The sequence below is a fragment of the Kurthia massiliensis genome, from assembly GCF_000285555.1.
In the GTDB taxonomy this organism is placed as follows: domain Bacteria; phylum Bacillota; class Bacilli; order Bacillales_A; family Planococcaceae; genus Kurthia; species Kurthia massiliensis.
Window position 1 is genome coordinate 31,474 of record NZ_HE611000.1, and the last position, 44,111, is coordinate 75,584.

Annotated in this window: 37 protein-coding genes, 6 pseudogenes and 4 riboswitches; of the genes and pseudogenes, 22 read left to right on the forward strand and 21 right to left on the reverse strand. The window is 38.2% G+C overall.

All coding sequences use genetic code 11. The annotated features are described in order from the left end of the window. Positions 1 to 213: 213 nt before the first annotated feature. The 3 genes and pseudogenes from ribE (at position 214) to KMHG_RS11595 (ending at position 2,623) form a co-directional block, all read left to right on the forward strand. Positions 214 to 858 carry a riboflavin synthase gene (ribE, locus tag KMHG_RS11585; protein WP_010289699.1) on the forward strand — a complete coding sequence of 215 codons (645 nt, stop codon included), beginning with the start codon at positions 214 to 216 and terminating at the stop codon, positions 856 to 858. A 15-nt stretch (positions 859 to 873) separates the two neighbouring features. Beyond that, positions 874 to 1,116, forward strand: a pseudogene (locus tag KMHG_RS11590) (3,4-dihydroxy-2-butanone-4-phosphate synthase); the annotation flags it as partial. A 76-nt stretch (positions 1,117 to 1,192) separates the two neighbouring features. Next, positions 1,193 to 2,623 (forward strand): IS4 family transposase, encoded by a 1,431-nt coding sequence (locus tag KMHG_RS11595; RefSeq protein ID WP_010289701.1) that lies wholly within the window; start codon positions 1,193 to 1,195, stop codon positions 2,621 to 2,623. A gap of 371 nt (positions 2,624 to 2,994) precedes the next feature. On the opposite strand, the gene KMHG_RS11605 is transcribed toward KMHG_RS11595, so the two are convergent. The 3 genes and pseudogenes from KMHG_RS11605 to KMHG_RS19870 all read right to left on the reverse strand — a co-directional run. Continuing rightward, the gene (locus tag KMHG_RS11605) at positions 2,995 to 3,213 is read right to left on the reverse strand and encodes a DUF3923 family protein (protein ID WP_010289703.1); all 219 of its coding nucleotides are present in this window, start codon (positions 3,211 to 3,213) and stop codon (positions 2,995 to 2,997) included. Between the two features lie 193 nt (positions 3,214 to 3,406). Then, the gene (locus tag KMHG_RS11610; RefSeq protein ID WP_010289704.1) at positions 3,407 to 3,595 is read right to left on the reverse strand and encodes a hypothetical protein; all 189 of its coding nucleotides are present in this window, start codon (positions 3,593 to 3,595) and stop codon (positions 3,407 to 3,409) included. Between the two features lie 131 nt (positions 3,596 to 3,726). Continuing rightward, positions 3,727 to 3,945, reverse strand: a pseudogene (locus KMHG_RS19870) (DUF3997 domain-containing protein); the annotation flags it as partial. Positions 3,946 to 4,116: 171 nt separating this feature from the next. Further along, a riboswitch (TPP riboswitch) is annotated at positions 4,117 to 4,214 on the forward strand. A 62-nt stretch (positions 4,215 to 4,276) separates the two neighbouring features. Next, positions 4,277 to 4,376: riboswitch (TPP riboswitch) on the forward strand. A gap of 239 nt (positions 4,377 to 4,615) precedes the next feature. On the opposite strand from KMHG_RS19870, the gene thiM (KMHG_RS11620) reads away from it, so the two are divergent. The 7 genes and pseudogenes from thiM (KMHG_RS11620) (at position 4,616) to KMHG_RS11650 (ending at position 8,829) form a co-directional block, all read left to right on the forward strand. Then, positions 4,616 to 5,452: a hydroxyethylthiazole kinase gene (gene thiM / locus KMHG_RS11620; protein ID WP_010289705.1), complete on the forward strand. Its 837-nt coding sequence runs from the start codon at positions 4,616 to 4,618 to the stop codon at positions 5,450 to 5,452. A 5-nt stretch (positions 5,453 to 5,457) separates the two neighbouring features. Beyond that, complete coding sequence (locus tag KMHG_RS11625; protein ID WP_010289706.1) at positions 5,458 to 5,769, forward strand: MTH1187 family thiamine-binding protein; 312 nt, start codon at positions 5,458 to 5,460, stop codon at positions 5,767 to 5,769. After that, positions 5,759 to 6,484 (forward strand): thiamine phosphate synthase, encoded by a 726-nt coding sequence (locus tag KMHG_RS11630; protein WP_010289709.1) that lies wholly within the window; start codon positions 5,759 to 5,761, stop codon positions 6,482 to 6,484. Before KMHG_RS11625 ends, KMHG_RS11630 begins: the two co-directional genes overlap by 11 nt. Further along, positions 6,462 to 6,605: pseudogene (locus KMHG_RS11635) on the forward strand (hydroxyethylthiazole kinase); the annotation flags it as partial. The gene KMHG_RS11630 and the pseudogene KMHG_RS11635, both read left to right, overlap by 23 nt. A gap of 32 nt (positions 6,606 to 6,637) precedes the next feature. Further along, positions 6,638 to 7,456, forward strand: coding sequence for a bifunctional hydroxymethylpyrimidine kinase/phosphomethylpyrimidine kinase (thiD, locus tag KMHG_RS11640; protein WP_010289711.1), 819 nt, complete (start codon positions 6,638 to 6,640; stop codon positions 7,454 to 7,456). Continuing rightward, positions 7,443 to 8,081: a thiamine phosphate synthase gene (gene thiE / locus KMHG_RS11645; protein ID WP_010289712.1), complete on the forward strand. Its 639-nt coding sequence runs from the start codon at positions 7,443 to 7,445 to the stop codon at positions 8,079 to 8,081. Before thiD (KMHG_RS11640) ends, thiE (KMHG_RS11645) begins: the two co-directional genes overlap by 14 nt. Beyond that, entirely contained in the window at positions 8,068 to 8,829 is a 762-nt protein-coding gene (locus KMHG_RS11650; protein ID WP_010289713.1) for a 3-oxoacyl-ACP reductase, read from the forward strand. Before thiE (KMHG_RS11645) ends, KMHG_RS11650 begins: the two co-directional genes overlap by 14 nt. Before the next feature lie 494 nt (positions 8,830 to 9,323). On the opposite strand, the pseudogene KMHG_RS11655 reads toward KMHG_RS11650, so the two are convergent. Beyond that, positions 9,324 to 9,881: pseudogene (locus KMHG_RS11655) on the reverse strand (recombinase family protein); the annotation flags it as partial. Between the two features lie 233 nt (positions 9,882 to 10,114). Here KMHG_RS11655 and KMHG_RS17900 point away from each other — a divergent pair. Then, positions 10,115 to 10,441, forward strand: a complete 327-nt coding sequence (locus tag KMHG_RS17900; RefSeq protein WP_010289715.1) for an RNA polymerase sigma factor — start codon at positions 10,115 to 10,117, stop codon at positions 10,439 to 10,441. Positions 10,442 to 10,673: 232 nt separating this feature from the next. On the opposite strand, the gene KMHG_RS11665 is transcribed toward KMHG_RS17900, so the two are convergent. The 3 genes and pseudogenes from KMHG_RS11665 to KMHG_RS17905 all read right to left on the reverse strand — a co-directional run. Then, positions 10,674 to 11,585 (reverse strand): sigma factor regulator N-terminal domain-containing protein, encoded by a 912-nt coding sequence (locus KMHG_RS11665; RefSeq protein WP_010289717.1) that lies wholly within the window; start codon positions 11,583 to 11,585, stop codon positions 10,674 to 10,676. Continuing rightward, entirely contained in the window at positions 11,558 to 12,076 is a 519-nt protein-coding gene (locus tag KMHG_RS11670; RefSeq protein WP_010289719.1) for an RNA polymerase sigma factor, read from the reverse strand. Before KMHG_RS11670 ends, KMHG_RS11665 begins: the two co-directional genes overlap by 28 nt. A gap of 701 nt (positions 12,077 to 12,777) precedes the next feature. Beyond that, positions 12,778 to 13,824 (reverse strand): annotated as a pseudogene (locus tag KMHG_RS17905) (catalase); the annotation flags it as partial. Positions 13,825 to 13,986: 162 nt separating this feature from the next. Between KMHG_RS17905 and KMHG_RS11680 the strand changes: the two are divergent. Both KMHG_RS11680 and KMHG_RS11685 read left to right on the forward strand, forming a co-directional pair. After that, on the forward strand, positions 13,987 to 16,329 hold the full coding sequence (locus tag KMHG_RS11680; protein WP_010289722.1) for a hypothetical protein: 2,343 nt from the start codon (positions 13,987 to 13,989) through the stop codon (positions 16,327 to 16,329). Between the two features lie 184 nt (positions 16,330 to 16,513). After that, positions 16,514 to 17,320 carry a methyl-accepting chemotaxis protein gene (locus tag KMHG_RS11685; RefSeq protein WP_010289723.1) on the forward strand — a complete coding sequence of 269 codons (807 nt, stop codon included), beginning with the start codon at positions 16,514 to 16,516 and terminating at the stop codon, positions 17,318 to 17,320. 57 nt (positions 17,321 to 17,377) lie between these two features. On the opposite strand, the gene KMHG_RS11690 is transcribed toward KMHG_RS11685, so the two are convergent. Both KMHG_RS11690 and KMHG_RS11695 read right to left on the reverse strand, forming a co-directional pair. Next, complete coding sequence (locus KMHG_RS11690; RefSeq protein WP_010289724.1) at positions 17,378 to 18,721, reverse strand: FAD-binding oxidoreductase; 1,344 nt, start codon at positions 18,719 to 18,721, stop codon at positions 17,378 to 17,380. Positions 18,722 to 18,803: 82 nt separating this feature from the next. Beyond that, complete coding sequence (locus KMHG_RS11695) at positions 18,804 to 19,874, reverse strand: CdaR family transcriptional regulator (protein WP_010289725.1); 1,071 nt, start codon at positions 19,872 to 19,874, stop codon at positions 18,804 to 18,806. Between the two features lie 126 nt (positions 19,875 to 20,000). On the opposite strand from KMHG_RS11695, the gene KMHG_RS11700 reads away from it, so the two are divergent. Then, on the forward strand, positions 20,001 to 21,110 hold the full coding sequence (locus KMHG_RS11700; protein ID WP_010289726.1) for a glycerate kinase: 1,110 nt from the start codon (positions 20,001 to 20,003) through the stop codon (positions 21,108 to 21,110). A 13-nt stretch (positions 21,111 to 21,123) separates the two neighbouring features. After that, positions 21,124 to 22,467: a GntP family permease gene (locus tag KMHG_RS11705; protein ID WP_010289728.1), complete on the forward strand. Its 1,344-nt coding sequence runs from the start codon at positions 21,124 to 21,126 to the stop codon at positions 22,465 to 22,467. Positions 22,468 to 22,549: 82 nt separating this feature from the next. Here the strand turns inward: KMHG_RS11705 and sstT are convergent, their stop codons facing one another. From sstT to KMHG_RS11750, 9 genes are all read right to left on the reverse strand, one after another. After that, complete coding sequence (gene sstT, locus KMHG_RS11710; protein WP_010289729.1) at positions 22,550 to 23,761, reverse strand: serine/threonine transporter SstT; 1,212 nt, start codon at positions 23,759 to 23,761, stop codon at positions 22,550 to 22,552. 363 nt (positions 23,762 to 24,124) lie between these two features. Then, complete coding sequence (locus KMHG_RS11715) at positions 24,125 to 27,046, reverse strand: adhesive domain-containing protein (protein ID WP_010289730.1); 2,922 nt, start codon at positions 27,044 to 27,046, stop codon at positions 24,125 to 24,127. Positions 27,047 to 27,807: 761 nt separating this feature from the next. Continuing rightward, a complete protein-coding gene (locus tag KMHG_RS11720) occupies positions 27,808 to 28,800 on the reverse strand; it encodes a choloylglycine hydrolase family protein (RefSeq protein WP_010289731.1) in 993 nt (330 codons plus the stop codon). Between the two features lie 62 nt (positions 28,801 to 28,862). Continuing rightward, on the reverse strand, positions 28,863 to 29,378 hold the full coding sequence (locus KMHG_RS11725) for a GrpB family protein (RefSeq protein ID WP_010289733.1): 516 nt from the start codon (positions 29,376 to 29,378) through the stop codon (positions 28,863 to 28,865). A gap of 187 nt (positions 29,379 to 29,565) precedes the next feature. After that, positions 29,566 to 30,186 carry a thiamine phosphate synthase gene (gene thiE / locus KMHG_RS11730; RefSeq protein WP_010289734.1) on the reverse strand — a complete coding sequence of 207 codons (621 nt, stop codon included), beginning with the start codon at positions 30,184 to 30,186 and terminating at the stop codon, positions 29,566 to 29,568. Continuing rightward, the gene (gene thiD / locus KMHG_RS11735; RefSeq protein WP_010289736.1) at positions 30,179 to 30,991 is read right to left on the reverse strand and encodes a bifunctional hydroxymethylpyrimidine kinase/phosphomethylpyrimidine kinase; all 813 of its coding nucleotides are present in this window, start codon (positions 30,989 to 30,991) and stop codon (positions 30,179 to 30,181) included. Before thiD (KMHG_RS11735) ends, thiE (KMHG_RS11730) begins: the two co-directional genes overlap by 8 nt. Next, the gene (gene thiM, locus KMHG_RS11740; RefSeq protein WP_010289738.1) at positions 30,988 to 31,722 is read right to left on the reverse strand and encodes a hydroxyethylthiazole kinase; all 735 of its coding nucleotides are present in this window, start codon (positions 31,720 to 31,722) and stop codon (positions 30,988 to 30,990) included. The genes thiD (KMHG_RS11735) and thiM (KMHG_RS11740) overlap by 4 nt, the downstream gene beginning before the upstream one ends. After that, positions 31,709 to 32,380: a thiaminase II gene (tenA, locus tag KMHG_RS11745; protein WP_010289739.1), complete on the reverse strand. Its 672-nt coding sequence runs from the start codon at positions 32,378 to 32,380 to the stop codon at positions 31,709 to 31,711. Before tenA ends, thiM (KMHG_RS11740) begins: the two co-directional genes overlap by 14 nt. A gap of 76 nt (positions 32,381 to 32,456) precedes the next feature. Beyond that, positions 32,457 to 32,555, reverse strand: a riboswitch (TPP riboswitch). Positions 32,556 to 32,610: 55 nt separating this feature from the next. Further along, positions 32,611 to 32,710, reverse strand: a riboswitch (TPP riboswitch). A 40-nt stretch (positions 32,711 to 32,750) separates the two neighbouring features. Next, on the reverse strand, positions 32,751 to 33,056 hold the full coding sequence (locus KMHG_RS11750) for a hypothetical protein (RefSeq protein ID WP_010289741.1): 306 nt from the start codon (positions 33,054 to 33,056) through the stop codon (positions 32,751 to 32,753). Positions 33,057 to 33,528: 472 nt separating this feature from the next. Here KMHG_RS11750 and KMHG_RS11755 point away from each other — a divergent pair, with 472 nt between their 5' ends. After that, entirely contained in the window at positions 33,529 to 34,506 is a 978-nt protein-coding gene (locus tag KMHG_RS11755) for a tRNA dihydrouridine synthase (RefSeq protein WP_010289752.1), read from the forward strand. A gap of 42 nt (positions 34,507 to 34,548) precedes the next feature. Here the strand turns inward: KMHG_RS11755 and KMHG_RS11760 are convergent, their stop codons facing one another. Beyond that, positions 34,549 to 34,929, reverse strand: coding sequence for a hypothetical protein (locus tag KMHG_RS11760; protein ID WP_010289756.1), 381 nt, complete (start codon positions 34,927 to 34,929; stop codon positions 34,549 to 34,551). Between the two features lie 132 nt (positions 34,930 to 35,061). Here KMHG_RS11760 and KMHG_RS11765 point away from each other — a divergent pair, with 132 nt between their 5' ends. The 4 genes from KMHG_RS11765 to KMHG_RS18480 all read left to right on the forward strand — a co-directional run bounded on the left by KMHG_RS11765 (position 35,062) and on the right by KMHG_RS18480 (position 39,472). Beyond that, positions 35,062 to 36,471, forward strand: coding sequence for a C69 family dipeptidase (locus KMHG_RS11765; protein ID WP_010289757.1), 1,410 nt, complete (start codon positions 35,062 to 35,064; stop codon positions 36,469 to 36,471). Positions 36,472 to 36,615: 144 nt separating this feature from the next. Continuing rightward, positions 36,616 to 37,389, forward strand: coding sequence for an HD-GYP domain-containing protein (locus KMHG_RS17910; RefSeq protein WP_010289759.1), 774 nt, complete (start codon positions 36,616 to 36,618; stop codon positions 37,387 to 37,389). Positions 37,390 to 37,500: 111 nt separating this feature from the next. Further along, entirely contained in the window at positions 37,501 to 38,472 is a 972-nt protein-coding gene (locus tag KMHG_RS11775) for a hypothetical protein (RefSeq protein ID WP_010289761.1), read from the forward strand. A 715-nt stretch (positions 38,473 to 39,187) separates the two neighbouring features. Next, positions 39,188 to 39,472 carry a bile acid:sodium symporter gene (locus KMHG_RS18480; protein ID WP_010289768.1) on the forward strand — a complete coding sequence of 95 codons (285 nt, stop codon included), beginning with the start codon at positions 39,188 to 39,190 and terminating at the stop codon, positions 39,470 to 39,472. 177 nt (positions 39,473 to 39,649) lie between these two features. Here KMHG_RS18480 and KMHG_RS11790 read toward each other — a convergent pair whose 3' ends face one another. Continuing rightward, complete coding sequence (locus tag KMHG_RS11790) at positions 39,650 to 40,669, reverse strand: alpha/beta hydrolase (RefSeq protein ID WP_010289770.1); 1,020 nt, start codon at positions 40,667 to 40,669, stop codon at positions 39,650 to 39,652. A gap of 210 nt (positions 40,670 to 40,879) precedes the next feature. Between KMHG_RS11790 and KMHG_RS11795 the strand changes: the two genes are divergently transcribed. Both KMHG_RS11795 and KMHG_RS11800 read left to right on the forward strand, forming a co-directional pair. Beyond that, complete coding sequence (locus KMHG_RS11795) at positions 40,880 to 41,326, forward strand: arsenate reductase/protein-tyrosine-phosphatase family protein (RefSeq protein WP_010289771.1); 447 nt, start codon at positions 40,880 to 40,882, stop codon at positions 41,324 to 41,326. 242 nt (positions 41,327 to 41,568) lie between these two features. Further along, positions 41,569 to 43,254 carry a methyl-accepting chemotaxis protein gene (locus tag KMHG_RS11800; protein WP_010289772.1) on the forward strand — a complete coding sequence of 562 codons (1,686 nt, stop codon included), beginning with the start codon at positions 41,569 to 41,571 and terminating at the stop codon, positions 43,252 to 43,254. Here the strand turns inward: KMHG_RS11800 and KMHG_RS18835 are convergent. Then, positions 43,232 to 44,035: pseudogene (locus tag KMHG_RS18835) on the reverse strand (BCCT family transporter). The gene KMHG_RS11800 and the pseudogene KMHG_RS18835 sit on opposite strands and share 23 nt — an antisense overlap. Between the last annotated feature and the right edge of the window lie 76 nt (positions 44,036 to 44,111).

Here is a 44,111-nt window from a genome sequence, read left to right on the forward strand (position 1 = left end):
GGCATCTTTTTGAATTTTTCGTAGATTCAAAAGGTTTATTTGCTGTTCAATAAATTTTGTACATACGTAAAGTGTTATGCGCTATGTAGGTATTATCATTTTTATTGGATGTTTTTTAAGCACGCCATTTATAAATATACTCCCAAAACTCCTAAGGCTCTTTGCTGGTAGGAGTTTTTTGTTGATCAAAATAGTCAATTGGGGTGAGTAAATGTGTTTACAGGTATTGTAGAAGATAAAGGAAAAGTAAAAAGCATTCAAAAAGACGAAAAAAGTATGCAGATAACGATTACTTCCAAGAAAATTTTATCCGATGTCCATTTAGGCGACAGTATTGCGGTGAATGGGGTTTGTTTAACGGTCACTCATTTTACAAGCGAAGAAATGACAGTAGATGTTATGCCTGAAACTGTGAAAGCAACAAATATCCATTCATTAAAACTAGGTGACTTTGTTAACTTAGAACGTGCGATGTCTGCAAATGGGCGCTTTGGAGGACATATTGTTTCGGGTCATGTTGATGGGGTCGGTACGATTCGGAGCATTAAACCTGTCTCCAATGCGGTTTATATTGAAATCGACATCCCTAAAGAATTAGCAGAAAACTGTATTCCAAAAGGATCGATTACGATTGATGGGACGAGTTTAACACTATTCAATGTAACAGAAACAAGTGTGACGATATCATTAATTCCTCATACGTACTCTGAAACAATTTTAGGAACGAAAAAAATAGGCGATCAAGTAAACATTGAAACAGACTTACTTGGAAAATATGTTTTGCATCATTTAAATAAAAATAAAAAGAGCAGCGAGTCATCATTAACGCTCGATTTCTTACATCAAAACGGTTTTTAAGGGGTGATGAAAACTATGTTAAATACAATTGAAGAGGCATTAGACGATTTAAAACAAGGAAAAGTAATCATTGTGGTGGACGATGAGGATCTTGAAAACGAAGGAGATTTAGTCGTTATTGCAGAATTTGCGACGCCTGAAAATATAAATTTTATGGCAACATATGGCCGTGGCTTAATTTGTACACCAATTACAGAAACATTGGCAGAAAAACTAGACCTTCATGGGGTCCTGCCGCATACCCATCAAGCTAAGCACATCAATACCCCCAACATGAAAAAAACGCTATTCTTTCTGTAACATCAATAGTTTACAAGAAAGGATGGCGTTTTTGATGAATCGAATCCTATCCAATGAATTGAATCTTTTCGCACAAGAATTACGCGATTGTTTATCTCCGGCAGTGCTACAAGAAATCGCCAAACGTGTGGGCTTTGTCAAACGCAAAAGTAAGTATCAAGCCAATGAACTCATTGCCCTTTGTGTCTGGCTGAGTCAGGAGATTGGTAGCGCATCTCTTATCCAACTATCTAGTCGGTTAGAAGCTTCGACGGGCGTATCGATGAGTGCAGAAGGCTTAAATCAGCGCTTTAACCAGACAGCTGTTGCCTGCCTTCGAGAGGTCTTTCGCACGCTACTTGCACAAAAACTCTGTGCCAACCAATCACTCCCCGACACCTTGCTGTCTCGATTTAAGCGAATCCGTATTTTAGATGCCACCGTTTTTCAATTGCCAGATGAGTTCGCTTGTGAATATCAAGGATCGGGTGGCAGTAGTAACACGGCGGGTGTAAAAATCCAATTAGAATATGATTTACTAAGTGGTCAATTTTTGAACGTACATGTTGGACCGGGAAAAAATAATGATAAAACGTACGGAACGATGTGTCTCAAAACCGTAGAGGCGGGCGATATCTGCCTGCGCGACCTGGGTTACTTTGATTTAGGCGACTTACAGGCCATTCATGAAAAAAAGGCGTACTATATCTCACGGCTAAAGCTGAATACACGAATTTATATCAAGAATCCTGCGCCAGAAACCTTCAAAAATGGGACGTTGAAAAAGCATACCGAATATATTCAACTCGATATGGCACAACTAATGGAGAGGCTTACACCTGGTGAAACGATCGAAATTCATGAAGCGTATATTGGTCACACGCAAAAGCTGCCAACACGTGTCATCATTCATCGCTTAACCGATGATCAAACACAAACACGCTTGAAAAACCAAGCGATTCGTGAAAAAAAGAAGGGCATTGTCATGAAGGAGAAAAGTAAACGGTTAATGGGTATGAACGTTTATATCACGAACACATCACCTGAAGAATTCCCAACAAATGATGTACATGCCTTGTATTCATTGCGCTGGCAGATTGAAATTTTATTTAAAACATGGAAGTCTTTTTTTGAAATCGATGCCTGTAAAAGCATCAAAAAAGAACGCCTCGAGTGCCATTTATACGGACAGCTCATTGGCATTCTTCTCTGTTCTTCGACGATTTTTCAAATGCGACAGCTACTGCTTGAAAAGAAAAGGCAGGAGCTGAGTGAATACAAGGCGATCTATATGATTAAGGATTACTTTCCGTTATTCTTTCAGGCAATGGCAGCTGGCGCAGAAGAACTGGTGAAAATCCTCCATCGCCTGTATCAGCTACTTTCAAAAAACGGCCGTAAATGTCATCGGTCTAAAAAGATGACAGTTTTTGATATTTTAGGCATTGTGTACGAAACGACGGTGAAGCCGAGACAAGCTGCTTAACCAAAAAAAGGATTTTTTCGGGGGCTTATTTGGTTTGTCTGTTTTTCATACATTGGCTAGCTGATCTGTAGATAAGCATTCGAATCTAGCCATCTCCGTTGTTAGCTTGATGGGTATGGGGTGGCGTCAGAAAAATGCGGATTTACAACGTTAAGGATATGCAAGATTCTATGCAAGATCGTGACGAACGCAGCCAGCACAAAAATAAGCGTAAACGTTGCTGGCACGGGCTTTTTAGAGCCGTGCATAAAACAGCGTATAAACAATGTTACATACAAAAAGCCATAAACACTGATATAACAGTGTTTACGGCTTTTATGTTCATTCCCAAACTTTGATTTGGGAACGTTATTTCTACTTTATGTGTATGGTTATGCAGATGCTCTTTTATTAATGATAAATAAAAATATAAAATGACATATAGCAATGAAAATAAATAAACCACCTAATAATGCTAGAGAAAACCACTTTAATTCAGGTGTTTGAACTACACCAGCAGCATCTACTTCTCTAGTATAAATAAATGTAGCTAGACCGCCAAATACGACAATCCAACAAACTGTAAGCGTCCACCATATTTTTTTAATCATTTTTTATTCCTCCCCGTAATTAAAGCTACGAAAAGAAATTAATTTAGTTTCATATTTTTTTCAAAATATAACTGAATAAAAATGTAAGGTATAGTTCCCAAAGCGGTGTTTGGGGACGTTTTTCTTTGCTTACTGTTGTAACTCTTCATAAATCTGACGAGAAATCAATTGGCGAATAGTTCATATTCATCCTCTAAAATAGTATAGATACGGATAAAAGAATCGAAAATGTAAAACCAATACTCCATAGAGAACCCAGTATTTTTTGATTTTTAATATCTCTATCTTGTTTTAATTTTTCCAATAACTGGACTAAATTAATAAACCATAATAAAGAAAATAACAACGGTAAAAAATAATAAAATATAAATAAATCAGCCATTCCATATCCCCCCCTTTAAACTCCTCGATGTTGAAAGACCCGTTTATTTAAAGTATAACCTTCCCAAACCATCGTTTGGTAACATTAAGTGCTTAACGTTGTAAATCAGCATAAATCTGACGATACTCCATCTAAAGATTTTTACTTATTCCACAATCGGGCCAGATCGTATCATTCTCTAACTCTTTTAGCGTAAGAGGACCTTTTACTACGTTCTTATCTATATCGATTATCCAATAAGAATAATCCTCGTTCGTAGGATCTTGTGGAGGTTCTTCATATCCTCGTTCATCTGCCTTCAAATGCATTTGCTTAGCAATAATATATTGTTCATCCCACCAGACAGCAGTTACTTCAGTGGGTCACTTTAGGAAACGATGAAAATATTGAATGGAAAATCTTTTTAGGTTGGTTGAAGTTCTCGAACTAATGTTCGAGAAAACTACATTAATTTCAAAAAAACGTTGTTTGTTAGAAAGCTTGTTATATTGAATTTACTTTGATACACTCAAACTAATTAAATGCATTTGCAGGGGGACACTTCGGTGTTGAGAAGGTAAAACCTGACCCTTTGAACCTGACCGTTAATACGGGCGTAGGGAGCAAAGTACATACGAATGATTAATTTGTACTTACTTAAGCTCTACGTATATTTACGTGGAGCTTTTCTTATTGCAAATACTTTAATTGCGGGGGGACACTTTTGTGTTGAGAAGGTTAAAACCTGATCCTTTGAACCTGTCAGTTAACACTGGTGTAGGGAAGCGATGTATTAAGTTTATTTATCATGAACTTGAATCATGCTTTCCCATTTTTAGGGGGGAGCATTTTTTTGAGAAAATGGTTTTTTGATAGAATACTTTTACGCGTATAAACCCATTCGTTAATGATGATAGGAGAATTCATTTTGAAACTCAAAATTAGTTGCGTTTCAATTCAGAGGAAGTGCCTACTAGTTGTTTTAAACAATTTGTAAGCAGTGAAGACAATCCAGAAATATTAGCGTGAGGTGAGTTAACAATGATGAGCAAAATCGATATTCAAAAACAAATGAAGCAAGCGGTGGAAACAGTCAAACAGACAAATCCTATGGCGGGGTCTATCACAAATTCAGTAACGATTAATTTCGTTGCAAATGCTCAATTAGCTGTTGGTGGCTCTGCTGCGATGGTGTACCTACCTGATGAAGGAGAATTTTTGGCGCAAGTAGGCGGAGCAACTTACATAAATGTAGGTACACTTCTGCCAATCTATGAGGAGACATTACCCCATGTCGCAAAGGTTTTGTATGAAAATAAAAAACCATGGGTGTTGGATCCAGTTGCGGTTGGTATTGGTTCACTAAGAACAAAGCTACTAAAACAATTTAAAGCATATAAACCAACTATCATTAGAGGGAATGCTTCTGAAATCATTGCATTAGCAGGCTTATGGGAACTTGATGGTGGTACGGAAAAATCCAATGTTCGTGGTGTAGATTCAACCGATTCAGTAAATGCAGCACGAGCAGCAGCAGTAGAACTGGCTAAGTGGACAGGTGGGGCTGTGGCTGTCTCAGGAGAAACGGATTTAATCACTGATGGCTCTCAAGTTGTTATTTCATACGGTGGGTCGCATTTCATGGAGAAAATAACAGGAGCGGGCTGTTCACTAGGAGGAGTTGTTGCTGTTTATGCGACAGCAACAACACCATTCATTGCGGCCTTGACTGCAAGTGCGGTATACAATTTAGCTGGGAAACGTGCAGCGGAAAACGTGGTTGGTCCAGGTAGTTTTCAGGTTCAATTCTTAGACGAACTTTATAAAGCAACTGCTGAAGACATTGCGAACAATCCATTTGATATTAAGGAGGTATAAGCTTTATGAATACATTAGTTGCTGTTTCTATTGCACCAATGGGTATAGGCGACGAACTGGCGTCGGAAGTAGCAGAGGTTATTAAAGTTATTCGTGCATCCGGATTACTAAATCGAACGACTTCAATGTTTACTGAAATTGAAGGGGATTGGGATGAAGTAATGAAGGTTGTAAAGTATGCAACGATGGTACTTGCTGAAAAGGGTATTCGAACATCAGTTGTGATAAAAGCAGATGTACGCCCTGGATATACAAATATGATGAATGCAAAAGTCGAGAAAGTAAACCGTATTTTAGGAGGGAAAGATGAGCATTAGGAATAGGTTAGATATTTCAGCATACTTTGTCGTTGGTCCTGAAAATACGAAAGGTAGACCTGTAGCAAATGTTATTAAAGATGCTGTTGAAGCTGGATTTACATGTGTGCAAATTCGTTCAAAGATTGCTTCAGCAAAGGAATTAATTCAATTGACAGGTGAAGCTGCGGATATTATTGCTCAGCTGGGCAAGTCCAATGAAGTTGCTCTCCTTGTAGATGACCGTCTTGATGTTGTACTGGCTGCAAGGAAACAAGGAATTAAGGTTGACGGCATTCACGTCGGTCAATCCGATATACCTGTAGAGGTCTGCCGTCAATATTTAGGAGAGGACTCAATCGTTGGTTTATCTGCTAGAACGCATGAATTATTTGAATATATCCAAACTGTAGATATTAGTCATATAGATTATTTTGGTGTTGGACCATTGCATGAAACGAAAACAAAGCCAGATTGTGGAATGGATACAGAGGGGAACATTATTACAAGAAGTTTTGAAGAAATCGCTAGTATTGCTAAATTGAGCCCTCTACCTATCGTAGTTGGTGGAGGTGTAAAGTTTGACGATTTAGCATCGCTTGCAAAAACGGGTGTCGCTGGTTTTTTTGTTGTAACTGCTGTGGCTGAGGCAGATGATCCAAAGTTAGCTGCAGCACAGTTAGTTCAAGATTGGACACAGGAGGTATATCGAAATGAGTCTACAAAAAATGAATAGGAAAAACCCTCTCGTACATTGTAGTACCAATTATGTAGTCGCAAATTTCACAGCAAACGGCTTACTCGCTATCGGTGCCTCACTAGTGATGGCAGATACACAGAAGGAAATTGCGGAAATAAATTATCTAGAATTAGTGGCGGAGGGACGAAAATGATTGCGTGTACAATAGCAGGCTCAGATAGCGGTGGTGGTGCAGGTATTCAAGCCGATTTAAAAACGTTCCAGGAATTAGAAGTATTTGGTACATCTGTGATTACCGCATTAACGGCTCAAAATACGTTAGGTGTACATGGCATTTTTCAAACGCCTGCATCATTTGTTCAAGCACAGTTAAAAGCTGTGCTAGATGATTTTGACGTCAAAGCCATGAAAACCGGTATGTTATTTGATGCCGCTATCATTGAAGGGGTAGTTGATGTTGTAAAAGAACTAAATATTCCACTCATTGTCGATCCAGTGATGATTGCAAAAGGTGGTGCAAGCTTGTTACAGCAGCAAGCAGTAGAGGCTATGAGAGAGCATTTACTACCGATTGCTACGATATGTACGCCAAATATTCCAGAGGCGGAAGTATTAACAGGACGAACAATTCAGAGTCAGCAACACATAGAGCAAGTTGCCAATGAATTATTAGCACTTGGCGTGAAATATGTTGTGATCAAGGGTGGACATTTGCAAGGAGCATTTGCAGCCGATGCGGTTTATTGGAAAGATGGCTATTTTTCCGTAACGACTCCTCGTGTCGAAACAAAGGATACGCACGGTACAGGCTGTACATTTTCGGCGGCGATTACGGCTCTTATTGCAAAGGGCTATTCGGTAAAAGAGGCAATTATTGAGGCGAAAAAGTTTATTCATTTAGCAATTTCTAATCCCTTACATATCGGGAATGGTCACGGTCCTACGAATCACTTTGCTTATAAACGTGCAGCGGGAAATGTTGAGGTAGACATACATGATTCGAAATAAATTAGATGTCTATTTCATTATGGGCTCACAAAATAGTCCAAATCCGCTTGAAACATTAGAGCAAGCATTAAAAGCGGGAATTACGTGCTTTCAACTTCGTGAAAAAGGAGAAGGCTGTTTAGAGGGAGCCGCATATGGAGCGTTTGCCCTTGCTTGTCAGCAGCTGTGCCAGCGATACGATGTACCCTTTATTGTAAATGATGATGTTGCTTTAGCTTTAAAAATAGAGGCAGATGGCATTCGTTTAGGGCAAGATGATATGGCGATTACAACTTTTCGAGCTTTGGCTTCCAATAAAATCGTCGGTGTTTCTGTCCACACGATGGATGAGTTAAAGCAGGCTATCGAAAGTGGAGCGGAATATGCTGGGATTGGTCCGGTTTTTCCAACGAAATCCAAGCCAGATGCGAAACGATCAGCAGGCTTTCATTTACTTCAAGCAGCTAGACATGCGTATCCAAACTTTCCAATTGTCACAATTGGTGGAATCGACGAGTGTAATGCACAACTTGTTCAAGCAAATGGTGCAGACGGAGTAGCCGTTATTTCAGTCATTTGTGAAAATACAGATATAACAAAAACGATACAGCTTTTACGAGGGGAGAAGGAAAATGGAGTTAAGTAAACAAACAGTCCTTGTAACAGGGGCGAGTAGAGGTGTAGGGGAACAACTAGCTCGAGCTTTTGTGGAAGAAGGAGCGAATGTAATTATAAACTACTGCAACAGTGAACAGAAAGCACAAGCATTAGCGAAGGAGCTTGGTAAAAACGCCATTGCTCTTCAGGCAGATATACGCGATCAACAACAAGTGCAGCAAATGGTTGAAGCCGGAAAGGAATATTTCAAGTCGCCCATTACTACAATTGTCAATAATGCGTTAATTGATTTTCAATTTAATCCTCAAACACAAAAAAATGTGTTTGAGCTTCAATGGACGGATTATAATAAACAATTTGAAGGAACAATTAAAGGTGCTCTGAATAGTATTCAAGCATGTATAGGGGATATGAAAGAATTAAGATTTGGTCGTATTATTAATATTGGTACAAATTTATTTCAAACCCCTGTCGTAGCTTATCATGAATATACAACAGCTAAAGCAGCATTACTTGGCTTTACACGAAATATGGCGAAAGAGTTAGGTGCATATGGTATTACGGTAAATATGATGTCAGGTGGATTGCTAAAGCAAACTGACGCAAGTAAAGTAACAACGCCAGAAGTGTTTCAATTAATAGAGGCTTCAACGCCATTACAAAGCGTGACAACACCAAAGGAATTAGCCGATGTAGCCTTATTTTTTGCTTCTCCTTGGGCAAATGCGATTACAGGACAGAACTTAGTCGTTGATGGAGGGCTTGTAATGGACTAGAACCAACATTTCGACACTTGCCTGTTTTCAGCTGAGAAACGCTGAAAACCGTCGTCCCCCCGAAAAAAGGACGGGATTTACGTTGGGAGGCACTCTTTGGGTGGAGGGGGCAAATTCAGTCGGATAAGGACAATCTTCCACAATCGGGCGCGTTTGTTGAACAAGGAACTGACATAGGTCGGTTCTTTTTTGTTGAAACTTCCTCGATGTTGTAAACCCACATTTTCCTGATGCTATCCCTTAAGGGAATGTTCATTTTAAGTAGACTCTAGCTGAACAAATCAAAATGTTGTAATATCAAGGTTAATGATGTTCATTTTAAGTTGTTCAATAAAGGGAGTGGATACATAATGATTTTTGGTTATGCGAGGGTTAGTGCTAGTGATCAAAATTTAGATCGGCAGCTGAAAGGGGTCCCGTCAGAAAAATGCGGATTTACAACGTTAAGGAAAAACGTACACAAACCAAGAGCATGCACAACGCTAACTGTTGGGCTGCTCTTGGTTTAAATAGCGATAAATTGTAGCACGACTAATCCCTGTCATTTCAACAATTTCACTCACACTATACTGTTCAGATTTATATAAATTGATGGCTTTTTTCAGCTCACGTTCATTCACTTTCGGACGCCCACCTTGACGTCCTCTTGCTCTAGCACTGGTTAGCCCTTCCTTCGTTCGCTGGACAATTAAATCACGTTCAAACTGGCTGAATGCTTGGAACACCGTCATCATTAATTTTCCTTGAGGTGTTGAAGTATCAAAGTTTTCTTTAATGCTCAGTAGCTTGATCTCTCGTTCTTCAAAATACGCAACTAATTCAATTAAATCCTTCGTACTTCTCCCTAATCGAGAAAAGCTTTCTACGATTACCATGTCTCCTGGTCGCAATTTATCCTTCAGCCGATTTAATTCCGGACGATCTGTTTTCGTTCCAGATAATTTCTCCGTTAAAATCTCGTGGCAATTGTACTGCTTCAAAAAATCTAGCTGTCGATTTAATTCCTGCTGTCGTGTACTCACTCGTGCATAGCCATAAGTATAAGAAGCCATCGTTTCCCCCCTTTGATATACAAATCTATATCACAAAGGGGGTTTTTTGAAACATAGATTTTGAGCAAAGTTTTGAAACAGCATTTAGCTATAAATATGGATAAAAAATTATCAAATGAAAATCGTCTCAAAAACAATCGTTTTTAAGCTACTATGTAAAGTATCTATAAATTTCTAAATTTTTTAAATCCTTTTTGTCGTTTTAATTGTTATATAAATATTGGAGGTTACTCATGCAAGAAGATGCACAAATGATACAGCAAATATTACAAGGCAATCAGGCAGCTAGCGATGAATTAATTCACCTATACTATGATGAAATATTTCGTTACATTGTACGAATGGGGTGTTCAAATGAGGAGGCGATGGATTTAACTCAGGAAGTATTCATTACAATGATGAAATCAATCCATACATATAAGGAGCAAGGACATTTTAGAGCGTGGTTATATAAGATTGCGCATAATCAAACAATGAATGTGTTTAAAAAGAAAAAGCAAGAATCTAATTACTTTAAAACTATAGAAGCAAATGTTGGCACCGTCAATAATTTTGTGTAAATGACTCAACCCAAACTTGGTAGATTGTCACATTTAGCGATCGAACATCGCTTCTAATTCGGCACGTGCCTGGTCAAATCAAAGATGACAACGTGCGAAAAAACGTGTGTTGTAGTCATTTAATTGTGAAACGATCAGTGATGTTCAGTTAGAGAAATAAATCACATTAGAAATAGAAAAGGACTGCAATGGGCTATTAAATCCTATTGCAGTCCTTTTAGTTCACCAGAGGTTATTTTGTTGGTTGAATATAAGGAACAATTGGTGTAGTTACCCCTACAGATGCTCCTCGAATAAATTTTTCACCTATCAATTCATTAAAATTTTCCGTACGACCTGTTAGCATAACGCCTAATATAGTAACTTCATTAAATGGCTTGTTTTCATTCTCTTTGATATATTTTTGGATTTCCTCCATTGATCCTCTTTCATCATATTTTTTAAGGTCTTCAATAAACATATCGAAGGATTCCTTAGAAAGCTCAGTATCTGCATAACCATAAACCGGTGCTCCTGAAGGACCTGATATTTCGTCAGTAATGTCAGACGTCATATAAAGCCACGCTATATTTAAATTTTCAGGTATGTTTTCACGTACTTGTTTCATTGTTAAAGGCTTCTTGAATGAGATTGCTACCTCGGCTACTTGATTTTCTAATTGAACAACATCTTCAAGCTGATTTTGAACCCCATCGTAATATTCTTTAATAGCTGGATGATAAAACGTTGCTACTTTTTGCTTCGTTTGTTTATCGTATTCATAATACGTATTACCACTTGAGTGAAAGCCAGGAGTTAGTTCATTATTGTCAATAGAAGCACCAAACCACGAATAAGAACTCGTTAGTGTACTCCAAGGGACTAGATAACCATCTACGTTTTTTGAACGATTAGTAATAATATTGCCACCAAACATTGAAGAATTAGCAGTTACTTGGGAGTCGATGTTCACGTTTGGCTGAGATATACTGTTTTTCAAAAATAGCGTGTCGTGTAATTTCATCGTGTTTTGAGCAGATAAATAATTCCCAAATCTATTGAAAGCAAAAAGTAAAACGACGCAAACTGCTATCGAAATACTAGTAATCGTAACCCAATGTTTTATTTTCGCTTTTTTTAATGCTTTTTGAATCGATGAATCCATGCCATGATCCCTCCAACTTCCGTATGAATTGTTTTTCTCGCCCTGTATAATTTTTTTTTTACATTATCTACTTGCAAATGGAATAATTTAGCAATTTCTTCGTAGGATAACTCGTAATAGTATTTCAATACAAAAATCTCTCGATACTCCGTTTTTACATTTTTTAATAAGTGCATAATTTCATCTTGATTAAAAAGCTGTTCAAAATCCGCATTGTCACTTGTTAATTTTGATTGAATCTCATCGGAAAGAGGCACATTATGCTGAAATTTTTTTCGCTTTAAATCAATAAACTCATTAAGAGAAACTCGGTAAAACCACGGGCGAACATTTTTTTCTTCCAAGTCACTTAACATTGAATAGATCTTATAAAATGTATTTTGAATAATGTCTTCTGCATCTTCTTTCGATGCTCCTTTTGAACGTAAAAAAAGAAATACTTCCTCTCCAACTTGAATTAGATAGGAGGTGAACGCGTCTTTTTGATCCATATTTTCCCTCCTCATTAATACAACGATTGAAGCATTCAAAAAGTAGACAAAATATTTTATACTCTCGTGTTTTTAGTAATAGTATAGTTTTTAATAATTATAAATCACACTATTAGTTCGATGTAATATTGTAGTTGTAACAATGTCCTTATTTAATATCGGGTGTTAAACAATCAGAGACCTTAGCTTAACAAATAAAATTAAAAAGTCTATTCCTTAGCGTACGGGAATTCGACTTTTTTTGGTTTGAAATATCCTTAGCGTACAAAATTTCCGAAATGTTGGCTGTAACCCTTCCTCATTATTACAAACTCGATTTTCATCATATAGTTGATTACTTAATTTTTTATGCTTTTGCTAATACGCGTAATCATCTATTATGAGAACTAGCAAAAACGACAAAAATATACTCCATTAATTTATTTTAATTATTTTAGTTATCTTTATTTAACCTAGTTAACATCATTATTTTATTTTAGGTTTACTAAAGTTATCTAATATACACTAAAAATATGACTAAAATGAGGGACTAAAAAAGCTCAGAATAACTATATTCTGAGCACTTGTTGTATGAGGACGCTTGTGATTAAGTTACGAGTCCCTTATAAAGAAAATAAAGCTGAAAAATCTTTAAGCAACATTTTTTCCCTTCATACAAAAAGACATAAGTTTTAAACTTAGGCCACTTTTAAAAATACAAGTTAGTAAGGTTCTGCTTCATTTCCTTTTTCTACAGCTTCTTTTGTCGCTTCATTCGTTGAGAGTGTACCTTGTCCGTACTTCGAAGCACCAGCCACTCTTCCTGGTAATGTTTCTTCGTGATGCATCTCTTCAAGTTCTTTTTGTTTTTGTTGAATGGCTTCTTTCACGCGATGACCATAGTCTTCATCTGCTTGTGTAAAATGATGAATCATCGCCTCTTGAATACGTTCATCACAGACAGCGAGCGCATTCGCTAAATTTTGAATAAGCTCATCGCGTTCCCAATCTTCAAAATTGCGGTATGTGTCACCTGCTTGTCCATAGTTATTCGTGCGGCCAATTGGTTCACTCGTTGTCGCCGCATTATAAGTTGGTTGATGTGGTGGCTGCGCTTCGTCACCCGCTTCACAGTAGCCTCCAATCATCGACGGTTCATAATTAATATGCGGGTTATCGCCAGATTCTCGTGGATCTCGAATATCCATTTGTCCACGGTGTTGGTTCGTGCGTACAGGCGCTTTCGGTGCATTCACAGGTAATTTTAAATAGTTTGCGCCGACGCGATAGCGTTGCGTATCAGAATATGAGAACGTGCGACCTTGTAGCATTTTATCATCTGAAAAGTCCATACCGTCTACAAGCACCCCAGTCCCGAATGCAGCTTGTTCAATTTCAGCATGATAGTCTTCTGGATTGCGGTTGAGTACCATACGGCCAACTGGTAACCACGGGAACTGGTCTTCTGGCCACAATTTTGTGTCATCAAGCGGGTCAAAATCTAATTCTTCATGATAACCATCTTCCATTATTTGAACGTATAGTTCCCATTCTGGATAGTCGCCGCGTTCGATTGCTTCATATAAATCTTGCGTCGCGTGTCCTACATTTTTCGCTTGAATCGCATCTGCGTCTTCTTGCGTCAAGTTACGAATACCTTGCTTCGGTTCCCAATGGTATTTTACTAACACCGCTTCCCCTTTATCATTCACCCATTTATAAGTGTTAACTCCTGAACCTTGCATATGACGATAAGTAGCTGGAATACCCAATTTTTCCGCTTATATTCAATCCACACGAAATTAATATTCATATGCCTATTAAAAATAAGATTATTTCTTGAAAGGTCACAATGGTGAATAACGACATAAGTCTCATGTGCATCTATGCGTACAATGACATAATAAATGAATAAAGGGAGGTTTTTGAATATGAAAAAAATGATGACAGCGACAACAATTGCAATGTTATGTGCTACTACGGCTACAACTGCTCATGCAGCATCTACCGTGAAACTCCAACATGGCAAACTCGTTACAGTATCGAACGGGAAAATCGTAAAGGGATATAAAGTGTATAAACAAAAGTTATACTATAACGGACAACTTGCGAAAGGCCGCGTAAAATACGGTAAAGGGATATCGATGAAGTTATATCATCATGGCGTATTGCAAAAAGGATTATACGTGACGAAAAATTATAAGCATATTTTTAAAGACGGTTATGTGATAAAAGGAAACTATACATATCGAACAGAAAAAGGCTTAGATGCGGTATTTTATAATGGTCAGCTCACACATTTAATTCAAGTAGACGGCGCTTATTTACGAGATAATGGCAAACTGAAAAAAGGGTTATATACTATAAAAAATGAATATGTAGACGATGAATCAAAAGATATCATTTCGTACATTACACTTTATGAAAATGGGAAAGTTGCGAAGGGCACGCAATTTGCAGACTACGTGAATGAGCGATTATTATTCAAAAACGGCATGATTCCGACATCAATGATTTATCAAGGGAAAGTGTATCAAAATGGAATCCGTGCGACAAAAAATCAATACGTATTCGTCGATCATCGGTTATATGTGAATGACCAACCATTTACTGGCCAATATGACGAAAAATATTATGACGCAGGGATTTTCAAAGGGAGTCAAGCAACAATTGATTACGTATCACGTCGTACAGCACTACAAAAAGCTGAGGCGGATACATTGCCAACACTCGTCAACGAACAGTTAGCGCACGCTGTAAAAAATTATGATGTTATCGTAAAAGATTTAGGATACATAGAACGCGGCTACGAAGATGACTTGCAAGGAAAATTACAACTTGCGAATGACTTAAGAGACATGCAAAAAATCATTTTAGCGAGCGATATCCCCTCACGTGAGGAACTTTATGCACAAGTAGAACGCATCTTAGAGCAAGGCTACGCAAAAGAAGGTTACGTTTATCGTGACGGGAAAATCGTTACAGGCTGGTATGAAGATAATTTTTATGAATTAGGCGTTTTCGTTCGTACAGGTGCTGAACAACGTGTACTAGAAAATCATGATGCTTTCTCAGCTACGATGGATCATTTAGCAGCGATCACCGATACAGCAGAAGCTAAAACAGCTATTCAAGACATAGTCACCCAGTTTATAACATTACTTCAACACGTAGATACAGTATTCGACATGTCAAAAACGAATGCATCTATTGATACAACCGAGGCTCAAAAAATTATTGCAACGAGCTTATTAACACGTAAAGAATTATTGCAGCAGGCAAAGCGCTTGCAAGTAGCGGTAGATACTACAGCATTAGATGCTCAGATTGTTACCTCTTATGAAAAAATCGGTAAAACGGTATCGTTTGAGCCAAGCAATGCACAAGCCACATACATACCGATTACAGTTGGTAGACTGGTGAAAGGTACATTTGATAAAAATGGCTATGCGTATTTAACCGTCGATATTAAAGAAAAAGAGGGTAATTATGCTTTCAATGGCGATGTTGCAAATAATCTTATACAGTTGAGTGATCAACAAAATGGCTCAACAGCAGATGAACAGACAGCGAATACACTCACGTACTTGAAAAACGGGCAATATTATATCATTTTAAAAGGTGAACCGAATAGCGCGTATAAGACGACGTTTACGAAACGCGCTTACAATGTTGACACGATAACGAACTGGCAACCGACTAAAAATATAAGTGGGAATCGCGTAAAAATACCGTTATATGCACAAACGCCGACCATACCCTTTCATTTATCAACAAATGAAGCGATACGATTTTATGTTGTTCGTTCAGACGGGGACTATCAGCGTCCGGTTGTGAACAAACTTCAACTCACAAATATGACGACAGGCGCTGTATACGAAGCGGTCGTAGAAAATGAGAATTATTACTATGCAAATGTACCGAATGGCGACTATAAACTGTCAGTTACACCACATTCACAAGATATCGGTACACCTAAACATATCGCTATCAATTATCAATTAATACCGCTCTTAATTTTTAATAAACTGGTAACGAATGCATCGACATTAAATGTAAAAAAAAAGACGACGTATCAATTTACGCTGCAACGACGGGATCAAGAACAAATATCTGATAATGAAAGTGTCACATTATATGATGATAAGCAACACATTGTGAAGAAATTTGTACTGCCTAAAGGCAAAATTTCAAAAAAGATGACATATACGATATCTAAAGGACGATATACAATCAAAAGTAACTACGACATTTTATATACAGTTAATAAATAACGTAAAAAAGGTGGGGGATTCGATGAATTATCCATCTTTTTTTACGTATAATACCGCTAATCGATAGATATCCTCCTCATAAATTTCTTTAGATAGTAATTCATACATATGAAATGAATAAATAGACTTAAATTGGAATATAAAAATATTTTAAAATACTATCATTAAGGACTTTTTGTATTATATGGTTTTACAAAAATATTTAGACGTTTTACCGTTATTTCATACCTCATTACCGGATTTAGGAATTGGAATTACGAATACGCAAGAGTGGCTTGCTTACTATAAAGGTAAAAAAATTGATATCGGTGCGAAAGTAGGCATGAAAGTAAATCCGCAAGAACCGTTAATGAAATGCATTAAAGAGAATGTATTTGTTCAAGATGAAGTACCTGCTGAATTTTTCGGTCTTCCTTTTACTGGTATCGCAACACCTATCGTACATAATGGTCAAGTAATTGGCGCACTAGCGATTCAATTACAAAAACAAAATGAAAAACAACTTCGCATGATTTCTGATGAGATTTTACATTCACTTGATGAAGCGAATCATCGTGTTGAAACGATTACTGAAAGTTCAGAAGGGCTAACAAATATTAGCGATCAATTGTTAACACAATCTATGCGCGCGATTGAAGAAGTAAAAAATACAGATGAAGTATTAAAATTCATTAAACGAATTGCCGATCAAACAAATCTTTTAGGATTAAATGCCGCAATCGAAGCAGCAAGAGCCGGTGATAAAGGGCTTGGCTTCTCAGTCGTTGCCGATGAAATCCGCAAGCTTTCTTCTGAAACGGTGTCTTCGATAGAAAAAATTAAACAAAATTTAACGAACATACAAAAATCTGTTGATGAGATTACAGCATCTATTCAAGAAGTGGTCATCGTAGGACGTGAACAAGCAAGTTCGACAGAAGAAATTTCAAAGATTTTCACAAAAATTGAATCGATGAATAAAGAGTTAAACAAATATGCCTCTCAATTATAAAAAAACATAAAAAAAGAAATAGCGTTGTCGTAAAGGCAGCGCCATTTCTTTTAGATATTAAACAGTTTCTACAGCTTCGATTGTATGATTATTGCAAAATGTATTTGTTGGATCATATGTTGCTTTTACTTTCGCCAATTTTTCGAGTTGATGTTTGTACGCATTTGCTGTCGTATAGTCTTTCACACCTACTGCATTTAAGTAAGACGTCTGTTCATGCGAAATCGGTAGTAGACGGTCGTGTAATGCATCAATCCATTGTTCACAAATAGCGTCTTCTCCATTCATTGCCATTGCATCAATTAAGAATAACCATTTAGCATCACGTGTCGCGAATGCAGCATGGTCTGCTGATACGTTATTCATTTTGCCACCTAATGACCAAATTTGTGTTAATATGCCTGGTACTGGTGGAGCTGCTAATGTATCGATTAATTCATCAATCGTCGCTTCTGTAAAATCGTCAAAGAATAAAGACGTTCCGTAACAATTCACACGTTCTGGAATCATTGGGTCTAATTTTTGTTGAAGTACAGTATATGGCATAATACCACTTTGATCGACAATCGGTGTCGCAAGCTGGCGCAATGGCTGTACGACCGCTTCTCCTACTGTCGGATCGCCAACGTACATACCAAGCACCATCACAACAGTTTTAAAATGTAACGGCTCTGGAATGAATGGCGCAGGTGGTAATGTTGCAATCGTAAAGTTCACCGCAACACCCTCATCTGGTGCTTGTTCGATATAACGTTGTGCATTTGTAAAAATTTCTTTAGCATCTGCATAATCGTACATAACGTCTAAGCCAAGTACTTCTGTACCGATTGGATAGGCTTGGAACATTAACTTCGTCACAACACCGAAGTTCCCACCGCCACCGCGTAGCGCCCACAATAAGTCTGAATGTGCTGTCTCACTCACTTCTAGGACGTCTCCTGCAGCTGTGACAACAGTTGCACCGATAATATTATCGCACGATAAACCGTGTACACCACGTAAGTAGCCAAGACCCCCACCAAGTGCAACACCGAATACACCCGTTGCAGATGCCGTACCTAATGGAACAGCGAGTCCGTATTGTTGCGTAGCCGCTGTCAATTCACCAGCTTTAATGCCTGCTTCAACAGAAACCGTTTGCGTTTCTTCATTGACAACGATTTGTTTCATTGCTGATAAATCAATGACTAAACTGTCTTGTGCAACAGCAAATCCTGCTAAATGATGACCGCCGCCACGTACAGCAACCGTCCAATCATTCGCTTTCGCTAATTGAACAGCTTCGACAACGTCTTCTAATGATTCACAAACAGCAATCGCTGCTGGGTGGAAGTCAATTGCACTATTAAAAATTTGGCGCTTTACATCGTATTGCGCATCTTCTCGAGAAATTAGTTTCATATGATAACTCCTATCCAAACACATATTTTGGATATATTATACCATTTAACAACTTATAATGACATTTAATGTAAAAATATTTTTAACGAAACCAAACAGCAATTTGTAGACATAATGCATCTTTAAAAATCGTCGGGTCTAAATGTGTTTTTTCTTTAATACGATCGAGTCGATATTTTAATGTATGACGATGAACATGTAACACTTCTGCTGTTTTAATGAGTTGTAAGTCGTGTTTTAAAAATACCTCCAGCGTCTCAATGAGCTTATCTGATAATTCGCCAATAGTACGACGCACGTAACGCGCCATTTCAGGTGATTGTGGCGCTTTAAATAACGAATAAATTTCGACATCTTCAAAGACGTTCAACATATTAGCAGGGTCTCCGTATTCAAGCGCGATTGTTGCAGTATCAGCTGCATATGGCAAAGCATCAAGCGTTTCGACAGTTTGACTAACGCCGATCCGTAACTGAAAGTAACGATTGAGCATCGGTTGCATTTGACGGAGAATTTCAAGTACACGCTCCTTTTTATAGCCACACGTAATGCAAATATAACTATGCTTTTCAATAGAACCATACACAATATTACGAGGCAACAAATCGTCTAAAAATCGTATAAACGTCTGGTAAGCCGCACCTTTTTCCATCGCCCTCATTTTCACGACACAATAAGGTGCTTGTTGTTCAATATGTAATTTATCGAAGCGTTTTTGTAGTTGTTTGCTGTCATATTGACCTGCTAGAAGTTGTTCTAACGTTAATTGATGCATTTTTTCGTGCCAAGCACTTTGCTCTGTTAAAAACGCCTGATGGACCATCATTTCTGTCGTCAACTGTACGAGCGTAGCCACTTCTTCTAACTCATCTGCTACACCTGTAATACCGACGACGCACACAACTTGGTCATTATAAAATATCGGTAAATTAATGCCCTCTTTTGCGTACGCATATATATGTTCGTTTGCTGGCGTAATGCGTAACACTTCCCCTGTTTGTGCGACGTATTTCGCACCTTCATGAATGTGATCGATTCTCTTTTGGTCGCCAGATGCTAAAATAAAGCCATCCGTATGCATGACATTAATATTTCGATGTAGACGATTCATCGTCTGTTCGACAATATGTGTCGCTAATTGTTTAGAAATCATGTTATCCCTCCGTTATGTATAAAAATACCGCTGTTATATATCATAAAATTCATACATTTCGTACAATGTTTTTATGCAATAATGTCATTATAATACATGTAAACGCTTTAATTAAGGAGGATGGCGATGAAAATTATCGTAAGTCCCGATTCTTTTAAAGGATCACTCGACGCAACGATGGTTGCACAAACGATTCAGCGTGCGATTCAAGCAACAAAACCATCGTTTCATGTGCAAACGTTACCAGTTGCAGACGGCGGTGAAGGGACGTTAGAATCACTCGTTCAAGCAACGAATGGTCAGTTGATTCATTTATCTGTACACGACCCACTCGAACGAATGATTGATACATATTATGGGGTTTTAGGCAATGGCCTGTATGTCATTGAAATGGCGAAAGCATCTGGATTACCACTTATCGAGAAATCGTTACGTAATCCACTCATTTCAACGACATACGGTACCGGCGAATGTATTCGTCATGCATTAGACCGAGGCGCACGCCAGTTCATGATTGGCATTGGGGGTAGTGCCACAAATGACGGTGGTCTCGGTATGTTACGTGCACTCGGTATGAAGTTTTATACAGCAAACGAAAAAGAAATTATCGTGCCAAAAGATTTACATAAGTTAGCACACATTGATGACACACAATTTGATTCACGTATTCAACAATGCACGTTTACAATTGCGTGTGATGTGGACAACCCATTCATTGGTCCATCTGGTGCCAGTGCTGTATTTGGTCCACAAAAAGGCGCGACACCTGAAATGGTCAAAACGCTTGATCGTCACTTAACGCATTTTGCAGATGTGATTGCCCGCACAGGCCGTATCGCATTACATGACGTCGCAGGTGCTGGTGCAGCCGGTGGTTTAGGGGGTGCATTTTTAGCCTTTTTCCCAGCAACACTTCAATCTGGAATTGACGTCGTACTCGATGCGATTCAATTTGATGATGCATTACAAGGGGCAGATGTCGTCATTACTGGAGAAGGAAAATCAGATGCGCAAACGTTATCTGGTAAGGCACCAGTTGGGATTTTACACCGTGCAAAAAAACTGAATATTAAAACTGTTTTATTATCTGCCATCATCGAAGACTACGAGCAGCTTGCGAAAGTATTCGATCATATGTACGCCATTGTAGATGGCGACGTTACAGCACAAATGTCACTCATGGAACCAGAAAAATATTTATACAATAAAGTCGTTGAAATAGTTGATGATTTGTAAGGGGGAATAACGCATGATTTTTGCGATTATTATTATTGGGGTTTTGTTCATTGTCGTTTCAACTGCAAAGTTTAAATTACATCCATTTTTAGGATTGTTAATTGCTTCATTATTCGTTGGAATTGCATCAGGGATGTCACTGACAGATGTTGTGACAAATATTAATGAAGGTTTCGGCGGACTGATGACGAGCATCGGCATTATCATCGTAGCCGGAACGATTATCGGCACAGTTTTAGAACGTTCTGGCGCAGCATATCGTATGGCTGAAGTCGTTTTACGTATCGTTGGACCGAAACATCCACAGCTTGCGATGTCTCTTATCGGCTATGTCGTCTCTATACCGGTGTTTTGTGACTCCGGATTCATTATTTTATCAAGTTTGCAAAAATCACTCGCGAAACGCGCTGCCGTACCACTAGCGACGATGGCTGTCGCGTTATCAACCGGCTTATTTGCAACACATACACTCGTACCGCCGACACCGGGACCAATCGCTGCGGCCGGAAATATCGGGGCCACAGATTATTTAGGTACGATTATCGTCATCGGATTACTCGTGGCGATTCCTGTGACGCTTGTCGGTTACGCTTGGGCATTACATGCAGGGAAAAAAGTTGTCGTGCCGGTCGATCATGAGCCTGCATTAGATTATGAAGAAGTCATTCAATCTTTCGGAAAAATGCCTTCTACATTTAAAGCATTTTTCCCAATCATTTTACCGATTGCTTTAATTGCAATTGGTTCTATTGCTGCGATGACGATGTCACCAGATACAACACTTGCGAAACTGTTAGCATTTATCGGTTCACCAACGATTGCACTACTATGCGGGGTTGCAGCATCATTCTTATTACTGCCTGAAATGAGTGAAATGACATTAAATGATTGGATTGCAGACAGCTTAAAAGACGCTGCACCGATTTTACTCGTAACAGGTGCTGGTGGCGCCTTCGGGAATATTATTAAAAATACGTCTATTTCTGATACGCTTCAAAGCATGGATTTTAGTGCATTAACAGGCGCGATGTTTTTAATCGTACCTTTCTTAATTGCTGCTGCATTAAAAACTGCACAAGGGTCTTCAACCGCAGCACTAGTGATTACATCATCTTTAATCGCACCAATGCTTGCGAGCGTTGGCGTTGAAGGTGCCGTTCCATTAGCGCTTGTCGTTATGGCGTTAGGTGCCGGTGCAATGACCGTTTCACATGTTAACGATAGCTTCTTCTGGGTTGTTACACAATTTAGCGGTATGAGTGTCACAGATGCTTATAAAACCCATACCGTTGCGACACTCCTACAAGGGTTAGCTGCGTTAGTCATTGCTATGTTACTATGGGTATTACTCGTTTAAAAACAACTAGCCGTTCTTCGATATGAAGAACGGCTTTATTGTACAAAAAAACAGCTCCCTTTTTAGCGGAAGCTGTTTTTTATTATGCTTTTTTACGATCTTGCATATATTCTGCGGCTGCTGTAAAGACGATATCTGAATGTGAGTTAACTGCTGTTTCGCAAGAATCTTGAATAACACCGATAACGAAACCAACTGCAACAACTTGCATCGCAATATCGTTTGGAATACCTAGTAATCCACAAGCTAGTGGAATTAATAATAATGAACCACCGGCGATGCCAGAAGCACCTGCTGCTGAAATAGAAGATACGATTGATAGAAGAATTGCTGTTGGCATATCCACATCTACGTTTAATGTATGTGCGGCTGCTAATGTTAAAACTGTAATTGTTACCGCGGCACCTGCTGTGTTTGTAGCAGCACCTAACGGAATAGATACCGCGTATGTGTCTTTATTTAGACCAAGTTTTCGACATAATTCTAAGTTTACAGGAATGTTTGCAGCCGAACTACGTGTGAAGAATGCTGTTACGCCACTTTCACGTAATGCTGTAAAAATTAATGGATATGGATTGCGTCGTGCTGTGACAAATACGATGATCGGATTTAACACAAGTGCGACGAACGCCATACAACTTACTAAAACAATTAATAATTGACCATAATCTTTTAATGAAGAAAGACCAGTCGTTGCCACTGTATTATACACAATCCCCATAATACCGAACGGTGCTAAGTCAATTACCCATTTGACGATTTTTGAAATAATATCTGATGCAGATTGGATAACTGCTTTTGTTTGCTCATTCGCTGATTTTGCAGCAATACCAATAACAAGAGCCCAAGCTAAAATACCGATGTAGTTTGCTTCTGTTAAAGCTGTTAATGGGTTTGAAACGATGTTGTTCAATAATGTTGTAACAACTTCTGTTACACCACCGGGTGCTGATACACCTTTTTCACCTTCTTGTAATTGAATCGTAGAAGGGAATAAAAAACTGAATACAACTGCTGAAATCGCAGCACCGACTGTACCTACCGCATAAAAACCGATAATCGTTTTCATGTTTGTTTTTTTATCTTTTTCATGCATCGCAATCGCCGCAACGACTAAAATTAATACTAAATATGGCGCAACTGCTTTTAATGCGCTGACGAATAATGTTCCTAATAATGTAATCCATGGTAGCTTATCGCCAAATGCTAATGCTAACAGGATTCCGACAACTAAGCCGACAATGATACGCTTTACTAAGCTCATCGATTGCCACTTACTAAATAATGACTTCAAAATGTCTCCTCCAGATGTCTTATAAACGTTTTCTCATAATTTCTTAACTGCTACAACGATAGCATTATTTTGCGTTTCCCCCTATAAATAATGCATTTTCAGTACATTTATCGATATATGTGAGAATAATGATGACATAAAATGATTTTTTGGAGTGGACAAATGTAGTCTTATGGAGAACAAAAAACACCATTCCTCACTATTTCAACTAAAAAAGTGGGGATGGGACGACATAAGTGTACAGACACCATCTCAAATGAGCATAAGAAAAACCGGAATCGCGCTGTGGCACGGTTCCGGTTTTTTGTTGTGCACTTTAAAAAAGGAAAATGAAATGTTTTGTCCCATCCTCGTTGAAAAAGATTATTCAATGATAAACGTTGTTGAGAACGTTTGAAGTTTGCCTTGGTTACGTACTGTTACTTGATCACCTTTGCCAAGAAGTTTACGCGTTCCCTCTGAATCATAAACGTATTTACGTTCGATTGAAAATTTCCCATCTACAACAGCGTAAGTTGCTAAGTCACGACCATTCACAGAAAGAAGTACTTTGCTGACAGTTTTATCTGTTTCACCTTCTAGCGTAAACTTATCTAAATCAATCGTATTTACACGAATTGGTGCAACCTCTGTCGAAGTAACCGTTACTTCGTTACTAAAATGTGTTTTCTTTAATTTATTACGGTCGTATACTGCGACTTGCACTTGATCCCCCGCACTTAGCAATTTTTGTGTACCGTCTGTAGCATACACATATTTACGTAAAAATTCGAATTGACCATCTTTCACTTCTGCAATACTTAATGAACGACCATTGACGATTAATTCGACGTGTGTAACACCTTCATCGACAGTACCTGTAATCGGTGTCGCTTCATTTTTCGTGAAGTCTACAAATACTGGATTTAGCTGGATACCGAAAATACCTTCATCGACAATACGTTCACTGCCTGTCACATTAATCCCTTTGCCTGGACGGAATGCTTCTACGACAACTCGGTCACCTCGTGCAATAAGCTTACGATTACCATTTTCATCGTATGCGTACGATTTGTTGAACGAGTATTCACCGTTTTCATCAACAGCTGCTGTTAATAATGATTTTCCGTTAATTTTAAGAACAACTTTCCCTGTTCCTTTCGGTGCGCTACCTGTAATGAATGGATGGTATTCTGCAACTGGATTAATTGTCACTTCGCCTTTAACGAATGGTGTTGTCACCGTATCTTCTGCTTTGCCATTTTCATTTTCAACGACAATTGTTAAGTCTGTATCCGGTCCAACTGTTCCTGGAACTTCGATTGTGAAGTCACCGTTTTCATCGGACTTACCGCTACCGACTTCATTACCATCTGTATCATAAATCGTTACGTCTGTATTTGGCTCTGTTTTACCAACAACTTCGTAACCGTCTGATGGATTTCCATCTACCGCTGTATCTGTCGGACCATTTAATGTCTTATCTTTCGGTGTTTGTGTTTGAACAGCTTCACTATCGCCCGCTTCATTTTTCGCAATGACATCTAAAGTTGTCTCTGGGCCGACTGTTCCTGGGACTTCGATTGTGAAGTCACCATTTTCATCTGACTTGCCTTTACCAACCTCATTACCATTTGGGTCATACACGTAAATGTCTGTATCTGGTTCAGCTTTACCTGTCACTTCGTAACCGTCTTTTGATGAACCTGTCGTGTCGACATCTGTTGGTGCGTTTGGTGCGGCTTGTTCAACGATATCTTTTGGTGTTGCCGTAATGCCTGGTATACTTTCACCCGCTTCATTTGAAGCCGTTACTTTAAGGGGTTGTTCAGCACCAACTGTTCCCGGTATATTCACGCTGAAACGACCATTCTCATCGGCTTGACCATCGCCTAATTTCACATCGTCTTTATCGTAAACTGTGATTTTCGAGTTCGGTTCTGCTTTACCTGTTATTTCATAGCCATCTTTAGAAGAGCCTGTCGCTAGTAAGTCCGTCGGTGTATCTGGCGCAAATAGTGGATCGGCTGGTGTTTCCGCATCTACTGGCTCACTCTCTGTGAACTCATTTTCAGCTATTAACTGAAGCGGAGCTTTTTCGCCGACTGTGCCTAATACGTCAATTGTAAACATGCCATCTTTCACGATACCACTACCGACTGCAATACCTTCATGATAAACCGTTACTAAAGCATCTTCTTCAGCTTTACCTGTCACGACATAATTTTCACGTGAATTCCCTGTTACTTCAATGTCTGATGGTGGCGCAAGAACGGCTGATTCTTGTTTTTCACCTTCTAAATAAACGATATCGCTATCCATATCAGAAGAAAGCAAACGTAAATTTAACGCTGATGTACGCACCATTGATCCTGCGAAATTTGCATCAATTGTTTCGTCTTTATTTAGAATATCAATCGTTTGTTCATTCGCTTCAATTTCTGTTGGAATTGTCACTTTCGTATTTCCTAATAATGAAAGGTTAGCTAAATGATTAATAATCGTCGTTGAAGATTCAACAATTTTTGAAACCACTTCAATTAAGCCTGCAACGACTAATTTAACTGGGAATAAAACGATATTTAATAAGTCTGCTGTTGCTTTTAATACGACACCTTTACCTGTAAATTCAAGCGCTTTGACGCCTTCTTTTAAATCACCCAAAATTTTCGTCAAATTTGCAACGAGCGTTGAGCCAAGTGCCGCATCTAGTTGAACGGCAATAACAGAACCATCATCACTCACCTGTGCAGGCGCTGTAAATTTTAATTGGCCAAGCTCGGTTACATTGTTAATTAAATTCAATTTATTATAGACAGTCCCTATATTAACCGAAAGGCCGGGTGTATCTGATAATTTATCTGTCACAAATTGTAGGATATCATTAACCCCTGTCAAAATCGGTGAGATGACTGGTAGCTGATTTAAGCGTAACGTTGCAGCAGTATCAATATTTGCAACACCATTTTTAACATTTACTGAACTACGTAATTCTTTTGGTACTTCTAATAAAGCAAATCGTTGCTCTTTAGAAGTGACAACATTTGCTGATAATAGTGCATCACTTGATAATGTGAAGTCAATTTCCTTTTTCTCACCTAGTTCAAGTTGCTCACGATTTGTTTCAGTTGTCCCAGAATTGTTCGTTACGTCTAGCTTCGTTAATAAGTCAACATCTACAACGGCTGCACTAGCAGTTGTAGGGGTATGGTCCTGTAAAGGCTCCCCCACGATTGGTGCTGTTAAAATTGATAGTGCGAGCATTGAAGCAGCAGTTCCTTTTCCCCACTTTGAGTATTTGTTCAAGTAAAATCCCTTCTTTCTCTTATATTTTGAAGACGATACGTTGTTAAAACATATCCGTCTATAAGCTGTGCAATGTACATATAACCGTAACTTTTGACGCTATAAACAAAAAATTTAATACTATCAAAATATAGTGAAGAAAAAAACTGCTATTATCACGTTTTCCCTATTCACAGTGTAAAAATAAGGATATTAAAAAGGATTTTTTCGTTGGTAATCTACGCCAAACCATTATTTTTTCTGTTTTCAGGCTTTATTTTTTTGCATTATTAAATATAATATATTTTTAAATAAGGTATTTTTATCTATCATAAAGATACATTTTTTACTAAAAATTGTTTTCAAGCGATTTATTATAAAAAATATAAATAAAAATGATTCTTAATACTTACTATTTACATGCTATACGTATTAAAATTTACTAGTTTAAAAATTTGAAATCTTTTATCAAATATTTTATACGTTGAGATTTAGTTTTATAAAACGCCTTTATTTTATATTAAAATAACAAATTATATATTTTCATTGCTGGTTAAGGTATTAAGACATATAAATTTATACCAAGTAATCGACGTATTTTATGAATATAATTATTTAAACAAAAAGAGGAATTTAGAAGTAGCTGTAACTATATATTTTATATTTCTAACGATTAGCATATACATTAAACTATCAATTTGATATATATTGAAAGACTTTTACCTATTTATTTTGTGCAATAAATAAGAAAACACACCTAATATAAAGGTGCGTTTAATTATTTAAACATGTAGTTGTTCAACAGGAAAATTAGGTTCAATCGGGAAAAATTGTGGTTGCTTAGTTGCGAGTAATGTTTCCGTTAAACGAACACTCACAACTTTTGGATTTTCATAACTACTATAATAATACGTTAAGGACTCATTACACATTGTTCCTACATATTGTGAATAGTCAGATGCACCTGTATCAGTAACGACAATGCCTTTTGGAATACGAACGGTTGCTAAAATATGATAATGATTATTTAAGCCTTCTACTTCATTTTTGGCTGGTTCAATATGTTCTTTAAAAAACGCAGCACGGACGAAACGTTCTGGCGGTGTGAACCCTCCTGGTAGGCCAAGAGTTCCGGTTCCCTGTGAAAATGGTTCGGCAATATAATCCCCGAATTTTTTCGGTGCATATTGCGCCGGTCGTACGTGTAAATAATTGCGTAAATTGTTAATATGCCATGCGAGTTGCGGTGAGTTCGTCATCACACCAATTGGATTATCAATTGTCGTCAGTTGCGCAGTTGTCGGTTCAATGACGACACATTTTCCTCTTTGATCGGTAATGATCCAATGAAGCGGTGTCACGATGCCGAGTACAGGTACTTCTTTTGCAACGAGGTGTACGTCTTGTAGTGCCGCTTCTAATTCCTCAATCGTCGAAAATTGACTCAATACCCATAAAATCAATTCATGTGGTGCTAAGTTGATGGCACCTTCTTTACATTCAGTTGCATAGTCCACTTCCCCTGGCAAATACAGCTCAGCAATGCTCAATCCTTTTTCATTAATACCGTCTGCGACAAAATAAGACTGGTCTAATAAGCGCCCAGCACCAACGAAACCATACTGTGATGTATGTACCGCACCATCTACAGCACATGTCCACTGAAATTGACGTGGTACGTAAAGTGGCGATGGCTCTAGCGGCATTGAAAAATCCATCGTTCTTGATAATAAATGTTTGCCATCTTCAGTTTTCGTAAAAATCCCTGTACACATAAGCTCACTTCCTTTGTCGTTTTACTTCCTAAAATACCTTAAAATCGAAAAACAAAACATTATCAAGTCGTTTGCGTCCATCGTTTTGCCTTTTCATCAATGAATTGAATAAAATCATGTTTCCCAGCGATGTACAATTCTTTCTCCATTCGATGTTGCGCGGCTAACTGCTCTTTTAATGTACCGTACTGTTTTGCCACTTCTGGATGTGCGCGTAAATAATCTCTAAAAAGCAAGTGCCGTTCAATTTGTGCATCACCTTTTTCAAATACGTGCACATGATGCGTACGCCGATCACCACCTTTTGAAAAAAAGCGGCGTCCTTCAATCCCATGTGTACCATGAGCAACATATTCAAATGCATTCATTTTCGTATTCAATGTATCTACATCGTTTATTTGTTTCACAGTGATGAGTATGTCAATGACCGGTTTCGCGCATAACTGTGGAATTGACGTACTGCCAATATGATCAATCGCAATTAGTTGTTCACCAAAAATTGTGCGTAATTGTTTCGCCTCTCGCTCAAATTGAATAGGCCACGTTGCATCATATGGATGAACTTCGATTTTTCTCACAAGCATCCCTCCTCTCTTTATTCAACCAAAAATTGGTATATCATTCAATTGAATGCCTTATGTTGTACTTATCTTATACAATCGTAAACTAGCGCATAAAAAAAGCTGTGAGCATTCATCCTCACAGCCTTTTTATAATGAAAAACGTACTTCTATCTAATTTATATAGCGTTAGCATATACACGCATCAATGATCTGCCGACAATTTCTGAATCGTTCGCGCGATGTTGTCACTTTTGCAAATCGCTGAAATCACACTAATGCCATCTGCGCCTGCTTGACGAACACGATGGGCATTACGCTCGTGAATCCCACCAATTGCGACAATAGGATAAGACGGATATGCTTTTTTTGCCTCTCGTAAAAAGGTTAAACCCGACGGTGCTTGCGCATCTAACTTCGACGTTGTTTCATAAATCGGTCCGATGCCAACATAACTCGCGCCACGTTGTATAGCCTCCTCTAATTGCATACGGTTGTGAACAGAGACACCGATTATTTTTTGCGGAAACAGCGCTGCAACCGCATTCACTGACAAGTCGTCTTGGCCGACATGTACACCGTCTGCGTCTAATTGTAACGCAAGCGCGACATCATCATTCACAATAAATGGCACGCCATATTGTTGACAGAGCGCTTGGCATTGGCGGGCAAACTGGACGTAAGCCGTTCCTCGTAAAGCATTCGGTCCCTTTTCTCTTAATTGAAAGCACGTTACCCCATGTTGTAATGCTTTTTCGAGCGTACCGATCGGGTCAGAAGCATTCATCGATCCCATAATAAAATACATATGGAGAAAATTATTCATGGACGATCACCTCACATTGTCCACAAGCACGTTTATACGCAAAGTGATTCGTCGGGCCATGACCGTGACCGATTCCTAAAGGTTCAGCAATGGCTAACTGCACGTATTTTTTCGCTTCGATAATCGCTTTTTTCAATTGGAGTCCTTTCGCAAGGTTAGCGGTAATCGCGGCCGAAAACGTACAACCCGTACCGTGCGTACTAGCTGTTTGAATACGCGGTGTTTCAATCGAGAAGAACGATGTTTCCGACACAACGTAGTCTATCGCGTAGTTCCCTTGAGCATGGCCACCTTTTATGACGACATGTTTAACCCCCATATCAATGAATTGCTTCGCAGCTTTAAGTACGTCCATTTCATGTTGAATTTTCATGCCTGTAATGACTTCCGCTTCGGGGATATTTGGTGTACAAATGAACGTTTGTGGTAAAAGTTGCTGTCGTAACGCCTCTACTGCATGTCGTTTTAATAAATTCGCGCCACCTTTTGCGACCATCACAGGATCTACAACGAGTGGTATTTCTTTCTCTTTTAATATCGTTGCCACGACATCAATTAACGTTTCATCGTATAACATACCTGTTTTAATCGCCGATACATCAAAATCATCTAAAATCGCTTGCAATTGATGTGCTAAAAAGGTCGGTGTCATCGGCACGATATCGTGAACACCTAACGTATTTTGAGCTGTTAACGATGTAATAGCGGTTGTCGCAAATACGCCGAGCTCTTGAAACGTTTTAATATCTGCTTGAATACCAGCACCGCCACCACTATCTGACCCAGCAATTGAGCATGCAATCATCGTACCACCTCCGCTAATTGTGCTAAGCAATTGATAAATGTTTGTTGCATCGTTCCGAGTTGCCCACTCGCTTGCGCACTTGCATGTTTATAATCCTTTAGTAATTGTACTAACGTTTCAAATGGCGTATCACTTGATGCTAACGAAGCAGCACATAATGCACTTAATAAACACCCGCTACCGGTTAATCGTGTAATACATTCATCTCCACCTGCAATATGTGAAATACGGGTACCGTCTGAAATAATATCTATCTCTCCTGTCACAATAACGATACATTCATATTGTCGCGCGACTTGTGTAGCAATGACCGGTACATCCATATCACCTTGTCCTTCATCCACACCTTTCGCTTGCCAATCAATTCCCGCAATAGCCGCAAGCTCACCTTTATTACAACGTAGTAGTTGAATCGGCAATGTTTGTAGTAAAGACAGCGCTGTTTTCAAACGATATGGGGACGCGCCTGCTCCGACTGGATCTAAAACGATAGGACCTTTACTGTGCGCACCTGCCATATACATCGCTCTAACCGATTCGGCATGCAATGTACCGATATTTAACAACAAGGCATCTGCTTGTGAAGCAATATGTGCGGCTTCTTCAACCGCGTCAGCCATTACAGGAGACGCGCCGACAGCGAGTAATCCATTCGCCGTAAACTGAGCAACGACATAGTTCGTCATACAATGGACGAGTGGGCGATGTTTCATAATATTAGCGAGACTCATGAAGTTGTACCTCCTTCGTCCAGTCTTGTGCTGTCCAAGCCATCTCCCAAAACTGCCATTCATAAAAGCAACTTCGTTTAAAATGTTGCGCGAGTTTCACAGCTTTTTCAGGTGCAGCCGTTGCCAATCGGTCCATTAGTTGTTGCTGATTTGCGACAGATGTGGCCATTTCATCGGAACTATAAACATCAAGCCATTGTTGATATAATGGCTCACTTGGCTTTGCATGTTTGAATCGCTGGCCGATTTCTTGGTACAACCATGGGCATGGTAAAATGGCAGCCATCACTTCAGCAATATCTCCATCTTGAACGACGCGATATAGATAATTGACGTAATTAACCGCTGCAGGTGCAGCTTCAAATTGAGGATCAATGTTTAACGTTTGAAACGTCGTACGGTGAATATCGAGCTCTGCCTCATGAATGTAGCGTGCCATTTCTAAAAAGAATGGCATATCTTCTGCGTTTGTCGCCTTTGCTGCGGCAAGTGCCAATACTTTTGCATAATGTTTTAAATAATACGCGTCTTGTGCAATATAGTAAGCAAAGGTCTCTAGCGGTAAATCCCCCTTGGCAATGCCTCGCACAAATGGATGGTCAAAACTTGCTTCAAAGTAAAAAGCTGTTTCTTGTCGAATGTTTTCACAAAATGTCATACTTAGTCCTCCTCTAGTGATGGACGTGAGCACAAAAAAGACGTCTCTTCCAAAGTAGAGACGTCAAAAAGGTGAACGAGTACCTTTAATTGCTCCCTACGTCCGTATTAACGGTCAGGTTCTAAGGGTCAGGTTTTAGCCTTCTCAACACAACTGTGTCCCCCCGCAATTAAATATTTGCAAAAAGAAAAGGCGCCTCAAAAAAATGAGGAGCGCCTTAGTAAGTACGAAAATACATGTACTTTGCTCCCTACGTCCGTGTTAACGGTCAGGTTCTAAGGGTCAGGTTTTAGCCTTCTCAACACAAATTGTGTCCCCCCGCAAATACTTTAATTGTTACTAGTCTATAATATTTCTTCTTATCATTCAACTATTGTTTCGACGAACGGTTTCTTTTCAACTTTCGAATTGCAAATACAAATGCCACTACGATGGCGATTGCCGTTAAAAACCATGTCCAAAAAAATAGTAATCCTAAACCGATGTTAGCGTCCGTTTGTTTTGAGATAGCATCTTCAATCACAATCCAAATCAATGGTAATGCGACCAATACATATATGGCCGACGTGCTAATAATAGCAGCTTTTTTCTTATATAACGTACTACGGATAATGACTACAAATGGAATAGCAAGTGCGAATAACGTTAAGATGAGCGTCGGAAAAATCGGTAGCATAGCATACCTCCCTCTATAAATGTTGATATATCAATGGTTCACGCCATTTTTAAGTATCAAAAAATATTTTTTTGATACTCATATCTAACTTAATTTTGTATTAATTTATATTTATGTTAATTCATCGAAACGCCACGCTAAAGAAGAGACCATTAAATGGAAATGATTTCTTCTGAATCCGACTTTATATGATACATTCTAAAACCAGTGTTGTATCAGCCTTTCTTGTTTATGACACTGATTATATAATCAAGCTGATTTACAGTCAAAACTTAATACCTTGTAGCAGAAGACGCCCACCTACTCGCTACGCTCTTTGAGGTGGGCGTCCTCTGCTACATTCAAGATAGAAACATCTTGTGAAAATACAATATCAGTTACAAATGCTATGCAATCGCACAAAATAAATGATACTATTTATGAGGAGTTTAAAACTTAAATTATCGAATTGTATATATGAGGAGAAGATCGAATGAACGAGCAACAAAATTTCTGGCTTGATTTACCGAAGCCATTTTTCATATTAGCACCAATGGAGGACGTAACAGATGTTGTCTTCCGTCACGTCGTAGCTGAAGCGGGCCGTCCTGACGTATTCTTTACAGAGTTTACGAACACCGAAAGCTACTGTCACCCACAAGGTCAAGATAGCGTACGTGGTCGCTTAACGTTTACAGAAGACGAACAACCACTCGTTGCACACATTTGGGGTAACAAACCAGAATTATTCAAACAAATGAGTATCGGCATGAAAGAAGCTGGTTTTGCAGGTGTCGATATTAACATGGGTTGCCCAGTAGCTAACGTTGCATCACGAGGTAAAGGTTCTGGTCTAATCAATCATCCAGAAACAGCAGCTGAAATTATTCAAGCCGCTAAAGCTGGCGGCCTTCCTGTCAGCGTCAAAACACGCCTAGGCTATACAGATGTAGAAGAATGGCGCGGTTGGTTAACACATGTATTAAAACAAGATATCGCTAACTTAACAATTCACCTACGTACACGTAAAGAAATGAGTAAAGTTGACGCACACTGGGATTTAATTCCTGAAATTAAAGCGTTACGTGATGAAATCGCACCAAATACTTTACTAACAATCAATGGTGATATTCCGAACCGCCAAGTCGGTTTAGAACTTGTTGAAAAATACGGTGTTGATGGTGTTATGATTGGCCGCGGTGTTTTCACAAACCCATTTGCCTTCTCTACAGACCCACGCGAACGTACAGTAGAAGAATATTTAAATTTATTAGATATGCAATTAGATCTTTATGAAAAATATTCTCCTGAAACACGTCGCCCATACAACCATTTACATCGCTTCTTCAAAATTTACGTACGTGGATTCAGTGGCGCTGCAGAACTTCGTAACAGCTTAATGAACACGAAATCATTAGACGAAGCACGTCAGTTAGTAAATGAAACACGTCAATCATTAGGTTTAGCATAAATAAAAAAAGAACTGCCAAAAAATCGGCAGTTCTTTTTTATATTATTTTTTAAACTTTTTCACGAGTTTATAGCGATCACGAATGATATCGTATTCATATAAATGCTTATAACCCGATTTTTTCGTTAGTTTATAAAAACCGATCCGCATCATTGCAGGACTTTTCGGATTATCTTCATGTACACCATAAAACAAATTACCACTTTTTAATTTACGTTGTTCCGTAATCAAAACTCGTGTCTTTTTATATGATGGATTTTTTGAATAAAGATATTTTAATACTTTGTCTCCGCCCTCATCTAGCAACTTAGCCGTTGATTTTGCAGAAGCTACAGTTGGTGCACTATTTGGTGTAACATTGCCAACTGAAAAAGTACTAAAAGCAATGGCACCTGCTAGCAAAGATGATACTATTTTTTTCATTCGAAATCCTCCTTATATTGGACCGCATTTAGTGCATATATACCCATATTATTCAGAATATATACGCTACGCAACGAGTCTTTTTTCTATGATATAATTTGTACAATCATATAAGAAAGCATAGGTGATATTATGGACAACAGAAAACTAGGCTCTTGTACGACGATTCTTGTCGGCAAAAAAGCATCTATCGACGGATCAACGATGATCGCGCGTAACGAAGATAGTGGTAGTGCTGCATCTAACCCACAAAAATTTATCGTGATGCATCCAGAAAACCAACCAAAAGTATATAAATCTGTACAAAGTGGCTTTGAGATTACATTGCCAGATACCCCATTGCGCTACACTTCTACACCAGACGCTGCAGATGGCTTCGGCATTTGGGGTGAATCAGGTATTAATAGCGCAAACGTCGCAATGACAGCCACTGAAACAATTACGACAAATGCACGCGTGCTTGGTGTCGATCCATTTGAAATGAACGGTATCGGCGAAGAAGACATGCTGACAATCGTTTTACCATATATTCGCTCAGCTAAAGAAGGCGTTTTACGCTTAGGTGCGATTTTAGAACAATATGGTACATATGAGTCAAATGGTATCGCATTTTCAGACCATGACGAAGTATGGTACTTAGAAACAATCGGCGGTCATAACTGGGCAGCTGTACGTATTCCAGACGATGCGTATGTCGTTGCACCAAACCGTTTCAACATTGACCATTTTGATTTTGATTCAGCAGATACACTTTGCTCAACAGGCTTACAAGAAATGATTGAGACGTATCATTTAAATCCTGATTTTGAAGGATATAACTTGCGCCACATTTTCGGTAGCGCTTCTGTAAAAGATACACGTTACAACAACCCACGCGCTTGGTACGTTCAAAAATTCTTCAATCCTGAAGTGGAACAACAACCAATGGATCAAGACTTACCATTTATTTGCCGCGCAAATCGCAAAATTTCTGTTGAAGACGTAAAATGGGCGTTAAGCTCTCACTTCGAAAATACAGAATTCGACCCTTACGGTGAAGGCGATGAAACGACGAAAAATATGTTCCGTACAATCGGCTTAAACCGTAACCAAGAATGCCACATTTTACAACTACGTAATGATGTGCCGAAAGAAATCGCAGGCGTTCATTGGTTAGCATTTGGACCGAATACATTTAACGCTGTCGTTCCTTTCTATGCGAACGTATTAGATACACCAGCATGTTACCGCGATACAACAGATACATTTGATATTACGAAAATCCATTGGTTAAGCCATACCATCGCATTGCTTGGTGATTCAAATTACAATTTATACAGTGATATGCAAAGCCGCTTTGAACGCGATACAGTCGCTACTTGCCGTCATTTACAACTACAAGCAGATAAAGAAGCATTACAGCAAGACAACTTACAACAATATTTAACAGATATTAATGAGCAATTTGCCTCAATTAGCTTCAAAAATACGAACAAGCTTTTAGGTGATATGATGGCTGCTGGTACGAAAAAAATGAAATTAAACTATTCATTAGCAGACTAAAGCGTTATTTATTTTAAAGAACATTCAGAAAAACAGTCGTAATCTGTCGAATTATGACTGTTTTTTCTTATTTATGCACTTCATGCAACGATTATACATCATTACTGTATAATACATATCAAATAATTAACATGGAGTAATGAGATGAAATTAGAATATGATTCTTTAAATATGATCGTCAATCAACAAGAAACAGACCAAATTTTATTAGCAGATATTATTCAAATGTTTGAATTGTTGGCAACACAGCCCGATAAAATCATTCATTTCGTAAATACCGATGACGTAAAAATAATGTATCAACAAGTCTTTTTTCAATTTATGCATGTTTTAAAAAATGACATCTCTTTTCAACAATTACTCGTACAACTTTTACGATATGACCGCGCTTTATTTATCCATTCTTTACATGTGACGATTTATGCGCTATTAATCGGTCATAAAGCACAATTAGACGTTGCGCAATTAATCGAATTAGCGAAAGCAGCGCTCTTACATGACATTGGTAAGGTTGCCGTATCACCAACGATTTTATATAAACCTGCAAAATTAACAACCGATGAATTTAATCAAGTGAAGGAACACGTTTTATACGGTTACCATTACTTAAAATCACACGCCATATCATTATCTTCAACGATTTTGAAAGCGGTTAAACAGCATCATGAGCGCTTAGATGGTAGTGGGTATCCATATGGTGCTACGTATATTCATCCTTTCGCTAAAATCGTTGCAGTTGCAGACGTATTTGATGCACTGACGGCCGAACGATGTTATAAACAAGCGTTACCTGTTCATGAGGCATATCGTATTTTACAACTAGAAGCACAACATAAGATCGAGCCGAAATATGTCAATATTTTAATGCATTGTATTTCTGTACAATCAACTAAATTAATTTCGATAGATTTTCCATAAATTTCATTTAAAAAAGGTACTTTATCAATTTGTACCTTTTTTATTTTGCACAATTTTTTGTAAAAATTTGATACAATATCGAAAGAAATGTTTTGAATCGAGGTTTTAACGATGCACCTTTTATCAAACGAACAACTGAAACATATGTTGACACAACAACAATATGAATATTTATTACTTAAACTTCAAGAAAATTATGATGCTTTATTTCAACAAATGACGACGACGCAACATGTTACGACGATACAGGCGGTCGATATTTCGTTAACCGAAGCGGAGCGACACGTTGAAAAATGGCGATTAATTGATTGTATTGACCATGGTAAATACAATCGTGCTGGTAAATGTGCTTGTGGGATGCCGCTTCGCTATGAATTTATTATCGAGCATATCGACACGAAAAAACGTATTCATTATGGGCGCGATCATTTTGCACAATTTTTAAATATGCCACCGCGTCATTTAAAAACACTCCATGAAGCGAATGAAGTATTGAAACAAAATATATTAGAAATGGTGACTGCCCTTGCATCACCGAATGATCATATGCGCTATTATTTGCAAATTATTTTAGATGCAGAACAATATAACGCAGCGCATCCTGAAACACCTTTACATATTCCTTACGATGCAAAACAGCAATTAGCAGTCGGCTTGCCACTTTTAAAAATCCAGCAACATATGTTAGATGAGACGGCAACAAAGCTACAAAATGCGCAGCGCATCGAACAAATGAAACAACTAGCACATACATATACACCCGTAGCACCTGTTGTGCACAATACACCTTCTCTAACGAAAGCAGCGCCGCCACCGCTTATTTTACCTGACGCTAATTTACCCCTCCGCGCACAAGTCATTATATTATTAAGTGATGGCATTAAAAGTGCGCTAATGATCGCCCACTTATTACACGACCAGTCCTGTGATGTATTAGATGCTTTTTCGATTTATGATTTAAGACGACCTGCGATATACGGTAAAATTGTCAGTATTTTAATGGACTTAGAAGCAGAAGGGATTGTCACGTTATCACATAGTCCTATAAAGCAACATTTAGACTGTATTGCACATTTGGTTTAGAAAATTGTCATTTTCTTCAAAAAAGTATTTGAATTCTAAAAAAACGTCTTTATAATACAAAGTAATCCAATGAGAATTAGTATTGACTAGACATACTAGAGACCTTTTAATTTTTAATACTAAGTGAATTAGAGGGAAATAACATGGTGAAAGAAATGAAACTCGGGTTATTTATCCAATTGCCTGGGCAACATCTTGCAAGTTGGCGTCATCTAGCATCTAAAGCAAGCAGCAACTACGGTTTAAACTAGTTTACACAAACAGCAGAAAGTAGTAAATTCGATACTTTATTTATCACTAACTCTGTTATGCGCCTACTAGACGCACATTCTTACTCTGAATTAAAGCTAGATCCTTTATTAGTGATGGTTGCATTTCTGCCATCGCAAAACTTGTTCATCCATCGAATGTCGTACCGCAGTAAGGAATTTTTCATATGGGCGTCGATGTATAAGTTGACTGCAATGCTTATTGATTCATTTAGCATTGGCATTTGGGACATGTTTTCAAGCATTATCTTTATGTTGGCACTACTGTTAGTACTAGGTATGCTCCGTGCGCCACTTTTTGCCCAAAGTGACCGAAAAGAGTATCGGCTTTATGAAAAAATTTTCGATTGCAGTATTCTTAATTTTTATTATTATCATAGTAGCAAATAACTACCCGGTCTTTGCTGAGCATATTCGTACTGTACTCATAATCGTTGCTATTTTAAATGCTCTCGCAATCATTAGGTTATACAGTAGCGAAATTGCTCGGACTGCAAGAAACAGATCGTCGCGCCATTGCGATGGAAACAGGTATTCAAAATTCTGGCCTCGATTTGATTCTCGTATTTAATTTCTTTGATGGCTTAGGTGGTATAGCCATTGTGGCAGCAATTTGGGGAACTTGGCATATCGTATCCGGGTTAATTGTTGCAACAATTTGGTCACGCAAAGCCCCTGCGTTTACGACCGAGTCATCAATACCTCCTCTAACCGTTACAAAAAATACTTAACGAACGTTTTTACCCATTCAGGATTGTCTCCCTGAATGGGTTTACTTTTTATTTTATATAGATTAGCGAGTTCAAATAATTATAAATTTATATAAAACTAATTAATTAGTTAATCAATTAATTAGTAATTTTGTACAAAAAAACAGCAATATGCTAGACGTATTGCTGTTTTTTTCACTAATCGATATGTTTTTTGAGAAAAGCGATCGTTTCTGCCATAGAACGTTGTGCCGCTTCGGTATTTAAACTAAATTGATATTCATGCCATATTTTTTCGTCCGTATCGTCGAAAAAGCGTGACTGCACGGGGACATCTTTTTCTTTTAATGCTTTTACAAGTGCTTGGCCTTGTTCGGGAAACGTAAATGCATTTCCGTCAGTGACGTAGCTCGGTGGGAAATCGCTCGTCACATGTCGTGCGATTGAAGCCATCTGTACCGCTTCGCTCTCTTTCCAACGATGTTGTCCTGTTAAATCACGTCCAACCGTACTGGCGAAAAATTTCATGATCCAATCATGCCATTTTAAGTTCGTCATTTGGATTAAATCGACCGGTCCACAATATGAAATAAATGCCTTTACGTCATCACGCGGAATTGATGCTTTCATATCCATCTCGCTAGCATATTGTGGATTCGTTTGCACGAGCATATATTGCCCTGCAATTTGCGCGCCTGCTGAATCACCACCAAAAACGAGTCGTTTCATATCTAAATATGGGTATTTTTCCGCATGTTGTTCAATATAATGATACGCTTCATTTAATTGTTCGAGCTGACCGGGATAGCGTAATTCTGGTGCAAACTCATAATTAATCGAAATGAGTGCAATTTTTTCTTGCTCAATCAACGTATGCGCATATTCATTCAACAATGATTTATCACCTGCTAAATATCCGCCTCCATGAAGCCAAAAAATAACTGGTACTTGCTCACCTTTTTTCAAATCGTGTGGATAATAAATATCAAATTCATTGCGTCCATATTTCGATGTATACGTTTCATTGTGAATAACGTTGACGACTTCTTTTGATTTTTCAAATTGCGTACTGTTTTTAATCGGTACTTCACGATTAAAAGCATAGCGAATGAGTGCCGTTCCTGGTTTCGGGGAAATATAAAAAGCAATGGTAGCTACAAATATAGTGAAAACGATGAGACTAGTGATGATAAGCATAATTTTTTTCCAATAAGCCATATAGAACCTCCATTCAGTAGTAAGACAAATCACAATTTCTTATTAAATATGTTAATTACGTAAATGATGATGTGATACATACATCTTCTATTTTTCCATTTCTACGATTGATGGGTGTTAAATTATTACAAAAATTAATCTAAAAGGATTGATACTTTAGTATTAGTTACTTATACTATATACCGTACTAATAGAAGAAGGATGAGATTGATGAAAACTGTATATTTCTTTTGTAGTGGAAATTCTAATCGTGCACAGTTGGCTCAAGGATTCGCAGAAGTCTACTTAAAAGACAAAGTTCGTTTTATTAGTACTTCTTTCCCTGATCAAAAACCGATGAACCCACTCGCTATTTTAGTAATGAAAGAAATCGGCATCGACATTTCACATTACGAATCACCACAATTTAATCCTGCTTTGTTTCAACAAGCAGATTATTTGATTAGTATTTGTGAAGAACCACTGCAACCGTCGTTATCCGTATCCAACAACACGAACCATATACATATTCAAATTGATGATCCACTTGCTTGCGACGATTACCTTGAACAGCTCAAAATGTATCGTAAAGTACGCGATCAATTAGGCGTTGAAATTAAACGTTTCGCAAAGCATATCGAAGATGAATCATCTATTACACCCCAAAAAGGAAATTAGTGCTGAGCTAGTTTCTTTTTTTTAGTTAAAAAATTCATGTAATGTTCATAAATAAGCGCATCTTATACGCTATTATAGGCAATCGTTATTAAAATTCATAGGATAATGCTAATATTTTTGAGATGACGCTCGAAATTACATTTTTACCACTATTTTAGGTTTTTTGGCTCATTTCAATTGTTACAACATATATAATTCAAATGGATATAAAATTATCTATATTTTGGGAAGGTTGTTTAACTATGAAAATTTTCAGTAAAATATTTTTCTCATTCACACTTGTTATTTTGCTCTTTGTAGGATTAGCGGGTTATGCTATGACACAAACCGCAAAAATCAAATCCAGTGGGGATGCGTTAAATCATTCTGGTGTCAAACCTGCACTTGTCCTCACGCAAATCGGACAATTAACAGAAAATACGCGTGTACAAATGGTAACGGCACTCGCGTTCAAAAATGTCGGTGCAACACAAATTGCCCTTCAAAATTTGGACCAATTAAAAGCATTGGAAGCGACTTATCAACAAATTAGTCCTACTCAAAAAACAGACGATATGTTAAAAGACTATGCAGAAAAGTGGGCAAAATTTGATGAGCGTGTCCGTCTAAACGAACAGCTGATGAAAAAAGGTGATTGGGAAGCCGCAACAGCGGGAATTCAAGCTGGCAAACCTTTATTTGAAGATGCACAAGCGGCATTTACCGCATTAGCAGATCAACAGTCAAAAGATGTGGACGTCATTACGACAAACAATGAAATAATTTATAAAAATATTATTATGCTTACTGTCCTATTAGTGATTGTTATTACACTCATTGCAGCTGCGATTGCTTATTTCACGACGAAACGTATGACAAAAGGAATTCAAGCGGTGCAACAACAAGCTGAAAAAATTTCACACGGACAATTAAATGCGCCGTCACTTCCGATTGTCGGAAAAGATGAATTTGCTTCATTAGCGCAATCGATTAATGACATGCAATCTGTGCTCGTCAATGTCGTTAAAGAAACAGCAGATGTAAGTCAACAAGTTTCAGCGAGTGCTGAACAGTTATCAGCGACAACACAAGAAAATATGAAAGTCACAGAACTGATGACTGCGCAAACTGCACAAACTGTAGAATACTCTGCGACACAACGTGAAAATTTATCGACGATTAATCAATCCCTACTATCATTAAATAATAACGTTCAAACGATTACACAACGTAGCAATACGATGGATACGTTATCACAAGAAACATTTGAAAAAACGAAATTAGGCACGGACGCTGTTGCTTCTGTTTACAATCAAATGGAACTCATTGTCGCATCATCAAAACAAAATGAATTAGCTGTTCATCAATTACAAGAAAAATCGTTAAAAATTACAGACATCGTACAAATGATCACACAAATTTCTGAACAAACGAATTTATTAGCATTGAATGCAGCGATTGAAGCAGCTCGTGCCGGCGAATCCGGAAAAGGCTTTGCAGTTGTCGCAGACGAAGTGCGTAAGCTTGCAGAGCAATCGAAACATTCAGCAGATGATATTTTCAATATGGTGTCTGAAATTCAATCTGACGTACAACAAGTCATTCAAGCAATCCAACAAGAATCACATCGCATTCACGACGGCTTAACGAAAACAGAAGACGTTACAACGATTTTCAAAGACATCGAAATGATGATTCATGATGTAAAACGATACGCAGTCGATATTCACCAATCTATCGTTGAAGTCCAATCGATGAATACGACGATTTTAGAAAATGCATCTGAAATTGATACGCTTGCTATCAATACGTTAGACGGTGCAAAACAAAGTAATGATGCAACAACGACACAGTTAGGTTCTATCGAAGAGATTTCAGCTGCTTCTCAAGCACTTGCACATTTATCAGAAAATCTACAAACGGTTATTAATCAATTTCAAACGAAATAGTAGCACATATGTTCAAACGTTTGAATATATAGCAATATAAAAAGCTGTGCGTCCGCCTAAATTGGCAGATGCACAGCTTTTTGTTTATTTCTTCGTTTCGCGTTCTTTCATCTGTAAACGATACGACGAGTAATAAAATAATGACGGTAAATGGTAGTGCCGCAATGAGCGATGCTGTTTGTAACGTATTTAAACCACCTGTAAACAGTAATACGCTTGCGATGGCACCCATTAATAAGCCCTAAACAATTTTCAGTTGCATCGCTGGATTTAACGATCCACCATAGCTCATACTCGCCATCATAAATGTTGCCGAATCGGCAGAAGTAATTAAGAAGACGAAAATTAAAATGATACCGATAATAGACGCAATCAACGTGAACGGCAATTGTTCTAGCAATTAGAATAATGCAACCGTTACATCATTATTGACGGCTCCAGCGATATCTGTTCCTTTTTTCAAATCGAAGTAAAGCACTGAACCACCGAATATAGCAATCCAGAAACATGAAATGAGTGGTGGAATGATTAATACCCCAACGATAAATGGGCGCACCGTCCACCCACTTGAAACACGTGCAACGAATGAACCAACAAATGGTGACCATGCAATGCCCCACGCCCAGTAGAAGATCGTCCAGTCTTTTCCCCAACTACCTTCACTATATGAATCTAGTCTTAAGCTATATTTTATCATTTCTTCGCAGAATACCCCTCCCTCAAGAAACGTAGTGAGTAGGGAGGGGATAAATGCGAACGCAAATTTTTTGCGCGTGCCAATTTGTTAAAAGGAACACCTGTTCTCAATATAATATGAGAAAAAGGAGGTGTTTGTCATGCCACATAAAGCTTACCAG

Excerpts from the sequence above, each read along its gene's own strand:
- KMHG_RS11795 (WP_010289771.1), top strand. The coding sequence starts at position 40,880 with ATGAAAACTGTATATTTCTTTTGTAGTGGAAATTCTAATCGTGCACAG.
- KMHG_RS11750 (WP_010289741.1), bottom strand. The coding sequence starts at position 33,056 with ATGCTACCGATTTTTCCGACGCTCATCTTAACGTTATTCGCACTTGCT.
- KMHG_RS11765 (WP_010289757.1), top strand. The coding sequence starts at position 35,062 with ATGGACAACAGAAAACTAGGCTCTTGTACGACGATTCTTGTCGGCAAA.
- thiM (WP_010289705.1), top strand. The coding sequence starts at position 4,616 with ATGATGAGCAAAATCGATATTCAAAAACAAATGAAGCAAGCGGTGGAA.
- KMHG_RS18480 (WP_010289768.1), top strand. The coding sequence starts at position 39,188 with ATGCTCTCGCAATCATTAGGTTATACAGTAGCGAAATTGCTCGGACTG.
- thiE (WP_010289734.1), bottom strand. The coding sequence starts at position 30,186 with ATGAATAATTTTCTCCATATGTATTTTATTATGGGATCGATGAATGCT.
- KMHG_RS11705 (WP_010289728.1), top strand. The coding sequence starts at position 21,124 with ATGATTTTTGCGATTATTATTATTGGGGTTTTGTTCATTGTCGTTTCA.
- KMHG_RS11760 (WP_010289756.1), bottom strand. The coding sequence starts at position 34,929 with ATGAAAAAAATAGTATCATCTTTGCTAGCAGGTGCCATTGCTTTTAGT.
- KMHG_RS11755 (WP_010289752.1), top strand. The coding sequence starts at position 33,529 with ATGAACGAGCAACAAAATTTCTGGCTTGATTTACCGAAGCCATTTTTC.
- KMHG_RS11625 (WP_010289706.1), top strand. The coding sequence starts at position 5,458 with ATGAATACATTAGTTGCTGTTTCTATTGCACCAATGGGTATAGGCGAC.
- KMHG_RS11790 (WP_010289770.1), bottom strand. The coding sequence starts at position 40,669 with ATGGCTTATTGGAAAAAAATTATGCTTATCATCACTAGTCTCATCGTT.
- KMHG_RS11700 (WP_010289726.1), top strand. The coding sequence starts at position 20,001 with ATGAAAATTATCGTAAGTCCCGATTCTTTTAAAGGATCACTCGACGCA.
- KMHG_RS11670 (WP_010289719.1), bottom strand. The coding sequence starts at position 12,076 with ATGGATCAAAAAGACGCGTTCACCTCCTATCTAATTCAAGTTGGAGAG.
- KMHG_RS11720 (WP_010289731.1), bottom strand. The coding sequence starts at position 28,800 with ATGTGTACAGGGATTTTTACGAAAACTGAAGATGGCAAACATTTATTA.
- KMHG_RS17910 (WP_010289759.1), top strand. The coding sequence starts at position 36,616 with ATGAAATTAGAATATGATTCTTTAAATATGATCGTCAATCAACAAGAA.
- KMHG_RS11610 (WP_010289704.1), bottom strand. The coding sequence starts at position 3,595 with ATGGCTGATTTATTTATATTTTATTATTTTTTACCGTTGTTATTTTCT.
- KMHG_RS11680 (WP_010289722.1), top strand. The coding sequence starts at position 13,987 with ATGAAAAAAATGATGACAGCGACAACAATTGCAATGTTATGTGCTACT.
- KMHG_RS11650 (WP_010289713.1), top strand. The coding sequence starts at position 8,068 with ATGGAGTTAAGTAAACAAACAGTCCTTGTAACAGGGGCGAGTAGAGGT.
- KMHG_RS11605 (WP_010289703.1), bottom strand. The coding sequence starts at position 3,213 with ATGATTAAAAAAATATGGTGGACGCTTACAGTTTGTTGGATTGTCGTA.
- KMHG_RS17900 (WP_010289715.1), top strand. The coding sequence starts at position 10,115 with ATGCAAGAAGATGCACAAATGATACAGCAAATATTACAAGGCAATCAG.
- KMHG_RS11800 (WP_010289772.1), top strand. The coding sequence starts at position 41,569 with ATGAAAATTTTCAGTAAAATATTTTTCTCATTCACACTTGTTATTTTG.
- KMHG_RS11665 (WP_010289717.1), bottom strand. The coding sequence starts at position 11,585 with ATGGATTCATCGATTCAAAAAGCATTAAAAAAAGCGAAAATAAAACAT.
- KMHG_RS11690 (WP_010289724.1), bottom strand. The coding sequence starts at position 18,721 with ATGAAACTAATTTCTCGAGAAGATGCGCAATACGATGTAAAGCGCCAA.
- thiE (WP_010289712.1), top strand. The coding sequence starts at position 7,443 with ATGATTCGAAATAAATTAGATGTCTATTTCATTATGGGCTCACAAAAT.
- thiD (WP_010289736.1), bottom strand. The coding sequence starts at position 30,991 with ATGATTGCATGCTCAATTGCTGGGTCAGATAGTGGTGGCGGTGCTGGT.
- KMHG_RS11695 (WP_010289725.1), bottom strand. The coding sequence starts at position 19,874 with ATGATTTCTAAACAATTAGCGACACATATTGTCGAACAGACGATGAAT.
- thiM (WP_010289738.1), bottom strand. The coding sequence starts at position 31,722 with ATGAGTCTCGCTAATATTATGAAACATCGCCCACTCGTCCATTGTATG.
- KMHG_RS11630 (WP_010289709.1), top strand. The coding sequence starts at position 5,759 with ATGAGCATTAGGAATAGGTTAGATATTTCAGCATACTTTGTCGTTGGT.
- KMHG_RS11775 (WP_010289761.1), top strand. The coding sequence starts at position 37,501 with ATGCACCTTTTATCAAACGAACAACTGAAACATATGTTGACACAACAA.
- KMHG_RS11685 (WP_010289723.1), top strand. The coding sequence starts at position 16,514 with ATGGTTTTACAAAAATATTTAGACGTTTTACCGTTATTTCATACCTCA.
- thiD (WP_010289711.1), top strand. The coding sequence starts at position 6,638 with ATGATTGCGTGTACAATAGCAGGCTCAGATAGCGGTGGTGGTGCAGGT.
- tenA (WP_010289739.1), bottom strand. The coding sequence starts at position 32,380 with ATGACATTTTGTGAAAACATTCGACAAGAAACAGCTTTTTACTTTGAA.
- KMHG_RS11595 (WP_010289701.1), top strand. The coding sequence starts at position 1,193 with ATGAATCGAATCCTATCCAATGAATTGAATCTTTTCGCACAAGAATTA.